Raw genomic sequence first — 55599 nt, forward strand, 5'->3', positions numbered from 1 at the left:
GGCCACCATTGAAAAAGACAACAATACGCAGGGCTACACGGCACAGCGGATACTGCAAAGTCGCCTGGATATGTCGCAGCCGGCTGTCGTGTGGGCGGACAAGCCCTGGGTTAACCTGAAACCCATTCAGTCAGCTGTTTCAGCGCCGGACGACGTCAGAATGCCGCCCTGTCCGGTGTTTTTTAACAGCCCCGAAGGTTTGACGCTGCCGCAGATAGCCAGCCGCATTAATGCCCTCTGTGGATTCCGGGTTTACATCTCGCCGGAGGTGTCCGCTGCGCTGCTGCAGTCCGCCGGTGGCAGCGTCGTCACGTCGCAGATGAGCGGCCGCCTCCCAGCACCTGACGACAACGGTCGGGTGCCGCTGGCACAGATGGGGATGCCGGCGCAGCCCGCTGTCATGTCGGCATCTGAACCCGTCCTGTTCCAGGGAACGCGGTTTCAGGGCGATGCGCAGGAAGCCCTGAACATTGCCGCCAGTACGCTGGGCCTCTCCGTTCGCCGCACAACGGGGCGTGTGGATTTCTTTATTCAGGACACGCGCACCTTTCAGCTCGCCATCCTCAATACCAAAGTCGACAGCTCCGCGTCCATCACCTCCGGGGCGGGTGCTCAGTTGGGCAACCAGAGCGGAACAGGCGGCACCAAAGGCGACGTCAGTTCGAATCAGAAAACCAACTACGGCATGAACAGTGACCTGTATAACGATATCCGTAAAACGGTCGAGCAGATACTCACGCCAAAAAGCGGCCGCTACTGGCTGTCTGACGCCACCGGCACGCTCAGCGTGACCGACACGCCTGACGTACTGGACAGGGTCGGCCGGTATATCGATTACCAGAATAAAGTACTGAAACGTCAGGTACAGCTGACACTGCAGATAGTTCGCGTTACCCAGACCAAAAACGTCGACCGGGGTCTGGATTGGGGCCTGATTGCCAAAACGGTGTCAGGGCTGGGTGCGAGCGTCGGCAGCACCTTTACCGGCGGCCCGGCCAATGCGGGGAGTTTTGGCCTGTCCATTCTGAACAGTGCAACCGGCGGGGCTGAGAAGTTTTCCGGCTCACAACTCATGCTCAGGGCGCTTGAGCAGCAGGGTACGGTCACGATGGCGCTGAACCAGACTGACCCGACAGCCAACCTGACGCCAATAGCCTACCAGCTGTCCAACAATACCGGGATGCTCAACAGCTCCAGCTCCACGGCGGTGGCCAACGTAGGGGTGACATCCAGCCAGACCGTTACCAGTATTACCACCGGCCTGTTCATTACCATGCTGCCTTTTGTGCAGGAAAATGGCGATATCCAGCTGCAGTTTGCCTTCAGTTACACCACGCCGCCGGACATTAAAAGCTTTATAAGCAAAGACGGAAATACCCGTAACGACGTGGCTAACACCGCGACCGAAGGCCTTGCCCGCAAGGTCAACCTGCGCGCGGGGCAGACGCTGGTGCTCACCGGCTCAGAACAGCAGAACGCCTCCTCCAACAAGCAGGGGACGTTTACGCCTGAGAACTTCCTTCTGGGCGGCGGTCAGAGCGGCGCAAAGAGTCGCTCAACGCTCGTCATCATGGTTACACCGGTTTTACTGGGGCAATAACGATGAAAATATCTAAAAAAGCGTCACGTCTGCTCAGCTCCGGCGTAACGGTCAGGGACAGAAAAAACCGCCGCGAGTGGGTGGCCGGCATGGAGTGGGAGGAGGCACAGTCCGGTATTCAGTGGCTCCGCCACGGCACCCGGGCAGCGGACACGCACTACCGGATTCAGGGGGCCCGTCCGCATGCTCTGGTGGGGAATGTTTCCCCGGGCCGGACCCGCAGCGGCCTGTATTCACTGGCTCTGGCCTTTCAGCTCAAAGAAAGCGGCAATGCCTGGGGCATATACCGGCTGAGCCGTGAGCATGACAGTTGGGTGTTTCTTGCCATAAGCAACGGGCACCTCTCGGTCATGGGCGACTTCACCGGCACCCGGGCTGATGCAGAGTCCGCCGCCAGAAATTTCCTGCATTTTAACGATTCCGAATCGGGTGAATTCCGCTGTGTTGCAGCAGCTGATGAGGATACTGATGTTCTGTCTGTTACCTCAGACCTCACAGGCGCTCAGCTCAAACGCTGCCGTCTCCGCCGTCGCCTGAGCCCCTCGGAAGTCGCACTCCCTTCACTGGTGCTGATGGTGTTGCTGTATGCCGGCTGGTATGCCAGAGACACCCTCAGCGAACGGGCGAGACTGGCCGCCGATGAAGCCGCGTTCCGCGCAAGGATGGCCATGACGCCGGCAAAACCTGTACTGCCTGCCTCAGCGCCGCATCCCTGGGCGCATCAGCTGCCGGTGCCTGTGATGCTCAGCTTCTGCTGGCTGACGCGTGAACCGCTGTACGCCTCTGTTGCCGGCTGGCGTGTTTCAGATGCGGAATGCATTCCGAAGGGCATCCGCCTGCGCTACACCGCCACGCCGGGTGCCACGGTGAGTGATTTTGCCAGACGCGTCAAAGAGCTGTTTGGCCTTGATGCAGTCTTCAACCTTCAGGAGGGAGGCAAAAACGGGGATGTGTTTATCCCTGCCCGGGTTAACACGGGGATGTTTGAAGATGAAAAGCTGCCCGGTACTGATGCGCTTCTGATGCGCTTTATATCTCATCTGCAGCGGCGAAACATTGATGTGAAGTTTGATGAAGTTAAGCCGCCTGTTCTCGCCCCCGGGCAGGAAATGAAAACAGCACCGCAGGACTGGCGGGAATTCACCTTCATCATCAACTCCCGCCTGCAACCCGAGCTGCTGTTTCAGGGGCTGGATGCGACGGGGATTCGACTGACGAGCGTGGCCATCACCATGAACGAGCAGGCGAAGTTCAATTACACCATTAAGGGGAGCGTTTATGCGCAGAAATAGCCCTGCAGTTATCGGTCTGCTGCTGTCATGGACGCTGATGCATCACGCTCAGGCAGCAGACAGCGGCGCTCTTCCGCCCAACGTCACCCTGGGCGAGCTGGAATCTGCTCAGGCGCAAAACCTGCTGCTTGAGCAGAGGGTACAGACGGCGCGACTGCAGCAGCAGTTGCGGGAGAGTCAGACGCCCGTCGCGTCTGCGCCAGCGTTGTCAGCCGTCGTTCCGCCGCTCTCCTCTTACCCGCAGGCCGGGCAGATGCCGCCATCATCTGCACAGGTGAAAGAGAGCAGCTCAGCAGCTCCTAAGTCTGCCGGCATCAGGCTGGTCGAGATTTACGGTAAGCCCGGCCAGCTCCGTGCCCGCCTGCTGTTGCCGAGCGGCGGTATCGCCGAGGTGGTGAAAGGTGACCAGATCCCCGGCACGGCAAAGCGCGTGACGGCCGTGACCGAAACGCTCGTGCGTCTCAGCGACGACACCGAACTTTCATTCTGAGGTGACCATGAAACCGGCTAAAGACATTGCTGACTTTGTGTTTGCAGAACAACACCCGACCCAGGGCGTCACGCTGCTGATTGATAAAAACCGCCGTCAGGACCCGGCCATACAGCGCTGGGCCGTGGATATGGCGAAACAGCACCCCGGCGCAAGAACGGAATTCGTTACGCTCAGTGAACTCAGCCAGCGCCGTGAAAGTGCCGTTGCTCAGGGGCTGGTTGTCACGGAAAACGACCTCGACAAAAAAGACGTCAGTCGCTCCCAGGATAAGGTGCTGAGTTATTTCAGCCTCGCGTATGAGCTTAATTCCTCAGATATTCATTTTGAGATTAGCGCAGACCGCAAACTCACCATTATCAGGATGCGCATCCACGGTGAGCTTGAGGTGATTGATGAGCTCACCGATGAGGAAGGTATTACCCTCGTCTCAACGGTTTACATCTCCATGTGCGATGTCCGCGAACAGTCTTTCTACATGGGGCGTGAGCAGTCGGGCCGTGTTGACGCGAAGTTTGCCCGTCAGGCCGGATTATACGGGGCACGTTACGAGCATCGCGCCACGCCTGACGGGCTGTTTGTCGTTATGCGTATGATCCCCGATGACAGCAAAAATATGCCAACGCTGCCTCAGCTCGGCTTCCTGCCCGAGCAAATCGGGCTTGTGATGCAACTGCTCCGGCTGCCCTCGGGTATGGTGCTTCTGACGGGGCCAACCGGCTCAGGCAAGAGTGCCAGTATGCGTTCGTTCTGCGATCTGTGGATGAAACTGACGGGCGGCAAAAAGCTGCTGCTGACACTTGAGAACCCGACCGAAGGCCTGATGCCTGGTGCCATTCAGACGCAGGTCATGCCGGATGATAATTCTCCTGAAGCCATCAGCCGGGCGTGGAACAACGGCAATGCCTCCTCTTTGCGACTCGATCCGGATGCGCTGGGAACGGGTGAAATGCGTGATCTCTATTCCATTCTTGCGGCTATTTATGCCTGCGAAACAGGGCACCTTTTTTTCTCAACGCTGCATACCAAAACCCCAATTGGCGCCCTCCGGCGAATGGAGCTCTTCGGCATTGATCGCCGCCTTCTGGCCGACCCTTCCCTCATCGTCGGGCTGATAGGCCAGCGACTGGTGCCCCTGCTCTGCGAGAGCTGCAAAATTCCCTGGTCCGGTAAAATGCCTGAGCTCTATACGGAGACCCGTGAGCGACTGGAGAAATACTGCAACGTTGATGGGGTCTGCACACCACAGCAGCTTTTCTTTCGCAATCCTGAAGGTTGTGAATGCTGCAGAAAGGTCATTCCGTTCAACGGCCGGGTGGTCAGTAAAGGTGTTACAGGGCGTGCCGCAGTGGCAGAGGTCATGCGTACGGATGCCCGAATGATGAAAATCTGGCTTTCAGACGGGCCTGATGCCGCGCGTCTGGACTGGATCAAACGGGGGGGAATCTCACGCCTGATGCACCTCATGCGCTACCTTGCCGAAGGCAGGGTCGATCCGCTGGAAGCTGACCTGATTTGCCCCCTGGATGAAGACGAACACCTGCACAGTGAGGCGTCTCATGTCGCGTAATCTGCGTTTCAGGACAGAGCGGGACATGTCCGTCTTTGAACGATGCCGCTATCACGCCGTGAGACTGACCTTCACCGGCGCACACCGTCAGGTCTTTTACGAGAACATGCGTTTTCTGCTGGAAAACAAAAAGCCTCTGGGCATTTCGCTGAAAATGATTGGCGATGTGCACACCAGTTTTGGTGAGAAGTGGCATCCCTACCGGGAACTGACCGAAGACTGTCTTGAAGGGCTCAGTGATAACACCCCGGGGCGGACGCTCAGCGACGTGCTGGCCATATGGGTGCCTTACGAAGAAGCGGCGCTCATCAGTGCGGGACTGCGGACAGGGCGAATTCCTGTCTCCCTGGTACAGGCAGACAAACTCATCAAGGCCCGCCAGCGCATCCTTAATCAGGTGGTTTTTGCTTCTGTCTATCCGCTGGTACTGGTTGTACTGGGTGGCGGTCTGCTGGGCGTCAATAACCTCGCGCTTGTTCCGATGCTGAGTAACATTTCCGACCCGGCAGGCTGGACGGGGGCGCTGGGCTTTATGAAAGACCTTTCGGACTGGACGGCTCAGTGGGGGCCTGCAACAGCATTTTCCGCTGCCGCTTTGTTTGTGGCCAGTCTGTGGTCTCTTCCCCGTTGGCGCGGTGGCGTGCGCCGCCTCGCCGATAAATTTCTGCCCTGGTCTTTATACAAGGACCTGCAGGGTGCGGTGTTTCTGATGAATACCGGTGCGCTTCTGGGCGCCGGCGTACCTGAGCTGGATGCACTGGAGCTTCTGAACAGTTTTGCTCCCCCCTGGCTGCAGGAACGCATTGAGGCCGCCATGGACGCCATGAGCGAGGGGAATTCTCTCGGCATGGCGCTGCGCGAGTGCGGCTATGACTTCCCCAGTCGTGAGGCTGTTAACTACCTGTCACTGCTTGATGACGGCAAGGGTTCAGCCGAAATGATCAGCAACTATGCCGACCGCTGGCTTGAACAGACACTGAAACGTGTGGCCCGCAGGGCCAATACGACCAAATTTTTTTCAATGCTCATGATTCTGGGGTTCTTTGCACTCATCATTCTGATGGTCATGCAACTTCAGGATACAGGCTCATTTAACCTTCGCTGAGGACATGCCATGTCTGTTTCAAACAATGCCGTAAAAATTAACCCTGACCGGGGCTGGGGTTTTAGTGAACAGGGCTATATCGCCCTGGGTTATCTCCTTGTTATTACCATTGTGGTAATAGCCGGCTGGAAACTTTTGCACAAAAAAGACACCGCCGTTGAGGTCACCAGCCTGCAAACCATGCTGAGCAACGGTGTGGCCCTTAAAGGACGTAACGGATACGATTATTCCAGCGGTGCCTCCATGACTGGCACCCTTATTAAAAGAGATCTCGCACCGTCCGGTTATACCGTTCACGGCACCCCATCTTCTGGTACTGCCACCCTGACAAACAGTTACGGTGGTCAGGTCGTCATCGCCCCGGTTGCGGTCAATGGCTACAACAATGCGTTTTCAGTAACAACCCAGAGCCTCCCGCAGTCAGCCTGTATTGATGTTGCATCCGGTATGAACTCATCGGGCACGTCTAATACGCTGACCATCAACAGCACGGATTTCAGCGATGGTGCCAGCTCTGAGACAATCTCACAGGCCTGTACCGCAGACAGCGGGCGCACCGGCAACAACACGATTGTCGTGACCCATAACGGCTGATGTGATGTCTCGCCCGGTACTGGCTGTAATGATGTTTATGACGCTGTTTTGTGCCCGCGCGCAGGCATTCTGCTTTGACGCGGCGGGCGCTAAATACCATATCGATCCGCTTCTGATTAAGGCGATCGCGACGGGTGAGAGCGGCCTGCGTCCGGGCGTTACCCACATCAATCGTGACCCTAAAACCGGGCGGGCTGTCAGCACGGATTACGGACTGATGCAGGTGAACTCTTCGCATATTCCGTCGCTTGTGGCGCAGGGTTTAATCAAAAACCCGCAGGATCTGCTGACGAAACCCTGCCTCAACGTACAGACAGGCACCTGGATTCTGGCCTCGCATTTTCAGGTGTGTGGCATCAGCTGGAACTGTCTGGGGTCGTACAACGCCGGATTTCGAAAAGACCGGCACGAAACCCGCGAGTCCTACGCCAACCGCGTTTATGCCATTTATAAAAAACTGCTGTTAAAAGAGCGGGGAATAAAACTGTGACACTGCTGACCCTGAGTATGCCCTGGCAGTTTACTGCCGCGCTGTTTCCTGTGTTTCTTTCACTGCTGAGCCTTATCGCCAGACACGTCCGTAAAAGCATCGGCCTGTATTATCTCCCCCGTAACCGGGGGGAACAGGAGTTCACCGCCGCTGCCGTCAGCTGGCTGTTTGCTGCTGCCGCCACGGCGGTCATGCTCTCTCCGCTGTCACAGCGACTGCCCTCCTTTTTTTTCATCCTGTTTCTTTTCAGGCTGACGCTGACCGATGCCCTGACGGGGTTGCTGCCGCGACACATGACCGTCAGTTGTCTGCTGGCCGGTCTGGCGGCTTCACTCTGGATGCCCGTCAGTGACGGTTCCGGCACCGCGTTGTCTGCCCTGGCGGGTCACGCAGCTGCCTGCCTGGTCGTCCTCGTCATGGTCGGTGCCTTAAGGCAGTTCAGTATTATGCGCGACGGCAGAGAAAACCCGGCGCTGGGCGACGTGTGGCTGGCTGGCGCTGTCACGGCCTGGCTTGGCTTTTCAGACGGCTGCTGGGCGATCGGAACAGGCGTTGTCATGTTTACACTCTGGCAGGCGCCGAAACGCCATACGGGCGAAGGCGGCCCGCTGGGACCATGGCTGTCTGCGGGCGCCGTGACAGTGACCCTGATTCAGCTCTATCAACCCATTGTGATCTGGTGAATAACATGCCTGCTCAAAAATCTCACGATCGTGGCTGGGCCCTAGTCAGCACCGGGATTGCGCTCATGGTTGTGCTTTATATGTCCGTCTGGGGCGGTTCGCTGGTACGCGAATGGAATGACAGACAAAACTGGCTCAGGAGCGCCACGCAGGCATCCCGGTTCACGCAGGCCGTGAAAAGTTACACGGGTCGCTACTACGATACGCTGTTGTCGACCGCGCCCGTCACGGTGACGCCGGCCATGCTGAAAAATACGGGTTTTCTGGAGCCGGGATTTACCGAAAACAACGATTATGGTCAGCAGTATCTGGCCACCGTGGTGCGTAATCCGTCCCAGAATAACCAGCTGCAGGCGCTGGTTTACACGCAGAATGGCAGTCCTTTGCCTTTTGTGGCCATGGATCAGATAGCCGTCAGCATCAACGCGGGGATGGGCGGCTACATCGATACAGCAGGCACGGTTACCGGCGCCCGGGGTGGCTGGTCGGCTCCTCTTCAGACCTTTAACGCAAATACCACGCCCGGCCATATTGCGGCACTTCTGACCACGGACGACCTCGGCGCCTCCCGTGCAGAGAGTGACCGGTTATACCGCTTTGCGGTGAACGGCAAACCCGACCTCAACACCATGCATACCAGTATCGATATGGGCGGAAATGACCTGAACAATACGGGCAATGTGAACGCGGCAAACGGCAATTTCAGCAGCAACGTCACGGCGAACGGCACCGTAACGGGTCAGGATGTGAACGCACGCGGCAACATGTCTGCCGGCAACAACATCACGGCGAACGGCGATATTCGCAGTAACAGTGGCTGGCTCATCACCCGGGACGGTAAAGGCTGGCTGGATGAAGCGCACGGCGGCGGTTTTTACATGTCGGATAACGACTGGGTTCGCGCCGTTAACGATAAGAGCATTTACACCGGCGGTCAGCTACAGGGGGGAACTGTCAGGTCAAACGGCCGGCTCTCCACCGGGGATGTCATTCAACTTGACGGGGTCAACAGTCCCGGTGCTGATTGCGGGCCAAACGGTCTGGTCAGCCGCGACTGGAGTGGCGGCATACTCTCCTGCAAAGATGGTAAATGGGTGGGTATGAAATCAACCGGCCAGTACGCTGACCTGGGTTATATCACGGGGCAGTATAATGGCTATAACGCTCAGCCTTATACCATTACCGTTTATGCTACAGGCGGCTCCCCGACTGTCCACAGAGAAGTGGGGGATGGTGGTGACTGCACTAACACTTACGATCTTACTGGCTACTCCGGAGGTAAGTATGTTGCGCAGGCGCACGATAATAATCCGGGCTGGGCAAAAATGGGGTTTATCAGTTTTGAGGTGCCGGCTAATACCAGCTTCAGCATCGTTTCCAACCCCTTACCTGAATACGGATGTTCACCGGGCGCCTTCAGCGGCTTCATTTACCAGTGATGTCTGTATACAGAACGGGCGTGCAATAAAAGACCGCCCTCTGGCGGTCTGCGTTTCATACTGCTGACCGGGACACCCGGGGTTGCTCTTCTCTGATGTGTTCGTCAGGTGTTTCTGCCGTGTCGGCTATACCTGAATGGCCGGTATAGCCGCTGCGGTGCCAGGGCAGAGGCTTTACATGCGGAATGTCTCTGGCCATCGCGGTAAAGGTGACGAACATACACAGAGCTGCAAAACGGAATCCCGCTTTCATGTGTCTTCCTCCTCGCTGTTGAACAACCGGAGCTATCCTGCAAAAAATTCCGTAAAGCTGCGTCAGTCAGATTTAAATCTCCTGAGTAGCCTGTAACGGATTCATAAATCTTTGAAAGCGGCTGATGAGTTAATCATCGCCAGTGCTGCGTTAATTTTGCACCTTATGGCCGTTCTGCTGTGCAGCCATAAGGAATTCACCGATGTCACTTTCCCATGCCTCACCTGATGAACTGGTTGCGCCCGTATCGGGGGCCTGCGTCACAACAGATGAGTCCGTTGTTTCTTCGCCAGCATCTGAAAAAAGGCCGCCCGACATACGGCGACGGTTGCGTCAGGGTTGTGCTGCCATTGTGGTTATCGCTCTCCTCGGCACCCTGACGGCATCATCGTTACTGCTTGTGCGCGTGTCGAACCTGACTATCCGGGTTAACACCCTGGATGCCGCTTTCCGCAGCGGCGAGATTGGCCAGTTGTCTTCGAACGTTACCATCATGCAGGAAAAGCTGAAAACGCTGGAAAAACAGGTGTCAGCGCTTGCGCCGGTGCAGGACAAAGTCACCTCGATGTCGACTGAACAGCTGAAACTCAGCACCCGTGTGAATCAGCTCAGCGATGCGAGCCTCTCCGATCAGCAGTCTGTTGAACAACTGCAGCAACAGCTGGGTCAGTTACGTCAGGAGGTTCAGACGTCGGCCTCAGCCATCGATGCGTTGAAACAACAGGCCGTGGCCACGCAAAAAGCCCCTGAGCCCGAAAATGCAAAGCCGCAGCCGTCTCAGAGGGCAGTGTCCTCGCCAAAAAAGGCTAAACGGTCAGTCCGGCACGCGGTGATGCCGGCTGCACCGTTTGAGCTGACCGGTATCGAACGTCGCGGCGGCCAGACCTTCGCCGTCGTCATTCCCCGTGGCGTCACCGTGATTTCCTCAATGCGCCTCGTCTCACCCGGGGACGGCTTTATGGGCTGGACCCTGCGTGCGCTTGAGGGCAACGCGGCGCTGTTCAGCGTTAATGGCAGTGCCGTTCGTCTTCAGGCTCAGTAAAAGGACAAATCATGAAAAAAACACTGACCGCAGTTCTCATATTACTGCCGCTCTGGGCGCTGGCATCCACAGCGCAGACGCCGGCAGTGAACAGCCGTGTGGCACCGCTTCAGGAAAACACCTCTTCCCGTCTGAGCACTCAGCAGCAGGCCCAGCAGTGGGGGTTATCTGACAGCGACTGGAGCCGTTATCAGACGCTGATGAAGGGCGAGCGCGGGATCATGTCACCGGGTCTGGACCCGCTCACGGCGCTCGGCGTGGAAACCGATAACAGCGCGGAACGTCGCCGGCTGGCAGAGTTGTGGGTAAAACACGAATATCAGCGAACCGAGAAGGAACTCGCTTTTCAGCGTGACGTCAACGCGGCCTGGCTTCGCCTCTATCCGGAAACGCTGGCGGTAAACATGGGTGCCAACGCGGCCGGCATTGCGCACGACACGCAGGGTCGCCTGGCGCTGTTCCTGAAGGAGAACTGCTCACGCTGTGATGCGCGTCTTGCCGCCGTGCTGGCTGACAACCGCCCTGTAGACCTGTATCTGGTCGGCATCGACAGCGATGACGGCCTGCGTGCCTGGGCCGTTAAGCACAACATTCCGGTGGAAAAAGTCCGCAGCCGTCAGATAACGCTTAATCATGACAATGGCCTGTGGTTCAGGTACGGCATGGGTCAGATGCCGGTCATTCTGCAGCAGGGGGAGACCGGATGGCAGGTCGCGGCGTACTGAAGAAGGCGGCTGTTTTGGTCTGCCTTGTCAGCTGCGTCTGCAGTGCGGCTGAAAGGCGCCAGGTCATTCCGGATGCCTACCGGCAGATAGCGGCAGCAGAGCGCGTGCCGGCAGAGTCGCTTTATTCGCTGGCCATGGCGGAGAGCACCCGTAAAACCGCCTGGGGTACAAAACCCTGGCCGTGGACCATCAACGTCGCCGGCCGGGGTTATCACTATGAAACGCGTGAAGCGGCCTTCATCGCGCTGCTGGGGTTCATGCAGCGCTGGCCACTGAAGAACATCGATGTCGGCGTGGCGCAGGTCAACCTGGGCTGGAACGGGCATTTTTTCCCGACTTACCGCGATGCCTTTGACCCGTATCTCAACCTCCGCGCGGCCGCCCGCATACTTCGCGCCTGTTACGAAGCACGCCCCGGCAGCTGGTTAAACGCGGCTGGCTGTTATCACCATCCGGCCGGCGGTAAAGAGGCGCAGACCTACATCGCCATCGTTCGCCGCAAGCTTGGCCAGATTGCCCCGGTGTCATCCGGTGCACAGTCTGTCATGCCGGTCGAGCTCGCCAGTAACTCCCTTACCTGGATCGAACCGAAATGATGAAACGCAACTGCTTTATCCGTAACGCTCTGTTCAGCGCGTGTCTGCTCTCCGTCGTCACGGGGGCCAGCGCGGCGCTGGTTGTGGTCGGTGACCTGGGTGGTGAACCCACAGCGCCGTACTTTGATGCCATTAACGCTGACAAAGATGCTGTTGCCGGTTCACCCTCCGTGCCTGCAGCACCGCCTGAATCGCTGTCCATATCCGACATGCTGCCCGTCAGCACGCCGGAAATGAGCCCGGGCCCGGTCACTCCTCAGCCGCTTGAGCTTTCAGGCATGCCGCCGGTGTTTGTGGTGGGTGACGACAACTTGTCAAAGCAGTGGCTTTCACAGCATGCGGCAGCGCTCAGTCAGATGCATGCCACGGGCATGGTCGTGAGCGTGAAAGACGCGGCTGCGCTGAGCGCGCTTCGTGCGCTGGTGCCGTCCACAGAGATGGTGCCGGTGAGCGGCGGTGATCTTGCCCGCCGCCTGCACCTGGTCCATTACCCCGTGCTGATTACCGAAAAGGGGCTGTCCCAGTGATACCGGTGTCTGTTATTGCGGAGCTGGTAAGGGGACATCCGTTAAAGGTAGCGGTTGCTGTGGCGCTGGCCCTTGTTCTGGTGTGCCTGCTTTCTCCTTTCTGTCTCAGGAGCGCCAGTGCGAGGCGCCATCGCCTTTATCAGAAACGCGCCGCATCAGCACTCTCCCGCCTGCCGCAGCTGCGTGATGACTCAGCCCGCATGGTCTGGCTGCGCAAAATGAATCCTTATGTTTTTGAGGAAATGTTGCTGACGGCACTATCCCGCCAGGGGTTTCGTATCAAACGTAATGCCAGCTACAGCGGAGACGGCGGCATGGACGGTCAGGTCTGGATAGCCGGCCAGCGCTGGCTGATTCAGGCGAAGCGCTACGGTGCCACGATCAACGCACAACACGTTGTTGCATTCGGAGAGCTGGCCCTTAAGGAAGCGTGCGGTGGGCTCTTCATCCATACCGGGCGCACGGGTGAAGTCAGTCGTGAAGCCTTCAGATGCTGGCCAAATATCACGCTCATCAGCGGCAATCGTCTGCTTCAGCTGCTTGCCGGCGACCGGCGCTGGCTGGATTTCAGCGACAACGTCCGACAGCTGTCGTCACTGGCCCGTTCTTCGTCCACCTCAACACACCCGTAAGGAACCCGTCATGCGCATATTCCTGAAAACCGTGCCAGCCGCTGTCAGTAATCTACTTCAGTCTGTAGGGATAAATAACGCACTCTCATTAATCATGAGCCCTGTACTCTGGCTGCTGGCATCGTTGGCCTTTCTCTTCCTTTACCTGCTCAAAATCGTGATTCTGTGGCCCCTGATGTGTTTTACAGCAATGACGGCAGTCATCACTACTCTCATTCCGGTTCTCATGCTGACGAATCCGCTGTTTACACCTGATATTGTGACTCACGGGATAATGAGGGTATTTCATCAGTTACCTTATATGTGGCTGGAATTCATCCTGCTGAGCTTTATGACCGACATGCTGCTGTGTTTACGTCGGGAATATAACCGGGAGTTTGGGAGAGCATGTGGCTTTATATATAAAAGTGGCAGAGGCCAGGCATCAGGTAGTGGCTTAACCTTTAAACAGAGGGCGGACCCATGAGCGAATTTCTGTCGAAAATTGACGCAAATCCGCCACACTGGGCAGGCGCGCTTATTGAAGCCTGGGATGACACACTGCTTTCTCAGTACGCTGGTTTTCTCACACGGCATCACTGGACGGAATCCGGCACGATCAACGTCTTCTGCATTAAAGGCACATCGCATCCGGATTATCAGAGCCTCAGCTGGTCTGAGTTTCTGCACCAGGGCAAACATATGGCCAGTAACCTTGCCCTCATTGAGAGCAATCAGGCTTACTATGAGTGCTACACGTCTTACTATTCTGAGATAGCAGCAAAACAGCCCGCAATGTGTTTTAACAGCTACAACGGCATTGACTGGTATGTTGGCGCAGACGGTAATCACCGTGCCGCCCTGGCACGATTTCTGTTTGACTACCTGGGAAAGTCGTATCTGCACGGTGTGCAACTGAATCATTATGAGTTCAATCTGCCGCTTCTTGACGTGTTTCTCGCCCTCAGGGAAGAGCTGAGTCTGCACACGGCGCAGGGTTTTTTCATGGACCTGAGCGTTAATCGCGTTCACCGCTGCAGAGAGAGTAATCCTGGCTGGAAAACAGACATTTATTCCACCTCTCTTTATTTCAGCACCGGATCGTGGAGCCGGCGTTATGAGCAAAATCCGGCTGTCAGAGCTGTCAGCGAAGCCCGTGAAATTACTGCTCCTGCTGAGGGCATTGAGCTGCTGGTTGCGCTCAGGCTCTGGCGTGAACGACGCATGGCTAAGCGTAATGGTGTTTTAAACTGGCTGTCTGGCAGGAGAGATTTATGAGCGATCGCTATGTCATGGAGTCGCTGCTCCGCCCTGCAGTCGAGATGTACTCGGCAACCGCGGCTGGCAGCGCCACATTCATCTGTCTGACGGCCCCCTGGTCTGTTGCGCTGGCGCCCTCGGTAAGCTGGGTGACCGCTGCCGGTTTCGGCGTGCTGGCGCTGAAGCGCACTTCTCAGGGATTAAAAATACTGCGCTACCGCCACAATATACGCCGCCTTTCCCGCTACGCGCTGACCAGTGACCAGATACCGGTCAGCCGCCGGCACCTGTTCCTCGGTAAAGGTTTTCAGTGGTCGCCCCGGCACACGCAGCGGCTGATGGAAGCCCGTCGTCCTGAATGCGAAATCTACGTCCAGCCTTCGGTCATGTACCGCATGGCCCGCGAGCTGGAAAAAAAGATGGAGTACAGCCTGCCGTGGCTGTGCCGGCTGACGTCGGCCGACACTGCCTTAAATCCGTTCCGGCCGCTGCCGCCGGTCGGCGGAAGTTCCGTTTATCACGGGGTTGAGCCTGATGAGGTTAACGTTATGTCTGACCTGGGCGAGCGCGTGGGCCATATGCTGGTTATGGGCACAACCCGCGTCGGTAAAACCCGCCTGGCGGAGCTGATGATTACCCAGGATATCCGACGCCGCAATGCCGCCGGCGAATTTGAGGTGGTCATCGTCTTTGACCCCAAAGGTGATGCTGACCTGCTGCGCCGCATGTATGCCGAATCACACCGCGCCGGACGGCAGGATAACTTCTGGGTGTTCCACCTGGGCTGGCCGGACATCAGCGCCCGCTATAACGCCGTGGGTCGTTTCAGCCGTATCTCCGAGGTGGCGTCGCGCGTCGCGGGTCAGCTCTCCGGAGAGGGTAACTCTGCCGCCTTCCGTGAGTTTGCCTGGAGGTTCGTTAACATTATTACCCGTGCGCTGGTCGCCCTTGGCCAGCGTCCGGATTACAGCCTCATCCTGCGTTACGTCACCAACATCGGCGAATTGTATGAGACCTATGTCGATAACCTACTGAGCGAAAAGGCACCTGCGCTGATGGGCAGCCTGGAGGCACTGATGCAGGCAGGCATCAGTGAAAAAGAGCTGCCCCGACACCTGCAGGGGCGGGAGAACGGTAAGAAAATCTGGGCGTCTGAAAAGGTGCTCGGTAGTCCTGAGGGAAAAAAACTCTGGGACCCGGTGCTCGATGGCCTGCGCAGTGCGGTGCAGTATGACCGGACTTACTTTGACAAAATCGTGGCCTCGCTGTTGCCGCTGCTGGAAAAGCTCACCACCGGAAAGACGGCCGCGCTGCTTGCCCCCGATTACACCGATCTCAGCGACCCACGCCCGATACTCGACTGGCACAACATCATCAAGTCTCGCGGCGTGGTCTATGTTGGCCTCGACGCGCTGTCTGACCCGGTGGTGGCCGCCGCCGTGGGTAACAGTATGTTTGCCGACCTGGTCTCTGAAGGTGGCCATATCTATAAGTTCGGGCTGGGCGATGAGGGCGACAAAAAAGCCGGTAAGGCCGTCATTAACCTGCATTGTGACGAGTTTAACGAGCTGATGGGGGATGAGTTTATTCCGCTCATTAACAAGGGCGGCGGTGCCGGGTTTCAGGTCACGGCCTACACCCAGACGCTGTCCGACATTGAGGCCCGCATCGGAAATTCGGCTAAAGCCAGTCAGGTCATCGGTAACTTTAACTCCCTGGTCATGCTCCGTGTGAAAGAGAAAAACACGGCTATGCTGCTGACCGATCAGCTGCCTGAGGTGGGGGTGTATCAAAAAACCCTGACGTCAGGTGTGACCGACGTCTCCCGTCCGGGGGAAGGCACGGACTTCAACAGTAACGTCAGCGATCAGGTGACGCTGGTTAAGGTACCGATGATAAGCCCCTCCGATATTATCAATCTGCCGAAGGGCCAGGCTTTTGCCCTGCTGGAAGGCGGAAGGCTGTGGAAAATCCGTATGCCGCTGCCGGTCAGCGATGACAGTGACCGCTTTATGCCGGCGAGCCTGAAACAGCTGGCTGACACGATGGAGAAGAATTACCACAGCGGCGAGTCCTGGTGGACGGGTGGCGACGCCGGTATTCCGGGAGGCCTTCATGTCCCAGAATGACGGCGGAAATACCCGGCAGAGCGCTCCCGCGAAACACAGACACCCGGGGCCTTTTACGCTGCTGCTGTGGGACATGCCGCTAAGCCTCATCGGCATCCTGATTGGTTCACTGTTCGTCAGCCTGGGTGTTGAATATGCGTGTATGACGTTCCTCTGGCCGGACGAGGGTGCCACGCACAGCTATCAGGTGATGCTGGCCGAGAGTCACTGGCTGTCTTCGGGGTATACCCGAAGCCTGCTGATGGCCACGCCGGTGGAAACCATCACCCGATGGGTTCAGGCCGCCTGGCACTGGCTGTTTGTGGACAGCGGATTCAGTCACTGGCTGGCCTCTTTCAGGGAAACGAGCCGGAAAGGGAGCGGCCTCATTCCGGCGCTGAACGGCTTCGGCGCATCCCTCATCAGCAGGCTGGGAGAATACCTGCAGGCCACGCTCTGGGTGACGCTGATTTTCTTTATCCGCGTGATGATCCTGTTTCTCAGTATCCCGCTGTTCGGGCTGGTCATCATCACCGGTATCGTTGAGGGACTGGTCAGGCGTGACCTGCGTCGCTACGGGGCGGGATACGAATCAAGTTTTGTCTATCACCATGCAAAACGCTTCGTTAAGCCTGCACTGTACGGCCCCTGCATGCTGTATCTGGCATGGCCGACAGCGGTCTGGCCAAATCTGTTTTTGCTGCCCTCTGCGCTGCTGGTTGGTGGCGTACTGGCTGTTGTGACGGCGTCGTTCAAAAAGTATCTGTGATGTGTGTGCTTGCGGGGGATGTGCCCGGAGGGCCTGCGCTGCTGCAGGCCTTTTTTATGGCCAAAAAGAGGATTCAGAGGTTCATGCCCAGAACATGCACCGTGACATTTTGGGTAGCAGTGTTATAGAAATTATCCCTGATAAACGTCATACCCTGTCTTTCATAAAATCTACGCGCACGGGTATTTTCTTTAAGCACCTCAAGCCACAGAAAGTCACTCCCTCTTTCTTTCGCCATCTCAGTCACTTCATTAAATATGAGTTCACCGTAGTTTTTCCCGGTGGAGCCTTCTGAAAGATAGAGTTTTTTAAGAAGAGTGCCCTGTAAAGGCGTCCCAGGAATATTACACCGCCATATGACTTTAACAAATCCGATCGGAGCTGACGTCTCGACGACATACCAGCCTGCGGAAGGGTCAGCGAGGCTGCTTTCGATGACCTGTGGCGAATACTCCTGCTTAAGGAACTCGTCCAGTTCCTCGCTGTGGGTCCAGTACTGCTTAAAATGATGGGTGTATGTACTGACACCCAGCTCACTCAGGAGCGAAACATCACACTGTCTTGCTTCGCGCAGAATTAATGTCATTCAGTAATCCGTGTCTTTGACGTTAATGTATCGTTTCAGGGAAAAAGCCAGCGTCCGGCCTCAGCAGACTCAATCAGCATTTTTACGAAAAGAGGGGCAGGTTCGTGATAATCGGTGCGCATAGATTTTGGCAATATGGCATTGGGCAGGAAGCGTATTCCCTCATTCGGAAAGTACTTTCTGAACTCAAAATGAGTCAGGTCGATGTCAAATTTTTCTGCGTATTCCACCATAAAATCATAAGCATCTTTCGGCAGTACGACTTCTTTTCCGGTGCTCAGAGATGCGTTATCAGTCATTTCCCAGAAATGTTTCCTGATGAGATGCCGCACCCTGTCAGCGTTCGTCATCATCATGAGTAAAGCCAGCGCCCGGCCTCAGCAGACTCGATCAGCATTCTTACGGTCAGTGGCTTGTGAGGGTCAGGTATATCTCCTGTTCCTGGCAGTTCCGGATGAACGTAATTCCTGATATCAAAGCCCAGGCTTTCAACGTTCCAGCGCTCAAAATACTCATGCATCAGCGCGCCTGCCGTTTCTATCGTGAGCTTCAGGTCATCCCGCAGGCTGGTTTCAGGCGACACGGGAAGACGTTCCCCCCAGAATATAAACCGACGTCGGGCATAGTTTTCTCTCACAAAGGTAATGATTTCTTCGCTCAGGGTGTCCATTAAAAATAGGTCCATTGGATGCGGTGTTCCGGCCGGGCAACCCGGTTGTAGGTGCTGCGGATATCGTTAAAGATGTTGTAGACCGTGGTAAACGTCATTATCCAGCCCAGCCACGGGACATTCCGGCCAACGAACGCCCCCAGATGGTTGGTCCAGCTAACGTGCAGTTGACTGATGGTTTTGCCGTTGAGTGTCGGCAGTAACATGCCTTTTGGAAAACGGTAATTCAGCAGATATCGTGAAGCCAGAGAGGCGACCGACGTGCCTTTGGTTGCGCTACCGGGTTTTGCGCGGGTGGGAATAAGAGGTTGTCCTGCCAGAACCAGTGCCGCGTCGGTTGCCGCGAGTCCGAGATGCTCACTCACCACCTGAACGCCCACAAGCCAGAACAGCTGGACATGGGTAACGTTACTGTACCCGCCATAGAAATACGTACCATTAAGCTCTTCGGTCGTGTCCATGTGCCTTCAGCTCCGGATATGAATACATTGTTTAATTAATCATCGCCCAGCCGGTGCGGTTTTCGCCAGAAATAATCTGCTTTTATTTTCAGAAATCCATAAAGATTTTACTGCTGTCAGGCGGTCGCGGTTGCGGCACTCTCACCCTCATCTGATACCCGGGAGAGCCGTACATGCGCCGTTTACCCCCTTTCATTGCACTCCTCGTCTGCGTCATGCCGGCCGTGGCGTGTCATGCCTCCGAAAAGGACGAGCTCGCGCTGGTGATGCGCCAGCTGGATCAGGTCCAGGCGGGCCTTGACCGCGCCCGCGTGGTGGCGAACCAGAATCAGGATGCCCGCTTTTACTTCGATTATCAGCAGGCGACCCGCGACATCGCCACCATGAAACAGGGCATTTCTACTTATCTGGAGCCGTCCCGCGCACAACCCAATTCTGGCTCCGCCTCGGTGACCGGTCAGTACCGGGCACAGGAGCCGGCGTGGCGATGAACGGCGCACAGACCTCTGGCTGGGCGGCAGGCACCGGCGGCAGCGTCACACCCTCCCAGCTGAACATTCTCATCCTGAGCGCGCTCGCCATCGTCATCCTGCTCTTCTCTGCCTGGGCACTGGTAATGGCGTACCGGGGCCTCGCGTCTAAAACGGTGACGTTTCGGCAGTTTACCGAGACGTTTATCCGTCTGGCGGTTCTGTGGCTGCTGACTCTGTTTTTCTTCTTTAACTGAAAGGACACCACAATGAAACTCCGATTTATCAGGCTCTGCCGTGCCGCAAGGTTACGCGCCACGCTGCTGATTCTGCCTCTGGCACTGGATGTTGGCCAGGCATCTGCAGGACTGCCACCAGTTCAGCAACCGACAACGGGCGGCGGTGGCGGACTCTGGAACACCTGGATGGCGTACCTAAAAATGGGCGCTCTGGGTCTGGGTCTTCTTGTCACTGTCGCAGCCTTCCTCGCCGTTGCGCACGCCGTCATCACCTCGTTTCATGAAATTAAAAAGGGCAAAAATACCTGGACCGACCTCATCCTTTACTGCGTCGTCGGCATCCTCCTCATCCTCGTGGTGATTTACCTCGCGACCCAGGCTGCAGACATTCTCTGAGGTGCAACGATGGCCGTTATCGACTTTCTCCCTGACCGGCTCAATTACCCGCCAGTCGTGTACCGGGGATTTACCGCCGGCGAATTTCTGCTGGCGGCAGGCACGGGCAGTATTGTGGGCATTCCGCTGGCCGTACCGCTTTGCCTGGTGCCCCACGTCGGCTGGCTGGCGTTCCCGACCTGCATGCTGCTGATGCCGATTCTGACTGTGTTTTTCGGCGGGAGCTGGATTGCTGCCTACAAGCGCGGCAAGCCGGAGAACTATATCTGGCAAAGGCTGGAGCAAATCCGCTGCCAGTTGGGCCTGTCGCGCTCGATGATTCTGGCCAGCCGCGCCTGGGAGCTGCAGCGCACGTCAGCACGCGCTATGAGGAGGTCCACATGAGCCGGTTTCGTAACGGTATCACGGCGCGTGATAACCACATCTTTTCCCTGCGGATTGCCTGCGTGCTGCTGTTCTCCGGCATGCTTGTAACGTCAGTCGGCTGGATGCGTGCGCCCTCGGACATGACTATTCATATCCCCCCCGACCTGCGCTCGGGCAGCACGCAGAAATGGTGGGTGATTCCGCCCTATACGGTGTACGCCTTTGCGTTCTATATCTTCCAGCAGCTCAACGCATGGCCGACCAACGGTGAGGTGGACTATTCGGCGAAGATTGTCCAGCTCAGCCCTTACCTGACGCCGTCCTGCCAGGATTTTCTGAACAGGGACTATGAGTTTCGTAAAAACAGCGGCGAGCTCAAGGACCGCGTGCGCGTGGTGTATGAAATCCCGCGTCGCGGCTACAGCGACAGCAGCGTAGACATCCTGAGTGACGATCGCTGGGTGGTCCGGCTCGACCTGATAGCTGACGAGTATTACCACGCCGAGAAGGTCAAGCGGGCGCTTGTACGCTATCCCCTCAAGGTCGTGCGCTGGGAAGGTGACCCGGCGCGCAACCCGTTTGGCATGGCGCTTGACTGCTATGCCTCCACGCCGCAGCAGCTCGAAGCCATGCCGCAGCCGGAGCCGGAGAAAAAAACAGGAGTCTTCCAGTGATGAAACGACCTCTGCTACTGCTGTGCCTGCTCATGGTCTCAGACCTTACGCAGGCGGTTGAGCTCATGAAGTGGGAGCGTATTCCGCTGCAGATACCACTCACCGTCGGCCAGGAGCGCATCGTGTTTGTGAATAAAAACGTACGCGTGGGGTTCCCGCCGGCCCTCAACGGCAAAGTGCGCATCCAGAGCACCGGCGGCGCAGTGTACTTCGATGCCAGAGAGGCTTTTCCGGTGACGCGCATTGAGCTGCAGAGCAAGGAAAACGGCGAAGTTATCCTCCTCGATGTCAGCGCCGTGCCCGGCAAGGTGACCCGTGAACCCGTAAAGCTGGTTTATGACGGTGAAGTGGCCACAGCAACGGCCAGTGACAGACAGTCGGTGAGCGGCGGTGCCGACAGCGGCAGTAAAGGTACATCTCCGGCGCCTGAAAGTGACACTGCGCCTGCACGCAAAGCACCAAAACTCAGCGCCCCGCTGCCGGTGGTACTGACCCGCTATGCCGCACAGAGCCTTTACGGGCCGGTCCGCACCGTGGAGCCGGTGCCAGGCATCAGCCCCGTATCGCTGAAGCTGCCATCGTCCATTACCACGCTGATGCCCGGCGAGCCCGTGTCGGTCACGCCAATGGCGGCCTGGAGCCTGCTGGGTGACAGCGTGGTGGCGCTGCAGGTGCGTAACCGCTCAGCAGACAAAGTCGTCCTCGATCCGCGTGAGCTGCAGGGCCAGTTCGAGACGGCAACCTTTCAGCACCGCTGGCTGGGCCGTGCCGGCACGCCGGAAGACACAACGGTCGTGTACCTGGTGATACAGGGACGGCCCGAAGGCGCGTTTATCACTGAACCGGTCACGGTTATGCCCAAAACGGCGCGGAGGGCGAAGAAATGAGCCAGCCCGGCACAAACCTGATAGTGAAAATTGCGGTGCCGGTGGTACTGACCGCCGCCATCGTCGTTGGCGTTAAATCCTGCTCGGATTCAAAGGATAAAACGACGTCGGTGCAAAAAAACACCAATGCAGCGCTGAAAGATTTGTCGCCTGATGAGCTAAAGGCGCTGGGTGTGGAAGGCGACACGCCGCAGGACACCCTGCGCACGATAGTGGGCAACTTTCGCCGCGTTCAGGACCGCCTGGATACGCTCGCCAGTGACAACAAAAAGCTGAACGAGGAAAACGCGGATCTTAAAAAGACCAACAGTAACGTGGATGCACAAATAAACGAGGCCGTGGCCAATGCCCGGGCGGAGGAAGCCGAAAAGCGGGCAAAACTGAGCAGCCAGGTCTCCGATCTGAGTGCACAGATGGGCCAGATGATGGAGCAGCTGAAAAACAAAAATGCCGCAACGCCAGACAAAAGCAGCGCACCCGGCAGCGATATCCCGATCGGGCTGGGCTATGACAACGGCACCAGTGGCAGCGTCGCGATGTCAGCCCCTGCCTCAGACGGTCTGCAGTGGGTCGAACCTAAAGACGGTATCCCCGTTGATGCCAGCGGCAAACCCGTGAATGACAGCAATAAAAACAGCGCAACCGGCTTCTCGTTTGCCTCGTCGTTCGGTGAAGCGGGTGACGCCGGTAAGCAGGCCGGCGCGGCGGTGTCCACAGCCGTCAGCCAGGCTGTGCCGGATGCGGTGAAACCCGTCGATCCGGTGTTTACGCTGCCGGAGAACTCCACGCTGGTCGGCAGTCGCGCCATGACGGCACTGCTTGGCCGCGTACCCATTGACGGCAAAGTTACTGACCCGTACCCGTTCAAGGTTATGTTAGGCAAAGACAACCTGACGGCCAACGGCATCGAGCTGCCGGACGTTCAGGGTGCCATCGTGTCCGGTACGGCGACCGGTGACTGGACGCTGTCCTGCGTGCGCGGGTCTATTACCAGCATCACGTTTGTATTCGCGGACGGCACGGTGCGCACGCTGCCGTCGCCGGACAGTCAGAACGCCAGCGGTAACAATCAGAATTCACAGAACAGCAGCGGAAACGGCAATAACAGTATTGGCTGGCTGTCGGATGACAACGGCATTCCCTGCATCTCCGGCACACGTAAAAGCAACGCCTCTACCTATCTGCCGACTATCAGCCTGCTGGCCGGCGCTGCCGCTGCCGGCGATGCCCTTTCACAGAACCAGATGACGGGCCAGACCAACGCCATGGGCGGCGTGACGCAGACCCTGACCGGTGATGCGGGACAGGCCGTGCTGGGTAAATCGCTGTCCGGGAGCATGAAAGAAACCGTGGACTGGGTAAAACAGCGTTATGGCCAGACGTTTGACGCGATATACGTGCCGCCGGGTCAGACCGTTGCGCTGCACATTACCCGCCAGCTGGCGATCGACTATGAAGAAAAAGGCCGCAGGGTGAAGTATGACTTCAGCCTGGCAGGCTCAGGTACGGGGATGGATTGATGAAAAATGAATTAATAACCAGTGATTTAAATGATTATGCGCGGGCCTGTGAGGCCGGGCATCTGGCTGAAAGTGCTGGTCCCGTGGGCAATCCGGCGGCGGTGTTGCAAAGGCTGATGAGGCTTAAGTGTGAAACAGTCGTACGAGCGGCAGACGGTAAATTCCGGCGTCTCACCTCCCTTTATCATGAACACCCAGCCCCGGAGGTGACGGATGCGTCAGTGTAAACATCTGGCGGCGCTGGCACTGGCTGGCCTGACCGCGCTGATGCTCAGCGGCTGCAGCACCTCCAAAGAAGAAATGCTGCCACCTGGTGACAGCACCATGCTGGAGCTCTGGAACAACGGCGCATCCACCACGCACGCCACCGCTGAAAGCCGCACCACGCTGCGCCGGCCGGTCTCCGACAGCGAACGTACCATTGGACAACAGACCCGGGACAGCTACAGCCGTACCCAGGAAAATGAAATTCAGCAGACATTTCCGCGCCTGCCCAACCCCGACATGGTGATGTACGTGTTTCCGCACCTGGCCGACGGCAACACGCCGGTGCCGGGCTACAGCACCGTGTTCCCTTTCTACAGCCAGGTGCAGTACGCGCTGCCCGGCGAACGCACGGAGGCGCTGTAAATGGCCTTTCGTCTTTTTCGCCGCAGCCGCGAAGCGCAGACTGAACATCAGTACGGTCACGGCCCGTTTTCGGTTGAGGGCCATGAGCCGATCACCCGCGAGGGCCGGCTGACGCATGCCGATGAGTCGGGTCTTTATGCCACAGGCCCCTCCATCATTGACCACGTCCCCTGGGGAGAATACCTGCCGGAACACCAGTGCATCCTTCTCGACGACGGCGTTTCTGTAGGTGCCGTATATGAGATCAATCCCGTCGGCACCGAAGGTCGTCCCGAATGGCGTCTGGAGGAAATCCGCAACGTGGTGGAAAACGCCCTGCAGGACAGTATTCCCGAGCTGGACTCACATCAGTGGGTGGTGCAGTGCTTCTGTCAGGACGACACCGATCTGTCGGCTTACATGGATTCCATCCGGGGCTACGTCAGACCCCGCGCACAGGGGACGGCGTTTACCGAGGCCTGGCTGAACGAGCAGGAGCGGCATCTGAAAAATGTGGCCACTGAAAAAGGCCTGTTTGTTGATGAAGCCGTGACCGGTGCGCCCTGGCGCGGGCAGATCCGGCGCACGCGCATGGTTGTATACCGCTGGGTGGAAAAGCCTTACCGCGACCCGATGGCGCCGGAGGTTGTACTGAATCAGGTCTGTGACCGTCTGACCTCTGCATTAAAAGGTGCCGGCATCCTTTCCGTACGCCAGAACGGCGAGCAGATACACAGCTGGCTGCTGCGCTGGTTCAACCCGGCCCCGCAGTGGACGGACAAAGCCACGCTGTACCGCTGCGCCCGCTACCGCGATGATGCGCCCGGTGACCTGCCGCTGCTCAATGACTTCAGTGAAAGCCTGTGGTTCACCCGCCCCCGCAGCGATGCGGACAAGGGCATCTGGTGGTTTGATAACGTCGCTCACAAAGCGGTGCCGGTAGCCCGGCTCCGTAAAAGTCCTCAGACCGGGCACCTCACGGGTGAAGTTGAACGCGGCGAAAAGATTAACGCCATTATGGACCTGCTGCCGGAAGGCACCGTGCTGGCCATGACGCTCGTCGTACAACCACAGGACAGGCTGGAGAGGGATTTTTCCCGTCTCAGTAAGAGCTCAATGGGAGAAAACGTCGATTCCATGCGGGCCCGCGAGGATGCCGCCACGGCCCGCACGTATCTGGGTAACAAACACAAGATGTACCGGGCGGCCATTACCCTGCTCATAAGAGGTCAGGACGAGGACGCCCTCAGCAAACGCTACCGTGACCTCAGCAGTGAGCTGCTGAACTGCGGACTGGAGCCGGTCAATCCGGAGCACGATATCAGTCCCCTCAGTACCTACATGCGGGCGCTGCCGATGTGCTTTAACCCGCAGCACGACCGCCAGAACTGGTACACGCGCCTGATGTTTGTCCAGCACTTCGCCTGTATGGTGCCGGTTTACGGGCGCGATACCGGCACAGGCCATCACGGCCTGTCCTTTTTTAACCGGGGCGGCGGTCCGCTGTCAGTTGACCCACTGAATAAAGCGGACCGCACCCAGAACGCGCACCTTATTTTGTTTGGTCCGACCGGTGCCGGCAAGTCAGCCACGGTGGTGGACAAGATGACGCAAATGGCGGCCATCTACCGGCCGCGTATTGTCCTGGTCGAAGCAGGCAACAGTTTCGGCCTTTTCGGTGACTACTGTGCGTCGCTGGGCCTCAGCGTTCACCGTGTCAGCATTAAGCCCGGTAAAGCCGTATCGCTGGCACCCTTTGCTGACTCACACCTGTTGCTGGAAGTGGAGCCCGAAAAGCTGCTCATCCACGAGGAGGTTTTACCGGAAACAGACGCTGACGTTGTGGATGAAGATGAGGATGATGAAGACGGTGAACGTGATGTTCTGGGAGAAATGGAGATTGCCGCCCGCTTGATGATTACCGGTGGAGAAGCCACAGAAGAATCCAGACTGTCGCGGGCCGACCGGGGGATGATCCGCGAAGCTATCATGGATGCCGCCCGTAAGGCTTATGCTGAGTCCCGTCAGATGCTGCCCGAGGACCTGATGTTTGCGCTGCAGGACATCGCTCATGATGCCAGCCAGGGCGCTGACGGCCGGGAGAAACGCACGCCAGCCCGACGCGCACGCGCCGAGGAGATGTCAGAGGCGCTGCGCATGTTCACGGAAGGCTTTGAGGGCGAACTGTTCAACCGCCCGGGCACGCCCTGGCCTGAGGCCGACGTCACCATCGTTGACCTTGCCACGCTTGCCCGGGAGGGCTATGAGGCTCAGCGAGCCGTGGCGGTGATTTCCCTGCTGAACGCCGTCAATAACATCGCCGAGCGCGATCAGTATCTGGAAAGGCAGACTATCGTGGCCATTGATGAGGGGCACATCATCACCACCAACCCGCTGCTCGGACCCTATGCCACGAAAATCGCCAAAATGTGGCGTAAGTTAGGCACCTGGCTGTGGATTTTTACCCAGAACCTTGAGGACTTTCCGGACACGGCCAAAAAAATGCTCAACATGGCAGAGTGGTGGATTTGTCTGGTCATGCCCCCGGCAGAGGTTGAGCAGATTGCCCGCTTCAAGACGCTTAAAGATGAGCAAAAGTCCATGCTGCTTTCGGCCAAAAAACTTCCCCAGAAGTATACCGAGGGCGTCATTCTTTCCGTTAAAACGCAGGCCTTGTTTCGGGCTGTACCGCCGAGCCTCTACCTGGCGCTGGGCATGACGGAAAAAGAAGAGAAAGCAGAACGCCGGGCCATTATGAATGAATTTAAGTGTACGGAACTTGAGGCCGCTTACCATGTTGCACGTCGTCTTGACGAGAGCCGTGGTCTTATTTACTGACAGGGGAATTTATGAAAAAACTGACCATGGCACCGCCACGGGTTGTCGGGGACAAGGCTTTAATCGCCACTGTCATTTTTACCGTCCCGCCGCAGGGGCAGGCATCGGTTGGTGAGACGGATAACCGCGCCATCGTGCAGCTCCGGGAGGAGATAGGTCAGCGCCTTGAACATCCCTTGCTGGTATCGGTCTATCCGCATCGCGTTGGGCGCCGCAGCTGCACGGCCGTGCATCTCTCCGGAGCCAATAACAAGGCGCTGGATATTCTCATTACCGTCACGGGCAATACGCTATGGCCAACCGAGGGGGATTACAGGACCGGCATCCGCTGGAATATTTGCGTGCCAGATGCGACAGATATGCTGTGGGTGCTGAAGGAGATAGACCGCGCAACAGAGGCTGAGATGTGTCATTAATCAGACACTCCGTTATCGCCCGGCACCGGTGTGTGGTGTCGGGCGGGAACGGAGGCTGCGGGTGCGGGCGGCATAGAGCCCGCTGGTATTAAGTTTTATAAAAGTTTTTATATTTTAGTGTCTTATTCTGATTTCCTGTGTGTTTCCTTAGTGCAAAAAGGCGACATAATAAAAGTTGAAACACATAAATATATAATCTCATTAAATGTATGGGCGGAACCTTACTAAATCAAATCATCATCAGTGGGCAACATTTTCGCATAATTGCGTGTAATAAATTTCGCCGCCTTCTCTATCTCTGGGAAAAGTATACTTTCATAAATACCTAAACGTTCAAGCTGTCCGCGTATCACATCTTTGTCTTCAGCAGCTACGTACACACTGCGTGTTGGCAAAACTTCTTCAGCAGTTTTTAAGGTCGTGGTTTTCGAACCATAAAGCATAAAGGCACCAGACTGAGCGATTATCCTCTTATTACTTAATTTTGGCTTTACGTAAATAGGTCTAAGTAAGTCATGAGGCTTCATTAGCGGCCGAAAATGAGGCTTCTCCATTCCTATATGATAATAAAGCTCATCAAGCACGTCCTTGTTAAACCCATTGTTTTTTTTAGCATTTTTACTATTCTCAATAAAGCTAAGGGGATCACTGCTTTTCCGAGCCAAATCAAATAGAATATCCTTACTCTCTCCGCTCAAATTAGCTACATTTGCCATGCAACTTACGCGATCACTGTCATAGTACCGCTGTCTGGAATCCGGAACAAAATAGGCTGTTACTACCCCGCCTTTAGGTCCCTCAGAAAAATATTTGTTATTTTCCGTAAACATATATTCTTCGGTGGCAAACCAAAGTGCTACAAGCGGATTCTGCGTAACATCCATTAATCTTGTTGGAAGGCCAAAGTGCTGCATCCTCACTAAACGATCAAACATTGTTTTATCAGACTCAAACTCAGATGGATGAATGGATACTATGTCTCTAATAGCACGATTCTCATTTTCATAGATTCTCCCTTCACCCCGGAACAGTTTTGGTTTACTAACCCAACCATAAAATGCTTGCCCTCTAAATGCAGTCGGAAAATCGCCTTTGAGCTTCCATTTATTTACGTACTCAACAAACTGCATCACATCCTTGATTCTGTCGGTCGGTTTTCGTTTTCTAAAAATCATTTTAATTTTTTTCCCTGTTTAGTCCGTACAGTGCAGTTAACCGCTGTTTTTCTGCCAAAAAATCTTCATTTATATTTGATAAGTCAGGTAATGAACCAGCCAAATCTTGAACGCGGTGAATTATTTTCCATGCTTCATAGTGAATGAACGGATTCATACCGATAACATTTCCCGCATCAGGGAGAAGTGAATTTGCAGCATTGGCAATCATAAAAAATTTATCACTGGCTATAGCCTCATCCCAATCAGATATGAATAGAAGCAAAGCAGAAAAAGCAAGCAGTTGATTGTTATTCATTATTGAGAGCGGAGTGGTAAACTTGACCCTTAGGAAATCATAATGCTTAGTTAAGATTGTCGATAGTTTCATCGCTGCCACATATTTATCATTTAGCTCTCGCCTGTCAAATACCCTTATTCCACTATCCCTTAAAACAAGACGATATGCCCGATGTGTTAAAGTTTTGCTGTATAGTCTATTGAGCGGTAGGTTTTCCCTAGCGTTTAAATCAATACCAAGAAAGGAAGAATATTTGTATCTTAATGATTTATATACTTCATCATTTATATCAAACCATGTTTCTTTTTGCTTTCCGTCCTCAATTTCATATTTATCAGCTTCCCCCCGGCCATAAAATGATGCGCTAAGAAGTTTAATTACATGAGGACTAAAACTGATAACAACATTTCCCGACTCTCGCAGATCAGCAAACCACCTTCTCATATTTCTAATATCTTGCTGATTGAAAAAATTGTGCTCGATGCCTCGGCAAACCAATTCCCTAATTAACATCGTAACTTTTGAACCATCTTTTCCAAATTTGATAAAGGCGTCACCACCTGAATCCATGACTTTGTCTTGACCAGTATAATAGTCGCAAAAAACTCTATGTGCATCAGTGCTGTCCGCTTTTTTAAATGCGAAATGTGCCTGCTTAATTTTTTTATTGGTTTTTTTTGAATAACCTTCTGACACATAATGTGCACCCGTAACATTACACATGGGGCATTCTGCATCTTCATGAACGAAATTTCGAAAGCCTTCTAAATTATCTGATACATTTTTTAGATATAATCTTTCCAGCTGTTCTTTATCCAGCTCGCTTTTAAATCTCTGAGAATAAATAGTAATTGCCATTTTTTACCTTGTTTTTTAATAGAGAGCAGAAATTTTCAACGGGATGTCAAGCTCATAGAGTTTGGAGCATAATGAGTTCCGCTATTTAAGGGGTATTCCATACTACTGATGTTAACGTCTAATTTGGGTGTGGTGGAAACCTGCGCCTTCAGAACTTTCACCATTAATAAATCATTTGTGTTCCGCAGGCGGAATAATGTACGTTTCCTTTTAAAGCAGCTTTTCGAGCAATCTTTACACTAGTACAAAGGTTCCTTTTAGGCAATACTTTCTAGGGTGACCCGAGCAATTAAGATGGCCCTTGATCTTCGCATTTGCATCAATCAAACAAGATCAACCCGAAGATATGAAGGTAAATAGAATGCATAGGTTATCCTAGGACTCATTCCTTCCACATCGTCAAGTATTAACATTTTATTTTTTACATGGTGAAGATGTATTATCGGTGCTAAATTTATACTAATCTTAATCTTAGGGGTATAAAAATGACTCTTCCAAAATTCAATGAAAAATTATCCGTTGGGGCAAATTTCCCTATTAATCAAGCACATGAGCTTATCGGCAAAACAGTTCAGTCAGTGGAAATTGGGTATCAGGATACCCCCTCAGCAGTGCATCAAACAGAAATGATGATTATTACTTTTACAGATAACACCCAGCTTGCAATCTCTACCGGTTCTAACGTTGGTAATGTTATATCTAAAATCAAGCGAGGGGAAGGAGTTAAAATCAAACCCACTGATTTTCATACTGATTTGGAATTAACCTGGAAACGATAATTTCTTAAGGCAAGATTTATGCAAACTATCAAGGACTCCTTCCTTGCTGATGAGTTTGAAGGCTGGGATGAAGATTTTATCTACGAATTTGATGATGGCAGTAAGTGGAAGCTTGCTTCTTACACTTATAGCTATAGTTACAGTTTTCGGCCTAGAGCCAAACTAAAAACTGACGGTTTCAGATACTTTCTTGAAGTTGAGGGGATGGGTCAGCCTGTAGAAGTTGAGGAAGTTAAATAAACTTGGCGGCATTCATATGAAGTTCAATAAGTTGCAGAAGACAATAGCTGTTTTTTTCTTCCTCTCAATTGCAGCAACTGGGGTGGTTCCTCCTTGGATAAGAATAGTAGGACAGAACGGTTTAGAGTCCGCAATTGGTTTCAGTTCTGTTTTTTTTCCACCTGATTTCCCGGCTGTCAGAGTTGATTTCGTCCGGCTTATTATAATTTGGATTGTCATTTCGGCCGTCACTTTAGCTGCAATGCTTCTAGCTAATGAAAAAGTTAATAAGCGGTGAGAGAATAAAACGATAATGTGAAATTTTGATATGTGTTTTCTCCGGACTTGACGCTGCCAACAACTAATAACCCGACTATTCACCTAGATATCTTTCATTGTAGCTTTGTCATGCTTCATACAAGTGCCTTGTTTCGGTGCGACGATCATCAGGCTTTACATCTACCGCCATATTAAGGCAGTGCTCACGCCTACTGGCATCAATTATTTTTCCGCATCCTATCTTGAGCCGTCCATCACTTTCAGGCAGCGTCGTGCGGCACGGTACCAGAGGCCACCTTGTTAAAGTGATTCTACAATGCTGCCTTCGAGTTTCAATGAGCCATTCTCGGTCATCATACCTGGCTAGTTTGTGCCAGTTATTATTCAGACCCCGTTATGACTTCTTCATTTAACCCTTAATCTGCATCAGGAAAATGGCTCTGAAACCACTACAGGAGCATTCTGATGCGACATCCCTTCGAACTCGACCCCGAAATCATTCACCACATCATATACAGCCAGGCCGGCTCAGTGGCCAAAGCCCTTATCGAACTCATCATGAACAGTGTCGATGCCGGCGCGGGCGCTGTCATTCTGGAGATTACCCCGGAGGGCTTCACCTGCCGTGACGACGGTCATGGTTTTGCTTCACATGACGATGTGAAACGCTTTTTTGGCCGGTTCGGTACGCCACACCGTGGAGGCGATGCCACCTACGGCCGCTTTCGCCTCGGCCGTGGCCAGATTATGGCACATGCCCGGACCGTCTGGCGCTCACAGCGCTGGCAGATGGAAGTCGACACGCGGGTAATGGGTTATGAATATGAACTGACAGAGTCGGGAGAGATTCAGGAGGGGTGTGCCATCAGTGGTGACTGGTATGAGCCGATGTCCACTCAGGAGCGTATGTCCTGCATGCAGGAAATTCGTGATCTGGTGCGTTACACGCCCGTCTCGGTCAGCCTCAACGGCAACGTTATCACGCGCAAACCTGAGCTGGAAAAATGGGATGCTGAAGATGACGCAGCCTGGTATCGGCTGCGGGAGGACGGTGCCGTATCCATTTATAACCAGGGCGTGCTTGTGCGGCACGACCCGGGCCACAACTGGGGCGTTGGTGGCCTTATCGTGAGTAAAAAAGCCATTGCGCTCAACGTTTCGCGGACTGAGATTCTGCGCAAGAGCTGCACGGTCTGGAAGCAGATAGCAGCAAAATTCAGCGGGCTGGCGCAGGCCTTTTCTGACAATACCGGCAGCCACCGTAAAACCGAGGCCCGCCGTGAGAAAACCGCCCGGGCGCTGCTTGCCGGTGAGGGAGACCTGCAGAAGCTGGCTAACGGCGAAGAGGTGATTACGCTGCTCCCGGGCAAACAGCACGTCACCCTGGAGCACTTCCTGCGCAAATGCCGCTACTACCCCTCTGCCGTCGATAAAAACTGTTTTACTGTGGCTGAGTATGCTCGGGACGTCCCGCGCGGGGAGCTCATTGCGCGTGCCGGCATCGCGCCGGTCATTCACCCGGTGACGCTGACGCGCTTTAACTGCGACGGCACGGATGATTTTATGGACTACATGCGTCGCGTACGCGACAACCTCATCGCGTACCGCGCACAGCTGCCGTCTTCCGGCCGCTGGGGAATGCCGTTCAGCTCAGAGCTGCAGCTCATTGATTTTGATACGCTCAGCGCGAACTTTGTCGACCGCACGCAGATGGTGAGTGAAACGACGCTGGATAAGGAAACCCGCAGGGCCTGGACGGCGCTGCGCTACTGCCTGGCCCAGTATGCCCGGGTGTGTTCGGGCGGCGAGCGCGGGAGCACCTCCCGGGCTTACGGCGGCGTGCGGTTCCAGATTCTGCTGGGCGAGTCGACGTCGGCCGACGCCTGGACGGACGGTGAGACGTACATCGCGTATAACACTGATATCGTGCGTCAGCTTAAAACCGAAGCGCTCAGAACGGCCAGTCGCCTTTTCAGCCTGACGGAGCACGAGGTGGCACATGAAGGTGACAGCATGGACTGCGGCCACGATGAGGGATTTTATCAGCGGTTTCACGATATCAGCACAGCGTGTGCAACTGATCGTCAGCATTTTATCCACGTCTGGCTGATGAAATACACGACCAGCCTTGAAGGTGCCGGTAAACGCGCGAAAGGCCAGGCGTGGAGTGAGCGTTACCTGGCTGAACGCGCCAGCACCGGTCGGGAAAGGAACGGCCTGCACGGGATTATCAGTGCTGACAGCCTGGCTGATGACGTAGGGGCGGCTATCGAGCCGGAGGACGGTAACCTTCTGACCTTCCTTAATCAGCAGCTCGGAGTAGCGGGTACGCAGTCACCTGAATCCGGCGACTGGGCTGACGTCGTGGCTGCGGGGATCGAGGAGGCCGGCGTCGCCCGCGAACGCAGGGCTGAGGAGAGAAGAATTCACGAGGAGGAGTTGGAAGCTTACAAAGCATCGCCCGAATACCTGCAGCTTATAAAAGACCAGACCGAGTATTTTGCTGCCTCTGAGCAGGAAGAGCGGGAGTTCATGGCGTCCAGCCGTCTTCGTTTACTTGAGTCCCTTCCCGGCGCAACCCCTGAAAACCTCACGCAGGAAATTTTAGAATACCTTGTCTACTGCACAAATACAGATGAAGAGGAGCTGGATGCCTGGCAGCGAAAAACATGGGAACAGCCCGGCGGATACCGGCCTCTGCACACAGCAGACGACAGCGCTTCAGCTGTTCAGAAGACTGAGCCCCGACCAAAAGACAGCATCCCTGAGGACTGGCTACCGTAAGTTTATGAGGGTGAGACGCGTGCGATGATTGAGCGCAAAGCGGCCGCTGCGGGATTTTTCCGGGAGCTGGATTATCTTGAATGGCGGCATTCAAATGAGACTGACAGTCAGAAATAACAGATAAAAAAGGGGCCAGGGGGCCCCAAAATGAATTTGCTAATAAACTTATCGGAAACACGAACCATTTTTTACCAGTTCGCTTATTTTCTTATCGGCATGCATTTTCCATACTTTATGATTTTTCTGCGTAATTATTTACTATCGTACGCCGCTCTGGCAATCATCCCACAGAATTATGATTTCCGGTTTAAGAGTTAACTGCTGAACCTTACGCGCTAAAACCGCACCCTGAGGGCATCATTCACTCAGGGAGTGCCTTCATGAAAATCCCCCTCTGCAGCCTTGCCGTTCTGTTACTGACTACCGGAGCCCACGCCGGCACCGTGATTTACACCGACCATGCACATCCTGTCACCGGCGAACTGAGCCCGGACATCACTGTCACCGAACTGGACGCACCCGATCGCCTTCAGGCTGAACTCTTCGGCCCGCTATCCAGTAATCCGTCGCAGGCTGAGCAGCAGGCTCAGGCGGTCATCGCTTCACCGGCGTTCCGCCAGAATCAGCAGGCCTTAGCGGCGAGCTATGCCGGCGTCGCACACGCCTGGTCACTCGGGCTTGAAAAGTACCCTGCCGTGGTGTTTGACGATAAATGGGTGGTATACGGCACAACCGACGTCGCCGCAGCGCGGGCGAAACTCGATGCCTGGCGGGAGAAGCAGCCGTGAACATGCGCCTGTCCCGTCCGCGCCGGCTGCTGCTGGCCACGCTGTTTACCTGCACCGGCACGCTTGCCAGTGTGAACACCGCGAGCCTGGTCTCCAGCGCCATGAGTCCGGACTGTATCAGCTGGCGCATCAGCGGCATCTGCTACTGGCTGCTCTGCACCCCCTTTGGCTGCACGGTGAAAACCTCGGTCAAAGTCACCCACTACATCCCGGAAGCCGTGGTCTCTGCCTACCTTAACCCGGGCGACAATCCGTGGACCGAAATGTCTGCCGTGAGTTCCACGGCCAGCGGCGCTGAAAGGCTGGTGTCGGGCGGTCTCGCCGGCGTGCCAGCTGGCGGTGGCCGTCAGGAGATGAAGGCTCCGGGCATGCGCAAGCAGAACCTGCATTTCTACTATGGCGATGCGTATGGCCACCCGGCGACGTCGCTCATCGGCGGCATGGTGCCGGGCTACTCCTGCCGCACAGCCGTCACGCCGTTCGTGCCGTATTTCGTCAGCGCCATGGACTCCCTCGCGTGGCGAACGGGCGTGCCGGAGTCCTTCTATCCGGAAGCGCTCATCCCCGGAAAGCGTGAAATCGGAAATACGTTTGCCGGCGAGATGTGGGGCAACGTTTATCCCCGCAGCGGCTTCGTGACGCAGACCGACAGCTACAAGTCGGCGGCCGTTGTGGTTCAGCGCGTGGCCGACATCATCACCCGTGAGGGACAGCTGCACGTCTATAACCCACTGACTGGCCAGCGGTCTCCGGGGTACTGGCCACCGGACCCCGTTACCGAAAACACCGGCACAAAAAACCACAAGTGGCAGCGGCTTTCGCCCCAGCTGTCGCAGAGCTGCGCGGTCTTTCCGGATACGGGTGGTCAGACGGCGGAAAACGGCGATTACGCCTGGGCGCTCTGGCAGCCCTACAGCTGCTGTAAGCGACGTGGCCAGACCTTCCTGTACAGCACCGACTTTTCATAAGGACACACAGCATGATGAATTTCAGCGTTAAAAAACGGTGCGTGGCCACGGGCGCATTATTGCTTTCCCTGGCGATGCCGGCACTGGCCATCGATACCACGCTTTCCTCACAAGGTGCCGGCGTCAGCGGCGCCATCAACGACGGTCTGTTCTACTCCATCGGCGGCGGCTCGGTGATTTCCCCGCCCTCAACGCGCAGCAACATGTCGCGCCTCGGCCTGGACGGCGGCTGGAGCAGTGATTTGATGTGCGGCAACTTTGACCTGAAAACCACGGTCGGTAACCAGCTCAACGGCATCACCAGCGGATTTAAGGACCTCATGGGCAACGTCATTCAGGGCGCGACCGGCGCGGTGATGAGCATGCCGGCGATGGCCATTCAGCGTGCCAATCCGGGTCTGTATGAAATGCTGACCAACGGCGTGCTGCAGGCAGGCCTGAACTTCGACAAGGCCCAGCTCAACTGCCAGAACATGTCGAAAAAGCTGGCCGACTACACCCTGGGCAGCAAGTGGCAGCAGGCGGCCGTGTCTGAAGAGTATAAAGACATCGTGGCATCGAGCGGCGGTGATGCGGTATCGAGCGACCAGAAGCTGCAGAAGGCTACCGGTGAGGAAGGCGTGACCTGGGTCGGTGGCCAGAAGCGCGGCGGCAAGGGACAGCCGGCGATTCAGCCCACGCGCGACCTGGCAAAAGCCGGCTATAACATGATGAACAGCCTGCCGGTGACCAGCAACAGCAGCGTCGGGTCAGCCAGCTGTAACGGTACGGTCTGCCAGCGCTACAAATCCTCCGATGAAGCCGCTGCGGCCGTAGTGAAAGTTCTCGGCGACCGCTCTATCCGCACCTGCCGTGAAACCAGCGAATGCTCCAGCGGCGGCGCAGACAACCAGCCGGGCAGCACCGTTGCCGGCACCGGCTTCTCGCCGGTTCTGGAGGACGCCACCAAAACCAATCTGGAGCAGCTCAGCAAACTCGTTAACGGTCAGCTGCAGCCCACGGCTGATAATCTGGCCGCGCTCAAAACCGGCAGCCTTGTCGTCACGCGCGGCGTGATTCAGGCGCTGCGCGATGACCCGGACAGGGCCGCACTGGTGCAGCGACTGGCGGGTGAACTGGCCATGGCTGACACGGTTGAGGCGGCACTCACCATGCGACGCATGCTGACGACCGGTGAGTCTGAGCCGAACGCGGCCGAACAGCCTGAGGCCATCGCCGAGGGTGACCGCCGCGTGGATGCGCTCGACCGCGAGCTGAACGCGCTGCGCAACGAAATGGAGCTGCGCAAATCCATCAGCAGCAACAGCCTGCTGACCACGCTTGAGCGTCAAGGGGAACGTAATCAGGACAATCAGCTGCAGCAGAAAGCCGGCAATCAGGACCAGGGCTTCAGTCAGATGGGCCAGCCTCAGCCGGGAGGCAACTGACATGAAGCTCAGATTCCTCATTGGCTACACCGGCCGCATTCTACTGATATTCCTCTACACGTTTCTGGCAGTGGGCGCGATTTTGGGACTGGCATCGGTGTTCATGGCGTATGACCCCGATGGCCACCTTCTTCAGAAGTGGCTTTACGACAGCCGCTGGGCCATGTTTGCCTGGCGACTGTGCATGTACGTTTTCATCGGATGCATCTGGATTATGAAGCTACGTCGTCGCCTGCTTAAGCGCTGGCCGGACGCTGCCGGAGGCCTGCCGCGCCTGGAGCGCCTTGCCATCATTTATCTTCTGGCCACGGAGTACGTGGCCTGGTCAAATGCGGTTCAGGGAGGCTGAGATGACGGCAAACAGTTACCTGGAATACTTCCTCATCCTGTTTGGCTGGGTCCTCAATAACTCGATGTGGGGCATCCTCAGCAGCACTGGCCTCTTCGCGCTGCCGCTGGTTTTTAAGGTGCTCGGCGTGTGGCTGAAGGTCCGGGAGGAAGGGGCTGATGAGGGCAACAAAGGCGTTCTGGCGCTGCCGCGCATCGAGCACGCCATCTATGTCTCGTTTGTGGTCATGCTGGTCTGCTGCATTCCGCTGTTGCCGGTGGATATCAGTACGATAAAGTTTGACGACGCGCGGGCAAAACAGTGCGGCTTCAGCGTACCGACGCCGCAGAACTCCGGCTATAAAGGGCTGGTAAATGACTTCGACGGCCGCACGGCTGAGGTGCCGGTGTGGTGGTATCTGCTGCATGCGATGTCGAAAGGCACCACGCAGGCGATGATAGCGTCCATACCCTGCGGCACGCAGCTGCGGCAGCTGCGCTTTGACGTTCAGAACACCAAACTGCGCGACCCGGTGGTGCTGCAGGAGGTCCAGGACTTCGCAAACCAGTGCTACTCACGGGCCTACTTTAAGTTAAAGAACAGCAACAGCCAGCTGAGCGACGCCACCATCAACTCAGTCGGCTGGATTGGCAGCGACTATTTCCTCAACACCTCAGGTTATTACGACTATTACACGGCCATGACGCCACGAAGCCAGTGGCCATACAACAGCAGTCGTGACAGCGGTTATCCGGATACCGGCCAGGGAGGGTATCCGACGTGCAAAACCTGGTGGTCTGACGGGAGCAACGGACTGCGCAAGCGTGTTCTGGCCAGCTTCAGCGAGTCTACCCGAAAAGAGCTTCAGCGCCAGTTCCCTGGCACACAGTGGGAAGAGCCGGCACTGCGCTGGCTGGTCAGCCCCAGCAACGCAGAAATTTCAGGCAGCGGCGTCACCTACATGTCCGGCAGTGCGGACACAACGAGTGGTATCGGAGGTAGCCTGTCGCGGTTTGCATCTACTGTCGGGCTGGGCATGAAGCAGGTTGAGGCGTTGCCGGGCTTTGATGCGCTCAAGCAGGCGCTGCCGATGATACAGGCGCTGCTTCAGATGATGATCATCATTGTCATCCCCGTGCTGATGATGTTCAGTGCTTATGAGCCAAAGACAGTAGTAACGATTTCGTTTGCGCTGTTTGCCCTACAGTTCATCACGTTCTGGTGGGCACTGGCGGGCTGGCTGGATGACAGACTGATCACCATTCTCTACTCAAACCTTGCGGCAGGCGGCCTGGCATCAGGGCAGCCTATTGCAGACTTCCTCAGCTCACCGCGTGACGGCTGGATCATGAATATGGTGCTGGGAATGATGTACGTGGTATTTCCGGCGTTCTGGGTAGGGATGCTTGGGTGGATTGGCGTTAATATTGGAAGCACTATTGGCGCTTTGTTGGAAAAAAGCGCCTTACCAGCGCAATCAGCTGGTGAGCAGGGAGGTGGGTTAGCTAAGAAAGCAGCTATGGATGTGGTGACAAAAGGAAAAGGATAAGGGTTTCTCAAGAAAGATGCGTTACCTGGAGGGTAACGCATCTTTAATTGTTAGAATTATCAAACGGATCGATATAATTATTCCTTTTCCAAACCCTATCTTCTCTGTCTTTTTGCTCTTTCCTAAGAGAATCAATACTGTCGCATACATCTGAGTTACTTTTTGGGAAAAATGAGATGATTTTTGAAGCAACTGATCCTGCAGTAATCAATGAATCCCTTAAGTCATCCCCGAAATTACGATTTTTCTCGTACTTATCGAGCTCTTCATTCCAGTCGCTGGCCATGCTCTTCCCCTTCATAATTCTGCTTTAACACTCCTTAAACACTACTAAAAAAAAGTTTACCTGGCAAATTTTTGTACAATCGGCTTCTTAAACCAGATTCGGCAACTAAGCATGTAAATCAATGTGTTACTGGTGTGAGATCTGGATATGGAGTAAAAGTCACGTAAAAGAATGCTTGTAATTTGAGCCACACTATCAAAAGCGGCTTAAAATATATACTTCTAATCAGGCTCAGGGAAAACCACCAATAGAAATAGCACTAGTAAAAGAAATACATTTTTCTTATTAGCATCACAGTGATAACCATATGATATAACTGCAAGGCTTCTGTTCGTCATACAGATTTACAACATCAATGCGATAAATCGGAGGAATCAAAATGCTAATGAGTGATAAAGAAGTTGAGAAGGATAATGAAGCAACAGAATCACAAGGCTCAGCATTCTTGCAAAACAAGCTTCTCTCATCGCGCTCAATAATTATCTCAGGGGAAGTTAACCAAACACTGGCTGAAAAAGTTGTCACTCAGTTAGTTCTTTTGCAAAGCATCAGTCATGACCCTATCCGACTGTATATTAATAGCCAGGGTGGTCATGTCGAATCGGGTGATACTATTCATGATTTCATAAAATTTATAAAGCCTGATGTGCATATAATCGGTACAGGGTGGGTGGCAAGCGCAGGAATCACAATTTTCTTAGCTGCCAAAAAAGAACATCGTTATTCATTGCCAAACACACGCTTTATGATCCATCAGCCAATGGGGGGAGTAAGAGGCCCTGCTTCTGATATCGAAATTGAAGCTAAAGAGATAATCAGAATGCATGATCGCATAAACAAACTTATCTCAGAGGCTACTGGCCAGCCACTTGATAAAGTTAAAAAAGATACGGACCGTAATTACTGGATGTCACCAAATGAAGCACTCGACTATGGAATAGTCAATAAAGTCATAACCAGTTATGAAGAGCTACCAATCAAATAAATCATTCTAAACATAATGCCAGATTGATTTTTGCTTTAATCTGGCATTAGCTGAGCCTTAAAAGGCGGGTTATAAAGATTCTTCGGGCAGCACACAAATTCTGACCACTGATAAAACTTGAAAATGGATCTCATAACGATCTAACATTCCTGCTGCTGTACCGTTGCTTTAGCAACACGCCAATGTCCCGGCAATCTGAGAGGGACGCCTTCGGGTGATTGCGCTGCCAAAACCGTCATGACCTGAGAGACGGAGCCTTCGGGCGGTAACTTCGTTTAACCTTTGAGAACGAAGATCGCGATGCGATAAAGGTCCTTTCTTTTACAAAGCCATTTCTGGCATTTTCTGATTACGGTTTCGGCCGTATCGTTTTCACTTTTCTTTACGCACTGACGCTGAAGGGCTGCTGCGAACTTTGCAACGCGGGTATGACCATTTGGAACATTTGGGCATCTTCCACGTTTGCATTGAAAGCAGAGGAGCGCGGCGTCACTTGTGTACGAGTGAAACGAGTACCAAGTGACGCGCGCGAAAACACGTCCTGAACGCGCATTTTCCGTGGCTTTTCTCCTTTCACTACAACGTGAAACGAAGTGAGAAGACGAACACAATTTTATCAACCCAGTGAAAAACGTAAAACGAAATCGTTTTATCACATTGTTAATTAAGGAATAGTTATGTAATGAGATACCGAATCGGCGGCATCATCGGAGGATGATGTCGGGGGCGACCTGGAAACAGGTACAGCGAAAACTGCGGTCAGTGTAGAACACTGATTTGACACCTCTCAAAACCTCAACACTCTGCACTTCCCTGGTGCTCAGGTACTCATTACGACGCAGGATGCGCGAACCCAAACCGTGTCGCCAGGGTAATGCGGGTGTCGTTTTCTGCCGTTTTCACGGAACGGCAGAAAACGACATCTGCCTGTAATGCTGTTTTACGTGATAAAACTGTTAAGGAGATATAGATGTCCAGGCGTGAAAAACTGTTAAAGCAGCAACTTGTCGCTGAAATCCGTAAAAGCGGAGGGAGCTTTAAAAAGCAGGATGACTATTCCAGAATTATGCACCGGTTTGCTGAGCGTCTCGCCGCGCTCAATATTCAGATAAACTCGGTATCACAACTCAAAGTCCGGCACATTGAGTTGTATATGAACAGCCGGGCATCTGATGATGTTTCCCGGCGAACCCGTCAGAATGAAATGTCGGCAATACGGGTAATGCTCCGTAATGCCGGTAAACACAAACTGGCTGACCCTTCACATGAACGACTGAATAATAAAAGTCTGGGTATTTCAGACACGAGTCGCATGGGCACAAAAAAATCTGTTTCTGACGAGCGCTACATTGAGATTCTTCAGAACATTGAGAAAAAAAATGAAGGCGTTGCCGTGGCGGTATGTCTGTCACGTTATATCGGACTGAGAAATGAAGAAGCTATTCAGTCAGCAAAATCGTTAAATACCTGGCAGAAGGCATTACAACGCGGCGATAAAACCTTGAAGGTTATTTTCGGAACCAAAGGGGGGCGTGCAAGGCTGACTACAATCGTCGACAGGGATAAAGTCCTGGATGCCGTTAACCGTGCCATTAAACACGCAGAAAAAAATAACGGTAAGATTATTGATAAACCCGATTTAAAATCCGCGATGGACTATTACAGAAATACGCTCCGGACAGAAATGACCGGGGGGCATGAGACACCACACAGCTTACGTTACAGTTACGCGGAAGATGCTTTCAGATATCACCTTGCCAGGGGTTTTTCGAAAGACGAATCACTTGCACTGACCTCGATGGACCTCGGGCATGGTGACGGACGAGGAACCTATATCAGAAATGTTTACTGCCAGTCCCTGATGGACTGATGATTAATCATGAGGTGTACTGTGAATAATTTACTCGTTATAAATTTCAGCATTTTATCTGCTGAGTATATTCACGGAATCAGCTTATCTGAAATACCACCTTCAGAAATCAGGATTACGTTTAGTTGTCTTTCACCGGTTAATGAAACGGATACGTTTGCGACAGTTAACCATTATTTTGATGACGGTATCGACTTCAGTTGCGCGACTGCCACTTCAGAAACAGGCTATATATTTATGGGTTCATTAAAGATGTGTAACCGCGACAGCATTGAAAACATTACGGCGGGTAAGTTTACCATTCCTCTTTCAGCGGTTTTAGCCACGTTGCTTAAAAACGGAACCTACCTGCAGCAGTGTGATCCCGATGCCATTATGGCAGACGCCTGGTTTGGGGATCGGTGCGAGACGGTGAAAGCGTCCTGGTAATCTTCATAAAATTCACTCCAGCGTTGTTGATTTGGACAGTGCGCTGGAGTACATTTTCCCTGCTAACCGTTGTCATCTCGACAACTGCCAATGTTCCGGTGATTTGAGAGGAACGCCTTCGGGTAATCACACGCCAATGTCATCATTACCTGAGAGATGACGCTTTCGGGCGGTAACAAATCTGTTTAACCTTTGAAAACAGAGACCCCTACGGTTAAGGTCCTTTTCTACTTCGCACCACACTCCCATACACCTGTTTTACTCATCTGGCATTTTGTGCCTGATTCTCACTCCTGAGGGATACTTTCCCTCCGGGACGGTTCCCTTTTTATTAAGGAATCGTACCCATGCATTACACCAGAATGATCAACCCTCTCACCTTACTGAACTGTGATTCGCCGGCTTCTGCAAAAATCATGGTGGATTACGTAAAAACTCAGCTTCACGTTCGTCTGGATTACAGACTCATGGTCGATGCAGATCCCCAGGTTCCTGCTGACAGCCTTCCGGACTACCTGACTTTTCTGAGACACGTCGCTTATACCGTTGGTTTTGCGGCTGAGCATGGCTACATCAGAGATGCCTTTATCGAAGAGGCAGTGAACGAACTTACTCTCCTCGGGACAAGTGTTAACAGTCGTCACTGGAATGCGGCTTTTCATGAGGGCGCTACCCGGTCTCGCGAGGATAAAGAGCTGGACAACGCTACAGAACAATTGCGCGCAATGTTTTATCAGAGCGCTGATGCTTCTGACATCGTCTGACCGCCTTATTAACCGAACCGTTTCTTACCCTAACGGGACTTCTGTCCCCGTCAGGGGCAGGGTTCCTCAATTCTTTAAGGAATCCTTTATGAACGCATTAACTCTTACCGAAGATTTTCAAATTAGTGCCGGCGAACGTAACGCTTACAAAGTCGCACTGGCCAGAGCTGAAGGTGACCTGCTGATTATTGCAGCGCATCGTCGCCTTGGTCTGAACACCAGTACCGATGAAGACGGTTTTCCATACTATGTCTGGGAAATGGCTGACGTTGCCCGGGACCTGGCTGAACTGTCTGTACGCGAACTCGTGCCGGCATCCTGGCAGTCTTTCTTTGAAAGCCTGTGCCAGATGGCCAGAGACATTGATGAAGCCGCCTGGACGTTTTTTTTCGGCAGTGCCGTGAAGGACGAAGAGGCTTTGATTGAAGAAGATAGCTGGTATGACTGAGGGGGGATATCTCAAAGCAACCAGCAACCTGTCAGCATCACAGCTGTCTGTTTTACCCTTGCGGGGATTTTCTCCCTGCGGAGACAAATCCTCCTTCCATCTGAAGAGGATTTGTCGATGAACATTCAGGCTTCTGAAATATCACTGCTGGTTAAGCACAACAGCGAAGAGTGGCACCGTATGTGGAACAGGCTTGCGGAGCACCCTTTTAACCGTTCTCTCAACGCCCCCGGGCAGACTCACCACGGCGGCGAAGACTGGGAGTACGTTGAAACACTGGAGCCACCATCCAGCGGAGCTGAAGGATGTTATCTTCATCACTTCAGACACCGCTGTCACCCTGTGGCAGGGAATGTGAGTGTTAACGTTTCTGCCAGCCGGCGCTTTACCCCGCAGGATTCGGGTAACGCTTACTACCACGATTTTGGTTAGTGATGAACCACCGGCCTGCGTCAGTTTCTGACAAAGGCTTTAACCCGCGCGGGGACAACCTCCCCGCAACAGCGGCGATGGTTTTCTCCGCGCTTAATCAGGAGAAAACCATGAGCAGTATAATGCTTTCACTTATCACCCGCCTTTCAGGCGCACTCAACCGGCTTGCCGGCAACCTGCAGCAACAACAGGCAGAGTGGTTTACCAACCGCAGCGGCCGCTGCAGCTTTAAGGCAGACGTCGTGCCGACAGAGAACGGGTTTACGCCCGTCATCTCCCGTCGCACCGGCTTCACTCAGCGTGACTGGCATATAGACCAGTTGCCTGGAACCGGTACGTACGCAACAGCCCGTAAGGCCCTCAGGGCCGGTCGGCTGATGGCGCAGCAGATGGCGGAACTTCGCTACCGCTTTGACTGATGTTAACTGAATGACACTTCCCGGAGGGACCTTCCCTCCCGGGGAGGTCACCTCCTTTTTAAGGAGCGCTTATGATCCGTTTTACATCAACTGAACTTCGCCCGCTGCTGACACAGAATCAGGGCAAAGGGCGTCCGCTGATACTTGAAAAGAATCTGGGGATTTATGTCCGTGTACCCGATGACAATGGCTGTGAGGAATGGCTGAAAGCCTGGGCTGCCGGCTGCAATCCCTCCTGGGATGCTGACTGGTCAGCACTAAGTGATGCCTTAATACCCGAGCCGGAGTTTTCTTTCAGCACCTTACTGGACCAGAGTATTTACGATGCCGTGCTTAACGAACATCACGATTTATACATGCAACCCGGCATTAATCAGCTGGCTAAATCGCTGACCATTTATAAAGAGACACAGCCGCCTCTGAAGGAATATTTACCGGTTGCGGATTACCGCGATCAGATTCAGTGGCTTTATGACCAGTCCCGCCAGCATCTTCGCGCCTGCGTGAACAATGCTGAACGACTCAGCTGGCGTTCGGAGACGCTTCATGTACTCGACAGGGTTATCCGCGTTGATTCTAAACGGGCTAAACCTGAAGACCGTAAGCGGTTTGAAAGTGCCGTACGGCGCGTCAAATCCGACATCGAATCTCTGAAGTCTGACGGCTCTTTCCGTCGTTACTGATTTATCCACTCACTGTGGAGTATTGTCCGCCACCGGGCAGATGCGCCGTTTTTTTAAGAGGCGCATCTCATGAAGAAAAAAACTGCCGGCCGCAAGGCCACAACGGAACAACAGACTGACCTTTATCAGCAGGTCACCGACAAAATCATCATCGCACTGGAAAGCGGCGTGCTGCCCTGGCGCCGGCCATGGCGCCGGGGGCAGAAGGACAATTGCCTGAGGCTGCCGGTTAATGCCCTCACGGGCAGAAACTACAGCGGCGTCAACGTGCCGCTGCTGTGGTTGGCCGCTCAAGAGGCGGGCTACGACACCGGTTGCTGGCTCACGTATCAGCAGGCAAAGGCTGCCGGCGGCCTGGTGAGAAAAGACGAGCGCAGCTCGCTGGCCATCATCTTTAAACCGTCTGAACGACATCCCCGCCAGGGGAGTCATGGTCAGGGCCCCGAATACGGGGAAACGCAGGTCCGAGTGCGGTCGCTGCAGCTGTTCAACGTTGCCCAGTGCGAAGGCCTGCCTGAAACGGTGTCTGCTCCGCCCAGTGCCCCGGATGCGTTGAGTGTCCAGCATCAGGTCCGTGAAATATTCAGTGCTACCGGAGTAATGGGAACTCATCATGGGCTCAACCGTTCCGACTACCTCAGCTGCATTGACACCATCGTGGTGCCTGACAAAGCATTTTTTCAGTCACCGCCGAACTACATGGCCACCGTACTGCATGAGCTTGTTCATGCTACCGGTCACGCCAGTCGTCTCAGCCGTGAGGGAATAACGTCTCATCTCAGCAGGTTTGATAACCCGGTGTATGCCCTGGAAGAACTCATTGCCGATACCGGCACTGCGTTTCTCTGCGCACAGCTGGGCATAGCCGGCAGGGTTCAGCATGACAGCTATGTTGATGAATGGCTGAAACTGCTCCGTAACGACAAAAAAGCGTTTTTCCGCGCCTGCCGGCTTGCCCGGGAAGCGTCGGAGTATCTGCTGAAGCTGCCGGGTGACACCCGGAACAAAGCAGCGTAATTAACCCCGGCGACGTCAGTCGCCATCATCCCCCTGAGGGCACTCTCCTCAGGGAGATGCCCTCTTTTTTAAACGTAAAAGAGGAGTACAACTATGTTTTCATGGTGCAAAAACCGTTTGGAAATCACCGGTAAGTCTGACTGCATCAATGTCATGCAGTCGTGGATTGCCGGAACCGAAGTGCCGCTTTACCGCCACGCCATACGGCAGGCCATAAAGCTGTTTCTCGCCGGCTGTGCCGGCATGCTCAAACCCGTCAAGGCAACGGAATACCGTGCTTATCCGGAGCTGGTTTCATCAGGCACCGGCGGCAGCACGTCACCAAACCAGGCGTTTCAGCATTTTCTGGAGCTGCTTGAGAAGGATGCCTGGCTTGACGGCACAACGCTCTCGCGAATGGACAAAATCTGGGTTCAGTCCGGCATCGGCGACATTAAGTGGGAGAGTATCCCTCATGCAGCCCGCCAGACCATCATCCGGCTGATGGCCGTTCACTACGCCGACTGGTTTGGCGTCGCCTCTGCGGGCGGTCAGTTTGACCCGCAGGAGCGCTGGGAGTGGCTCAGTATAAAACCGGACACGACCTGTCCGTGCGACATGCTGATGGTGATGCCGTCACGTCTGGCCACCGAACTAAACGGGGACAGCGGTCTGTTCAGTGGCCTCAGCACCACGTCAGAACTCTATACCCAGCTTTACGGGACGGAGTTTCCGGCGGGGCACCGGATGGAATGGAGTCGTGACGATATTGGTTCACTGAAGCTGACGTTCTCTTCTCCCTGGTATCCGCCGTCGGCGGAAGTCATGGGGCAGATGTCGGAGAAGTTTGACTGTGAAATTCGTCACTACTGGCTGTCTCCGGATGCTGGTACGTCGGGTTACCACTGTTTTGACCGCGGTGACCACGTCGACAGCGGTCCTTACCCGGAGGAGGACGTGCAGTATCCGGTGAGTGAAGGGGCCCGTCTGTATCAGTTCAGTGCTGAAGCAGGCGCACCGGCCACGCCGTCCGTTGCACACTACGCCGGCGTTCGCGCGTGACGTTACCAACCGACAGACCGGCATCTCAGGTCTGTCAGACAATGGCCACGGCATCTGCTGTGGCCGCTTTTTCACCCGGAGGGGGAACATCGTTTCCCTTACGGGGCGTGTTCCCCCTTTTTTACTGAGGAAACACGCATGAGTGTCCGCATCGACAATGAGAAAGAATTCATCTCCCTGTTCAACTCCATCGCCCGGGGCACCCGGCGTCTTCAGGTGTTTACCGACTTCATCAGCTGCAGCGTTATTGCACTTCAGAATGGCCTGCAGTTCTGTGATAAACGTGAAAAGAAATACATGGCCATCGTGGCCAGATACAAAAAAGAGGACGTTTCATCAATGGCCAGACTGCTGGCATACGTTGTGAACGGCCTGGAAGAAAAGCCCTGTGACTTTCTCGGGCGCATTTACATGCTGCTGGAGCTAGGTGACAAAGGTAAAGACCAGTATTTTACGCCCTGGAGCGTGGCGCTGATGATGGCGCAGATGCAGCCCGGCAGACCCGAAGAGCTGTTCAGGGACAAGCCGTTTATCACGTTTGCTGAGCCCGCCTGCGGTGCCGGTGCTATGACGCTCGCATTTGCCTGTGTGCTCCGGCAGGCCGGTTATTCTCCGCACCGCCATATGTGGGTATCGGTGACTGACATTGATCCACTGGCGGCTGGCATGGCCTATATCCAGCTTTCATTCTGCGGCATACCCGGTGAAGTTGTTATCGGGAATGCCTTATGTGACGAACGGCGACGGGTTCTGCTTACCCCGGTACATTACTGGGAGGGATGGTCAGGACGACTGCAGAAGCATGTTAAAAAACCCGAAGAGCGAAGTGAAGAGGCTGCTTGAGCAGAAACAAACTGCAGTCAGGTAATTAACTGAGAGGCTTTTATTTACAGACAAAAGGGGGCATTTGCCCCCTTTTTACTACTTAATAAAACGCTCCAGAAGCCACTTAAACAGCGAGCTTAAGGCGATTTTGCTGATCCAAATCAGCGGGATAAGATAGGGTTTTGGGTTTCCATTCCTATCAAAAATCAGGCTTTGCAGAGTCATATTGATTCCTCATGACTGCTTTACAGTGAGCCGAATCAGCCGCTTTTATTAAATACGAGCGAACGGCAAAATCGCGGTAGAAGCACTACTCAATGTACTGGCTGAAACGCAGAAGGTAGCCATCCGGATCATGCACAAGAAACTCTCGCTGGCACGCTATTTTTTTTCCGATGTTGTAGTGGTTATCACGAAGATCCCGGTACAGCGTTACGCCATGCGCATTTATGCGGTCGAATATCCGTTTAATGTCGTCCACTTCAATCTGAAAATTAACACCACGCCCCAGCGGCCAGGAGAGTTCTGCTGTGTTCCATCCGCCCGGATGAAACTGCTCAAGCATCAGTTGTGCCTCACCGAGGCTGATATAGGCAAAATCGGGCTCTGAGCGCCTTATCATGACATTAAAGCCAAGCACGTCACTATAGAAGTGCAGAGAGACGGAAAAATCCGTTACGGTGATCTCTGGAACCATGCGGTTCCAGTAGGTGTAGTTTGTATCAGTCATGTTTTTTCATCCCTTTTAACAGACGTAGCATACACCATATGCGTTGTGCGGGGGCGTGACTGAGGTGTCATGTTTAATGTGGCAGAACTACCCATGTCATCATGATTTTGACGTCCGCCTATTGTTCATAGCGGACCTTTCACCGGTTTTTTTATGTCTGGTCATGATAAATGATTTGCATCATAAACTGACGCTGCTTTTAATTTCAGAGGCATGTTTAGGGCAAACCGCGCCAGCAAGCAGCGCGGTTCGGCAATCAGAATTTAGACCAGCCTTCATTCTCATTCTTTATGAGGGCGTTTCCTTCAGTATCCAGTTTCTTCCTCGCGGGTGTAATAGGAACCTGAACAGATGACTTCGCGGCCTGATTACCAAGACTGAATACGGATACTGCCTGAATAAGCCTTTCGGCCTGATCTTTGAGACTAGCACCCGCTGCGGCAGACTCTTCGACCAGAGAGGCATTTTGCTGAGTCACTGTATCCATTTCGCTAACGGCCGTCCCGACCTGCTCTATGCCACGGCTCTGCTCTTCAGACGCGGTGGCTATTTCGTCCATGATCGTCGTTAAGCTTGTTATCGAGTCGACAATTTCTGCCATTGTTTTACCGGCATGTTCAACCTGAACAGAGCCGTTTTGTATGCGATTTGTTGATTTTTCAATAAGTCCTTTAATCTCTTTTGCCGCCATAGCACTTCTTTGTGCCAGACTTCTTACCTCTCCGGCAACAACCGCAAATCCACGCCCCTGTTCCCCGGCACGTGCAGCTTCAACAGCGGCATTGAGAGCGAGAATGTTTGTCTGGAAAGCAATTCCGTCTATAACGTTTACGATATCGGCAATCTCGTGCGAGCTACTGGTAATTTCACTCATTGTGTTGATCACATCATTGACCACGTCTCCGCCTTTTGAGGCACTGGATGACGCGTCTCGAGCCAGTTGGGATACTTGCCTCGCATTGTCTGCATTAAGACGGACAGTTGCCGTCAGTTGCTCCATACTGGCTGCAGTCTCTTCCAGTGATGCAGCCTGCTGTTCAGTGCGGGATGAAAGATCATCGCTGCCCGCAGAAATTTCGGTTGCACCACTATGAATGGCTTCAGCCCCCAGTCTTACTGCATTGACAGTTCGTATTAAAGCGCGCTGCATTTCCAGTATACTGGACGACAGCTGCGACATCTCATTCCGGCCTTCCGGCTTTATTTCATGCGACAGATCACCCGTTGCTATTTTATGCAGCTGATGCAGGCTGACATTGAGTGGCCTGATTAGCATCTGTCGTAGCGCTTTCCAGCTGAAAATAATTAACGCGATGATAAACAGCGTCGCTGTGCTGAGTGTCCACAGCATGAATTTGTGATTTTTGGCGTTTTCGTGGACCCCTTGTTCTGTGGCTTCAGCCAACAAAGTGCGCCACAATTCATAGCTTTTTTGCGTACTGACCTGGGCATCCTGGATTTTTAGTTGAGACAACGCTTCATACTTTTCTTGATTTACCAGTAGAAGGCCCTTTTTCAGTAATTCTGCAAAGGTCGTATAATTCTCATTCAGCGTCCTGATACTATTCACATCGACACCAGCTGTAGCAGGCAACGAGTTAAACCTGTCGAATGCTCGCTGTGACTGCGCCATCAGGTTGTCACTGTCTTTAAACAATGCCTTTACGAAAGCTTCATCCTGGTCTGACATTTTCACGTTTTGTCTGGCACGTACCAGAATACGGTTAAAATTAATGCGTATCTGAAGAAGACCTATCCATGCTTCAGTAAAATTCGTGCGTCGCTCATTGGCGTACTGAAAGTTATGAAAGTTATCTCTGTCAATATTGAGGCCGCGAAGTGACCAGGCCCCTGAGAAAATCTGCACGGCACCAAGCAGGCACAGTATAAAAAGCATGGCATTGACAATCTTTATACGATTCAACATAGATATTCCCTGTAAATTAGTTTTCGGGTATTACCGCACACGCAAAACTCAAAAAATGCTGTGCAACAAAACAGATGTCTCATTACGGCTCGGACATTTGAAACCACATTCATGCTGAGTATTCTTCTTAATTGATTTTTAAATCAAGCTCCACATATATTTATCGGCTAAACTCTCTGTAAAAATAAGTGAATTTTATTTAAGTTTTACCGGTAATCAAAATGGCATGTTACTGACCCGGTAAATTACAGGAATGCTTCAGAGGGATTAATGGTTAACTTGCTGAAAATAAATATAACCATGCAGAGGCTTTCAAGTGAGTTTTGCCTTCCGATGAATCTGTTTTTAATTTCCTTAAAATCAGAGATTTAACATGCTCATGCAGGCAGTGTAAATGCTGAGGTTTGGGCTGGAAAGAGTATGGGCAACGTACTGTAAACAGAGAATCTTTTACGGCTATGGTTCTAAATTGTCTCCTAATGCGCGAACCTTAAAGATGATTTGATAGTCAGAAAATACGCGCATTTTCTTACTCGCCTGTACGCTTTGTGCTGTGAGTTCAATGGGTCGATGCAACGCTAACCATTACTAATGCAACTCTACTAACGCACCAAGTTTCTATTTTTTCGAAGGATTTTCCATGCCCGTTAATAAAAATATTTTCTTGGTTTAATTTTTTGGCTTAAGACATTTAGGTAAAAATGACCTCGTTTATAGAAAGTTAACAAATACCCTTACCTTCGTCTTTCTTAAATCAATCTGAAACTTTCTTTCAAAACAACGTAGAAGAGGCCAACATTATCATCTTAAAATTTGCAAATTGGACTATTCAGATAGAATTAACTTGCTGTGAGTCCAGTTAACTGGCAGATCCATATCTGTTGTGATGATTAATGAACGCTATTACTAAAGGACGTAACTACCATGTCGATAACATTAACGCGTGATTAACACGTTTTAACTCAAGGAATTAACATGGCCGTTATCAACACAAATACACTGTCTCTGGTTACGCAGAATAATCTGACAAAGTCACAGTCTTCACTGGGTACTGCGATTGAGCGCCTGTCTTCTGGCCTGCGCATCAACAGCGCCAAAGACGATGCAGCCGGCGAAGCCATCGCCAACCGCTTCACTTCTAACATCAACGGTATGACCGTTGCCGCCCGTAACGCCAACGACGGTATCTCTCTGTCGCAGACCGCTGAAGGCGCGCTGACCGAAGTCAACAACAACCTGCAGCGCGTACGTGACCTGACCGTTCAGGCGCAGAACAGCTCTAACTCAGCGTCTGATATCGACTCGATCCAGGCCGAAGTGAACCAGCGCATGCAGGAAATCGACCGCGTCACCAAGCAGACTGACTTCAACGGCATCAAAGTCCTGAACACCGGATCCGGCAGCACCACCTACAATTTCCAGGTAGGCGCCAAAGATGGCCAGACAATCGGCATCACTCTGAGCTCAAGTGACGGTTTCGACCTGGCTGCAGCGGGCAATGCCTCAACAGGCACCACACAAAACACCAGTTCTACAACCGGTCAGACGGTTAACGGCAATGCGCGCAGCACTTCAGCCATCGGCTTCGACGTGCTGAAAGGCGCAGTCACAGGCGGTTCAGGCGGTACAGCATCCGGCACCACGCCTCTGGCCGACATTGATAAAGCTATCAAAGCGGTCGACAACCAGCGCAGCCTGCTGGGTGCGTCTCAGAACCGTTTTGAGTCCACCATCAGCAACCTGAACAACACTGTAACTAACCTGACCGCTGCCCGCAGCCGTATTCAGGATGCGGACTACGCGACCGAGGTGTCGAACATGTCCCGAGCACAGATTCTTCAGCAGGCAGGCTCTTCTGTACTGGCGCAGGCTAATCAGGTTCCACAGACCATGCTGTCATTGCTCCGCTAATAAGCGTCGGGGGCTGTATAATGCAGCCCCCACCTTAATGCTTCTTGAACAGTTTTTATTTACGCAAAACATCAGCTTTAATTGGCGTTACTTCCTGCCGAGCATCTCATTCTAAAATCTCAACGCCTGTACATTTCCATTTTCATGTAGAAACCGCGAAGTTCGTAGAGTTTCTTCATTTTCATCATATGCTCTGGTCATTTAACAACGGAACTCATGTCCCTGAATTTGAGACATAAAAAGCATCCTCAATAGGTAGCGCTTATTTAAGGCGCTACTCACTGATTCTGTAAAGATGGGCGGGCTTGAAATAAAGACTGCCTGCTTAACACAGCAATGATGCTTAAGTAAATTGCAGTCTTTCTCGAGCGACTTTTTTTACTTCATTAGGGTTTTGTTCTAAGGGAGGTCTGTTTTGTTACACAGCGCATGAAATTATTTATTATGGCTATTTTTCTTCCCGTGGTCATGAGATCAGAATCAAGCAGGTGATCAGTTCTTGTAATAAGCTCAATCACTTCAGGTTTTATCAGAAGCACCTGAACTTCTTCATACGACTGGATGAAATTTAGCCAGTTATTTGCGATAGTATCAGTGCTTGCATAATCACCCTTGCACAAACTGGCCATGATGAAATCCATATCTTCCTTAACAGCCTTTAAGGCTTACTTAACAGCCTTTAAGGCTTACTTAACAGCCTTTAAGGCTTACTTAACAACTGAGTGTTCATTATGTGACATATTTTGTCTCTTCTGCTCAAACACGAAACCTTCCACCATGCCGCTAAGGACGTGTACCTGCTCAGAGAAAGAGTGCGAGGCTGAAAAGGACTCTTCGACCATCATCACTTTATTCTCTATCACGCCGTCCATCTGGCTCACGGCTACGCCGACTTGTCATATCCCCTGCATCTGTTCTGAAGAAGCCAGCGAGAAAGTTCTCATCGCCTCAGCCAGTTCGCCTACCATGCCAACAACCTTCGGGATATTCTGTACTGTAGTTGAGGCCACGTTGATACCGCTTTGAATCTGCTCCAAAGTCTGTTCAGCCAGAATCTTGATGTCCTTTGCGGCATTCACGCTGTGATGGGCCAGTGCGCGAACTTCGGCGGCTACCACTGCAAAACCGTGCCCCTCTTTACCTGCCCCCATGCCGCTTCCACAGCAGCGTTTAGTGCCAGAATGTTGGTCTGAAATGTAATACTTTCAATCACGGATGTGATGTCATGGACCTTCTCTGCGTTCTCAAAGATTTCCTGAATAGTTGCTGACACAGAGCTTCCATCGCGGGCAAGCTGTACCACCTCGTGAGCGGAATCTGCAGTCTGCTGCGCTTCGACCGTGTTGTTTATCACCGTGGCGGTCTGTTCTTCGGCCCGTGATGACAGATCGGTGTTGCCACAGATTTCAACCAGCATAATTCTCAAGGCAGTCCCTGCATCATTGGCCAGCTTGGTTTTTTCAGGTTAATGTCGACGAGTTCATTGATACTATTACGGGCTTCAAACAGGTAATTTAATCACCCCCAGAAGTTATTAAAAAAAGGAACATTAAAAAATAAAAGCAAACTGAAAGTCGTGTAGATATTATCATTATACCCCCTATATTTATAGTCACTTTCCTTTATCGGTAAATGTCATTAAGACATGAGGTGAATTTTTTATAAAAAGCCTGGCACTCACACTTTTAAATTTTAATGGTGAGTTTGATTTTTTCTCTTCATGCATTTACGGATTTTATGATATTTGATTTATTGCAATCGAATAGCTCTGTCTTTTTTTACTGATTTTGAATTAATGTTCTTAATAATTTTAATCATGGACCTGCGAATTTCATAATTTGACTTAAGTTAGTCAAAAAAACTTTGTATCAGAAATCAAATCTTTAAAAAATAAGATACATCAGCACATGAGCCTAATTTAGACTGATGTTAAGATATTGGGATAGGTAAAAATTATTACTTATTTTAAATTTTTAGATAATAATTCCAATTATTGTTATTTTTTAAAAATAATGATCTGTTTTGGATTCCGGGTGTTAATATGTAAGCGTTTTAACAAAATGTGCTATCATCATTTTCATTCAAAAAAACTGAAAGTCATGACCCTAACTACGAGGAGATGTTTGATGATTGTTCCTTTTGATTTGAGGAGAGCGACTAATCAATCTTCCGACTCGACATCAAATGATGATGAAGATGCATCCGCTTTTATGGCGCTGATATCATCTCTTCAGGATAAACTAAAAACTGATCATTCAGTAAAGAAAGAGGGAAGACTTTTCCTTTTCAGTTCTCCTAAAACAGATGATTTTTCTCCTGACTTAATTGAATCTGCGTCAAACCCATGCGCCTACATCAATAGTCCTTATGGTGAAATAAATTTATGTGAAAATCCTTGTGGTGAGGTTTCGAATCATATCGAGGCTGATGTAATTAAATTTAGCTTTTGTAGTGAGGGAGGTAAAAATCAGGATTGCGACAACCCCAATGAGAACGTGATTCCTGAATATGTAAATCTCATGCCAGAAGACCAGGTCTCGTCGATGTCATGGATGATTTGTATTTCCACAAATTCAGTAAGTATAAAAGTCAGAAGATGATTCAGAAGCTATTTAATTATCATTTAAAAAATCCACTTACTTACTTTTAATTAAAAGCGCCATCTCCGGTGCTAAACTAATGAGGTTTGCATGCCCAGTATAAGTTCGCTCGGTGCCGGAACCAATCTTGATTTAAATGGCCTTTACGAAAAGCTTGAAAAAGCTGAGCAGCAACGCCTGAGCCCTATAGTAAAAAATCAGGTGTCGTATAAAGCTAAACTGACTTCATGGGCAATACTTCAGACCTCATTGCAGAAGTTACAGACAGCAACGAAAGCGCTGGAAAATTCGTCGTCACTTGCTTCCGGAAAAGTAACCACCTCAAACACTGCTTTTACTCCAACACTATCCAACAATACCAGTTCCGGTAGCTATGAAATTGACGTCTCTCAGCTTGCAAAGTCACAGATGTTAATTTCGAAAGCGGCTGACAGCAAAACAGCACAGTTGGGCGACAGTTCTCAGCAAAGCAGAACAATTACCATTACCCAGAAGGGTACCGACAAAAAGCT

At 53.2% G+C, this 55599-nt stretch carries 61 protein-coding genes and 2 pseudogenes (2 of these 63 running past the window's edge); 51 read left to right on the forward strand and 12 right to left on the reverse strand.

The window, feature by feature from the left end:
* The 9 genes in view from NYE92_RS10730 to pilV are tightly spaced (at most 9 nt apart) and all read left to right on the forward strand, a layout consistent with a single transcriptional unit that may run on beyond the window.
* Positions 1–1600, forward strand: partial view of a PilN family type IVB pilus formation outer membrane protein gene (locus tag NYE92_RS10730; RefSeq protein ID WP_259018947.1) — the 3' portion only. Its footprint begins 74 nt before the window's first position; 1600 of the gene's 1674 nt are visible here — the last part of the coding sequence; the start codon falls outside the window, past its left edge; the stop codon is at positions 1598–1600.
* Positions 1601–1602: 2 nt separating this feature from the next.
* Positions 1603–2892 (forward strand): type 4b pilus protein PilO2, encoded by a 1290-nt coding sequence (gene pilO2, locus NYE92_RS10735; protein ID WP_259018948.1) that lies wholly within the window; start codon positions 1603–1605, stop codon positions 2890–2892.
* Entirely contained in the window at positions 2879–3382 is a 504-nt protein-coding gene (gene pilP / locus NYE92_RS10740) for a type IV pilus biogenesis protein PilP (protein ID WP_015701186.1), read from the forward strand. The genes pilO2 and pilP overlap by 14 nt, the downstream gene beginning before the upstream one ends.
* A gap of 7 nt (positions 3383–3389) precedes the next feature.
* A complete protein-coding gene (locus NYE92_RS10745) occupies positions 3390–4952 on the forward strand; it encodes a GspE/PulE family protein (protein ID WP_259018949.1) in 1563 nt (520 codons plus the stop codon).
* Complete coding sequence (locus NYE92_RS10750; protein WP_259018951.1) at positions 4942–6057, forward strand: type II secretion system F family protein; 1116 nt, start codon at positions 4942–4944, stop codon at positions 6055–6057. The genes NYE92_RS10745 and NYE92_RS10750 overlap by 11 nt, the downstream gene beginning before the upstream one ends.
* A 9-nt stretch (positions 6058–6066) precedes the next feature.
* The gene (locus tag NYE92_RS10755) at positions 6067–6651 is read left to right on the forward strand and encodes a type 4 pilus major pilin (protein WP_105080715.1); all 585 of its coding nucleotides are present in this window, start codon (positions 6067–6069) and stop codon (positions 6649–6651) included.
* 4 nt (positions 6652–6655) lie between these two features.
* Positions 6656–7141: a lytic transglycosylase domain-containing protein gene (locus NYE92_RS10760; RefSeq protein ID WP_259018952.1), complete on the forward strand. Its 486-nt coding sequence runs from the start codon at positions 6656–6658 to the stop codon at positions 7139–7141.
* Positions 7138–7824 carry a potassium transporter TrkH gene (locus tag NYE92_RS10765; protein WP_259018953.1) on the forward strand — a complete coding sequence of 229 codons (687 nt, stop codon included), beginning with the start codon at positions 7138–7140 and terminating at the stop codon, positions 7822–7824. The genes NYE92_RS10760 and NYE92_RS10765 overlap by 4 nt, the downstream gene beginning before the upstream one ends.
* 5 nt (positions 7825–7829) lie before the next feature.
* Positions 7830–9263 carry a shufflon system plasmid conjugative transfer pilus tip adhesin PilV gene (gene pilV, locus NYE92_RS10770; protein WP_259018954.1) on the forward strand — a complete coding sequence of 478 codons (1434 nt, stop codon included), beginning with the start codon at positions 7830–7832 and terminating at the stop codon, positions 9261–9263.
* Between the two features lie 55 nt (positions 9264–9318).
* Here the strand turns inward: pilV and NYE92_RS10775 are convergent, their stop codons facing one another.
* Positions 9319–9516 carry a hypothetical protein gene (locus tag NYE92_RS10775; RefSeq protein WP_024472528.1) on the reverse strand — a complete coding sequence of 66 codons (198 nt, stop codon included), beginning with the start codon at positions 9514–9516 and terminating at the stop codon, positions 9319–9321.
* 202 nt (positions 9517–9718) lie between these two features.
* On the opposite strand from NYE92_RS10775, the gene NYE92_RS10780 reads away from it, so the two are divergent.
* From NYE92_RS10780 to NYE92_RS10820, 9 genes are read left to right on the forward strand one after another with little or no spacing between them, the layout of a single operon-like run.
* Positions 9719–10558: a plasmid transfer protein gene (locus NYE92_RS10780; protein ID WP_259018956.1), complete on the forward strand. Its 840-nt coding sequence runs from the start codon at positions 9719–9721 to the stop codon at positions 10556–10558.
* 11 nt (positions 10559–10569) lie between these two features.
* Positions 10570–11283, forward strand: a complete 714-nt coding sequence (locus NYE92_RS10785; protein WP_194761750.1) for a TIGR03759 family integrating conjugative element protein — start codon at positions 10570–10572, stop codon at positions 11281–11283.
* The gene (locus NYE92_RS10790) at positions 11262–11879 is read left to right on the forward strand and encodes a transglycosylase SLT domain-containing protein (protein ID WP_259018957.1); all 618 of its coding nucleotides are present in this window, start codon (positions 11262–11264) and stop codon (positions 11877–11879) included. Before NYE92_RS10785 ends, NYE92_RS10790 begins: the two co-directional genes overlap by 22 nt.
* Positions 11876–12406 carry an integrating conjugative element protein gene (locus NYE92_RS10795; RefSeq protein WP_259018959.1) on the forward strand — a complete coding sequence of 177 codons (531 nt, stop codon included), beginning with the start codon at positions 11876–11878 and terminating at the stop codon, positions 12404–12406. Before NYE92_RS10790 ends, NYE92_RS10795 begins: the two co-directional genes overlap by 4 nt.
* The gene (locus NYE92_RS10800; RefSeq protein ID WP_259019498.1) at positions 12406–13038 is read left to right on the forward strand and encodes a restriction endonuclease; all 633 of its coding nucleotides are present in this window, start codon (positions 12406–12408) and stop codon (positions 13036–13038) included. Before NYE92_RS10795 ends, NYE92_RS10800 begins: the two co-directional genes overlap by 1 nt.
* A 10-nt stretch (positions 13039–13048) precedes the next feature.
* Positions 13049–13504, forward strand: coding sequence for a hypothetical protein (locus NYE92_RS10805; protein WP_241533305.1), 456 nt, complete (start codon positions 13049–13051; stop codon positions 13502–13504).
* On the forward strand, positions 13501–14295 hold the full coding sequence (locus tag NYE92_RS10810; RefSeq protein ID WP_194761754.1) for a hypothetical protein: 795 nt from the start codon (positions 13501–13503) through the stop codon (positions 14293–14295). The genes NYE92_RS10805 and NYE92_RS10810 overlap by 4 nt, the downstream gene beginning before the upstream one ends.
* Entirely contained in the window at positions 14292–16406 is a 2115-nt protein-coding gene (traD, locus tag NYE92_RS10815) for a type IV conjugative transfer system coupling protein TraD (protein ID WP_259018960.1), read from the forward strand. Before NYE92_RS10810 ends, traD begins: the two co-directional genes overlap by 4 nt.
* Positions 16393–17154, forward strand: a complete 762-nt coding sequence (locus NYE92_RS10820; protein ID WP_241533307.1) for a TIGR03747 family integrating conjugative element membrane protein — start codon at positions 16393–16395, stop codon at positions 17152–17154. Before traD ends, NYE92_RS10820 begins: the two co-directional genes overlap by 14 nt.
* Before the next feature lie 73 nt (positions 17155–17227).
* Here NYE92_RS10820 and NYE92_RS10825 read toward each other — a convergent pair whose 3' ends face one another.
* The 4 genes from NYE92_RS10825 to NYE92_RS10840 are packed head-to-tail and all read right to left on the reverse strand — an operon-like array spanning position 17228 to position 18871.
* Positions 17228–17740 carry a GNAT family N-acetyltransferase gene (locus tag NYE92_RS10825; protein ID WP_194761757.1) on the reverse strand — a complete coding sequence of 171 codons (513 nt, stop codon included), beginning with the start codon at positions 17738–17740 and terminating at the stop codon, positions 17228–17230.
* A 35-nt stretch (positions 17741–17775) separates the two neighbouring features.
* A complete protein-coding gene (locus NYE92_RS10830; protein WP_409035024.1) occupies positions 17776–18093 on the reverse strand; it encodes a DUF1493 family protein in 318 nt (105 codons plus the stop codon).
* The gene (locus NYE92_RS10835) at positions 18093–18410 is read right to left on the reverse strand and encodes a DUF1493 family protein (RefSeq protein ID WP_194761829.1); all 318 of its coding nucleotides are present in this window, start codon (positions 18408–18410) and stop codon (positions 18093–18095) included. The genes NYE92_RS10830 and NYE92_RS10835 overlap by 1 nt, the downstream gene beginning before the upstream one ends.
* Positions 18410–18871: an STM2901 family protein gene (locus NYE92_RS10840; protein ID WP_019105577.1), complete on the reverse strand. Its 462-nt coding sequence runs from the start codon at positions 18869–18871 to the stop codon at positions 18410–18412. Before NYE92_RS10840 ends, NYE92_RS10835 begins: the two co-directional genes overlap by 1 nt.
* A gap of 173 nt (positions 18872–19044) precedes the next feature.
* On the opposite strand from NYE92_RS10840, the gene NYE92_RS10845 reads away from it, so the two are divergent.
* The 11 genes from NYE92_RS10845 to NYE92_RS10895 are packed head-to-tail and all read left to right on the forward strand — an operon-like array spanning position 19045 to position 27286.
* Positions 19045–19362, forward strand: coding sequence for an RAQPRD family integrative conjugative element protein (locus tag NYE92_RS10845; RefSeq protein ID WP_194761758.1), 318 nt, complete (start codon positions 19045–19047; stop codon positions 19360–19362).
* A complete protein-coding gene (locus NYE92_RS10850) occupies positions 19359–19598 on the forward strand; it encodes a TIGR03758 family integrating conjugative element protein (RefSeq protein WP_194761830.1) in 240 nt (79 codons plus the stop codon). Before NYE92_RS10845 ends, NYE92_RS10850 begins: the two co-directional genes overlap by 4 nt.
* A gap of 12 nt (positions 19599–19610) precedes the next feature.
* A complete protein-coding gene (locus NYE92_RS10855) occupies positions 19611–19976 on the forward strand; it encodes a TIGR03745 family integrating conjugative element membrane protein (RefSeq protein WP_194761759.1) in 366 nt (121 codons plus the stop codon).
* A gap of 9 nt (positions 19977–19985) precedes the next feature.
* A complete protein-coding gene (locus NYE92_RS10860; protein WP_014606830.1) occupies positions 19986–20360 on the forward strand; it encodes a TIGR03750 family conjugal transfer protein in 375 nt (124 codons plus the stop codon).
* Positions 20357–21016 (forward strand): PFL_4703 family integrating conjugative element protein, encoded by a 660-nt coding sequence (locus tag NYE92_RS10865; protein ID WP_259018961.1) that lies wholly within the window; start codon positions 20357–20359, stop codon positions 21014–21016. Before NYE92_RS10860 ends, NYE92_RS10865 begins: the two co-directional genes overlap by 4 nt.
* A complete protein-coding gene (locus NYE92_RS10870) occupies positions 21016–21903 on the forward strand; it encodes a TIGR03749 family integrating conjugative element protein (RefSeq protein ID WP_259018962.1) in 888 nt (295 codons plus the stop codon). The genes NYE92_RS10865 and NYE92_RS10870 overlap by 1 nt, the downstream gene beginning before the upstream one ends.
* Positions 21900–23423 (forward strand): TIGR03752 family integrating conjugative element protein, encoded by a 1524-nt coding sequence (locus tag NYE92_RS10875; RefSeq protein ID WP_259018963.1) that lies wholly within the window; start codon positions 21900–21902, stop codon positions 23421–23423. Before NYE92_RS10870 ends, NYE92_RS10875 begins: the two co-directional genes overlap by 4 nt.
* A complete protein-coding gene (locus NYE92_RS10880; RefSeq protein ID WP_259018964.1) occupies positions 23423–23650 on the forward strand; it encodes a hypothetical protein in 228 nt (75 codons plus the stop codon). The genes NYE92_RS10875 and NYE92_RS10880 overlap by 1 nt, the downstream gene beginning before the upstream one ends.
* Entirely contained in the window at positions 23637–24053 is a 417-nt protein-coding gene (locus NYE92_RS10885; RefSeq protein WP_194761764.1) for a TIGR03751 family conjugal transfer lipoprotein, read from the forward strand. Before NYE92_RS10880 ends, NYE92_RS10885 begins: the two co-directional genes overlap by 14 nt.
* On the forward strand, positions 24054–26870 hold the full coding sequence (locus NYE92_RS10890) for a conjugative transfer ATPase (protein WP_194761765.1): 2817 nt from the start codon (positions 24054–24056) through the stop codon (positions 26868–26870).
* Between the two features lie 11 nt (positions 26871–26881).
* Entirely contained in the window at positions 26882–27286 is a 405-nt protein-coding gene (locus tag NYE92_RS10895) for a hypothetical protein (protein ID WP_194761766.1), read from the forward strand.
* A gap of 224 nt (positions 27287–27510) precedes the next feature.
* Here the strand turns inward: NYE92_RS10895 and NYE92_RS10900 are convergent, their stop codons facing one another.
* Together NYE92_RS10900 and NYE92_RS10905 are read right to left on the reverse strand one after the other, a co-directional pair.
* Positions 27511–28461, reverse strand: a complete 951-nt coding sequence (locus NYE92_RS10900; protein ID WP_194761767.1) for an FRG domain-containing protein — start codon at positions 28459–28461, stop codon at positions 27511–27513.
* 1 nt (position 28462) lies between these two features.
* The gene (locus NYE92_RS10905; RefSeq protein WP_259018965.1) at positions 28463–29599 is read right to left on the reverse strand and encodes a hypothetical protein; all 1137 of its coding nucleotides are present in this window, start codon (positions 29597–29599) and stop codon (positions 28463–28465) included.
* Between the two features lie 485 nt (positions 29600–30084).
* On the opposite strand from NYE92_RS10905, the gene NYE92_RS10910 reads away from it, so the two are divergent.
* From NYE92_RS10910 to NYE92_RS10945, 8 genes and pseudogenes are all read left to right on the forward strand, one after another.
* On the forward strand, positions 30085–30378 hold the full coding sequence (locus tag NYE92_RS10910) for a hypothetical protein (protein ID WP_194761769.1): 294 nt from the start codon (positions 30085–30087) through the stop codon (positions 30376–30378).
* Between the two features lie 18 nt (positions 30379–30396).
* Positions 30397–30618 carry a hypothetical protein gene (locus NYE92_RS10915; protein WP_194761770.1) on the forward strand — a complete coding sequence of 74 codons (222 nt, stop codon included), beginning with the start codon at positions 30397–30399 and terminating at the stop codon, positions 30616–30618.
* Positions 30619–31341: 723 nt separating this feature from the next.
* Positions 31342–33777, forward strand: a pseudogene (locus tag NYE92_RS10920) (ATP-binding protein).
* A gap of 263 nt (positions 33778–34040) precedes the next feature.
* Positions 34041–34448, forward strand: coding sequence for a TIGR03757 family integrating conjugative element protein (locus tag NYE92_RS10925; RefSeq protein ID WP_259018967.1), 408 nt, complete (start codon positions 34041–34043; stop codon positions 34446–34448).
* A gap of 2 nt (positions 34449–34450) precedes the next feature.
* The gene (locus tag NYE92_RS10930) at positions 34451–35416 is read left to right on the forward strand and encodes a TIGR03756 family integrating conjugative element protein (RefSeq protein WP_228525986.1); all 966 of its coding nucleotides are present in this window, start codon (positions 34451–34453) and stop codon (positions 35414–35416) included.
* A 74-nt stretch (positions 35417–35490) separates the two neighbouring features.
* Positions 35491–36843 carry an integrating conjugative element protein gene (locus tag NYE92_RS10935; RefSeq protein WP_409035025.1) on the forward strand — a complete coding sequence of 451 codons (1353 nt, stop codon included), beginning with the start codon at positions 35491–35493 and terminating at the stop codon, positions 36841–36843.
* Between the two features lies 1 nt (position 36844).
* Entirely contained in the window at positions 36845–37192 is a 348-nt protein-coding gene (locus NYE92_RS10940; protein ID WP_194761775.1) for a hypothetical protein, read from the forward strand.
* A gap of 1 nt (position 37193) precedes the next feature.
* On the forward strand, positions 37194–38720 hold the full coding sequence (locus tag NYE92_RS10945) for a conjugal transfer protein TraG N-terminal domain-containing protein (protein ID WP_259018968.1): 1527 nt from the start codon (positions 37194–37196) through the stop codon (positions 38718–38720).
* A gap of 43 nt (positions 38721–38763) precedes the next feature.
* Here NYE92_RS10945 and NYE92_RS10950 read toward each other — a convergent pair whose 3' ends face one another.
* Entirely contained in the window at positions 38764–39006 is a 243-nt protein-coding gene (locus NYE92_RS10950) for a hypothetical protein (RefSeq protein WP_194761777.1), read from the reverse strand.
* Positions 39007–39391: 385 nt separating this feature from the next.
* Between NYE92_RS10950 and NYE92_RS10955 the strand changes: the two genes are divergently transcribed.
* The 11 genes from NYE92_RS10955 (at position 39392) to NYE92_RS11005 (ending at position 47937) form a co-directional block, all read left to right on the forward strand.
* Positions 39392–39991 carry an ATP-dependent Clp protease proteolytic subunit gene (locus tag NYE92_RS10955; RefSeq protein WP_409035019.1) on the forward strand — a complete coding sequence of 200 codons (600 nt, stop codon included), beginning with the start codon at positions 39392–39394 and terminating at the stop codon, positions 39989–39991.
* A gap of 970 nt (positions 39992–40961) precedes the next feature.
* Positions 40962–41861 (forward strand): integrase domain-containing protein, encoded by a 900-nt coding sequence (locus NYE92_RS10960; protein ID WP_259018969.1) that lies wholly within the window; start codon positions 40962–40964, stop codon positions 41859–41861.
* Positions 41862–41882: 21 nt separating this feature from the next.
* Positions 41883–42290, forward strand: coding sequence for a hypothetical protein (locus tag NYE92_RS10965; protein ID WP_259018970.1), 408 nt, complete (start codon positions 41883–41885; stop codon positions 42288–42290).
* A 347-nt stretch (positions 42291–42637) separates the two neighbouring features.
* Positions 42638–43054 (forward strand): hypothetical protein, encoded by a 417-nt coding sequence (locus tag NYE92_RS10970; RefSeq protein WP_259018971.1) that lies wholly within the window; start codon positions 42638–42640, stop codon positions 43052–43054.
* Between the two features lie 88 nt (positions 43055–43142).
* Complete coding sequence (locus tag NYE92_RS10975) at positions 43143–43502, forward strand: hypothetical protein (RefSeq protein ID WP_024472597.1); 360 nt, start codon at positions 43143–43145, stop codon at positions 43500–43502.
* Positions 43503–43619: 117 nt separating this feature from the next.
* Positions 43620–43934 carry a hypothetical protein gene (locus NYE92_RS10980; protein ID WP_259018972.1) on the forward strand — a complete coding sequence of 105 codons (315 nt, stop codon included), beginning with the start codon at positions 43620–43622 and terminating at the stop codon, positions 43932–43934.
* Positions 43935–44044: 110 nt separating this feature from the next.
* The gene (locus NYE92_RS10985) at positions 44045–44353 is read left to right on the forward strand and encodes a hypothetical protein (RefSeq protein ID WP_058706067.1); all 309 of its coding nucleotides are present in this window, start codon (positions 44045–44047) and stop codon (positions 44351–44353) included.
* 71 nt (positions 44354–44424) lie between these two features.
* Entirely contained in the window at positions 44425–45036 is a 612-nt protein-coding gene (locus NYE92_RS10990; protein WP_259018974.1) for a hypothetical protein, read from the forward strand.
* A gap of 69 nt (positions 45037–45105) precedes the next feature.
* Positions 45106–46053: an ArdC family protein gene (locus NYE92_RS10995; RefSeq protein ID WP_259018975.1), complete on the forward strand. Its 948-nt coding sequence runs from the start codon at positions 45106–45108 to the stop codon at positions 46051–46053.
* Between the two features lie 93 nt (positions 46054–46146).
* Positions 46147–47094, forward strand: a complete 948-nt coding sequence (locus tag NYE92_RS11000) for a DUF1281 domain-containing protein (protein ID WP_259018976.1) — start codon at positions 46147–46149, stop codon at positions 47092–47094.
* Between the two features lie 138 nt (positions 47095–47232).
* Positions 47233–47937 carry an SAM-dependent DNA methyltransferase gene (locus tag NYE92_RS11005; protein WP_259018977.1) on the forward strand — a complete coding sequence of 235 codons (705 nt, stop codon included), beginning with the start codon at positions 47233–47235 and terminating at the stop codon, positions 47935–47937.
* A gap of 292 nt (positions 47938–48229) precedes the next feature.
* Here NYE92_RS11005 and NYE92_RS11010 read toward each other — a convergent pair whose 3' ends face one another.
* Both NYE92_RS11010 and NYE92_RS11015 read right to left on the reverse strand, forming a co-directional pair.
* Positions 48230–48649: a VOC family protein gene (locus tag NYE92_RS11010; protein WP_259018978.1), complete on the reverse strand. Its 420-nt coding sequence runs from the start codon at positions 48647–48649 to the stop codon at positions 48230–48232.
* A 256-nt stretch (positions 48650–48905) separates the two neighbouring features.
* Positions 48906–50576 carry a methyl-accepting chemotaxis protein gene (locus tag NYE92_RS11015; protein ID WP_259018979.1) on the reverse strand — a complete coding sequence of 557 codons (1671 nt, stop codon included), beginning with the start codon at positions 50574–50576 and terminating at the stop codon, positions 48906–48908.
* Between the two features lie 975 nt (positions 50577–51551).
* Here NYE92_RS11015 and NYE92_RS11020 point away from each other — a divergent pair.
* Complete coding sequence (locus NYE92_RS11020; protein WP_247102165.1) at positions 51552–52487, forward strand: flagellin; 936 nt, start codon at positions 51552–51554, stop codon at positions 52485–52487.
* A 386-nt stretch (positions 52488–52873) separates the two neighbouring features.
* Here NYE92_RS11020 and NYE92_RS11025 read toward each other — a convergent pair whose 3' ends face one another.
* Both NYE92_RS11025 and NYE92_RS11030 read right to left on the reverse strand, forming a co-directional pair.
* The gene (locus NYE92_RS11025; protein ID WP_259018980.1) at positions 52874–53128 is read right to left on the reverse strand and encodes a hypothetical protein; all 255 of its coding nucleotides are present in this window, start codon (positions 53126–53128) and stop codon (positions 52874–52876) included.
* 66 nt (positions 53129–53194) lie between these two features.
* Positions 53195–53886: pseudogene (locus tag NYE92_RS11030) on the reverse strand (methyl-accepting chemotaxis protein); the annotation flags it as partial.
* A gap of 727 nt (positions 53887–54613) precedes the next feature.
* On the opposite strand from NYE92_RS11030, the gene NYE92_RS11035 reads away from it, so the two are divergent.
* On the forward strand, positions 54614–55087 hold the full coding sequence (locus NYE92_RS11035; RefSeq protein ID WP_259018981.1) for a hypothetical protein: 474 nt from the start codon (positions 54614–54616) through the stop codon (positions 55085–55087).
* 90 nt (positions 55088–55177) lie between these two features.
* A protein-coding gene (gene fliD / locus NYE92_RS11040) for a flagellar filament capping protein FliD (RefSeq protein WP_259018982.1) crosses the window boundary here: on the forward strand, positions 55178–55599 show its start. It continues 979 nt past the right edge of the window; 422 of the gene's 1401 nt are visible here — the first part of the coding sequence; it begins with the start codon at positions 55178–55180; its stop codon lies beyond the right edge, outside the window.

The sequence above is a fragment of the Pantoea sp. B566 genome (assembly GCF_024793925.1).
GTDB lineage: Bacteria > Pseudomonadota > Gammaproteobacteria > Enterobacterales > Enterobacteriaceae > Pantoea > Pantoea ananatis.

What these genes read in the sequence shown, in the direction of transcription:
- pilO2 (WP_259018948.1), top strand. Translation starts at nt 1,603, where the DNA reads ATGAAAATATCTAAAAAAGCGTCACGTCTGCTCAGCTCCGGCGTAACG.
- pilP (WP_015701186.1), top strand. Translation starts at nt 2,879, where the DNA reads ATGCGCAGAAATAGCCCTGCAGTTATCGGTCTGCTGCTGTCATGGACG.
- NYE92_RS10745 (WP_259018949.1), top strand. Translation starts at nt 3,390, where the DNA reads ATGAAACCGGCTAAAGACATTGCTGACTTTGTGTTTGCAGAACAACAC.
- NYE92_RS10750 (WP_259018951.1), top strand. Translation starts at nt 4,942, where the DNA reads ATGTCGCGTAATCTGCGTTTCAGGACAGAGCGGGACATGTCCGTCTTT.
- NYE92_RS10755 (WP_105080715.1), top strand. Translation starts at nt 6,067, where the DNA reads ATGTCTGTTTCAAACAATGCCGTAAAAATTAACCCTGACCGGGGCTGG.
- NYE92_RS10760 (WP_259018952.1), top strand. Translation starts at nt 6,656, where the DNA reads ATGTCTCGCCCGGTACTGGCTGTAATGATGTTTATGACGCTGTTTTGT.
- pilV (WP_259018954.1), top strand. Translation starts at nt 7,830, where the DNA reads ATGCCTGCTCAAAAATCTCACGATCGTGGCTGGGCCCTAGTCAGCACC.
- NYE92_RS10775 (WP_024472528.1), bottom strand. Translation starts at nt 9,516, where the DNA reads ATGAAAGCGGGATTCCGTTTTGCAGCTCTGTGTATGTTCGTCACCTTT.
- NYE92_RS10780 (WP_259018956.1), top strand. Translation starts at nt 9,719, where the DNA reads ATGTCACTTTCCCATGCCTCACCTGATGAACTGGTTGCGCCCGTATCG.
- NYE92_RS10785 (WP_194761750.1), top strand. Translation starts at nt 10,570, where the DNA reads ATGAAAAAAACACTGACCGCAGTTCTCATATTACTGCCGCTCTGGGCG.
- NYE92_RS10790 (WP_259018957.1), top strand. Translation starts at nt 11,262, where the DNA reads ATGGCAGGTCGCGGCGTACTGAAGAAGGCGGCTGTTTTGGTCTGCCTT.
- NYE92_RS10795 (WP_259018959.1), top strand. Translation starts at nt 11,876, where the DNA reads ATGATGAAACGCAACTGCTTTATCCGTAACGCTCTGTTCAGCGCGTGT.
- NYE92_RS10805 (WP_241533305.1), top strand. Translation starts at nt 13,049, where the DNA reads ATGCGCATATTCCTGAAAACCGTGCCAGCCGCTGTCAGTAATCTACTT.
- NYE92_RS10810 (WP_194761754.1), top strand. Translation starts at nt 13,501, where the DNA reads ATGAGCGAATTTCTGTCGAAAATTGACGCAAATCCGCCACACTGGGCA.
- traD (WP_259018960.1), top strand. Translation starts at nt 14,292, where the DNA reads ATGAGCGATCGCTATGTCATGGAGTCGCTGCTCCGCCCTGCAGTCGAG.
- NYE92_RS10820 (WP_241533307.1), top strand. Translation starts at nt 16,393, where the DNA reads ATGTCCCAGAATGACGGCGGAAATACCCGGCAGAGCGCTCCCGCGAAA.
- NYE92_RS10825 (WP_194761757.1), bottom strand. Translation starts at nt 17,740, where the DNA reads ATGACATTAATTCTGCGCGAAGCAAGACAGTGTGATGTTTCGCTCCTG.
- NYE92_RS10830 (WP_409035024.1), bottom strand. Translation starts at nt 18,093, where the DNA reads ATGATGACGAACGCTGACAGGGTGCGGCATCTCATCAGGAAACATTTC.
- NYE92_RS10835 (WP_194761829.1), bottom strand. Translation starts at nt 18,410, where the DNA reads ATGGACACCCTGAGCGAAGAAATCATTACCTTTGTGAGAGAAAACTAT.
- NYE92_RS10840 (WP_019105577.1), bottom strand. Translation starts at nt 18,871, where the DNA reads ATGGACACGACCGAAGAGCTTAATGGTACGTATTTCTATGGCGGGTAC.
- NYE92_RS10845 (WP_194761758.1), top strand. Translation starts at nt 19,045, where the DNA reads ATGCGCCGTTTACCCCCTTTCATTGCACTCCTCGTCTGCGTCATGCCG.
- NYE92_RS10850 (WP_194761830.1), top strand. Translation starts at nt 19,359, where the DNA reads ATGAACGGCGCACAGACCTCTGGCTGGGCGGCAGGCACCGGCGGCAGC.
- NYE92_RS10855 (WP_194761759.1), top strand. Translation starts at nt 19,611, where the DNA reads ATGAAACTCCGATTTATCAGGCTCTGCCGTGCCGCAAGGTTACGCGCC.
- NYE92_RS10860 (WP_014606830.1), top strand. Translation starts at nt 19,986, where the DNA reads ATGGCCGTTATCGACTTTCTCCCTGACCGGCTCAATTACCCGCCAGTC.
- NYE92_RS10865 (WP_259018961.1), top strand. Translation starts at nt 20,357, where the DNA reads ATGAGCCGGTTTCGTAACGGTATCACGGCGCGTGATAACCACATCTTT.
- NYE92_RS10870 (WP_259018962.1), top strand. Translation starts at nt 21,016, where the DNA reads ATGAAACGACCTCTGCTACTGCTGTGCCTGCTCATGGTCTCAGACCTT.
- NYE92_RS10875 (WP_259018963.1), top strand. Translation starts at nt 21,900, where the DNA reads ATGAGCCAGCCCGGCACAAACCTGATAGTGAAAATTGCGGTGCCGGTG.
- NYE92_RS10880 (WP_259018964.1), top strand. Translation starts at nt 23,423, where the DNA reads ATGAAAAATGAATTAATAACCAGTGATTTAAATGATTATGCGCGGGCC.
- NYE92_RS10885 (WP_194761764.1), top strand. Translation starts at nt 23,637, where the DNA reads ATGCGTCAGTGTAAACATCTGGCGGCGCTGGCACTGGCTGGCCTGACC.
- NYE92_RS10890 (WP_194761765.1), top strand. Translation starts at nt 24,054, where the DNA reads ATGGCCTTTCGTCTTTTTCGCCGCAGCCGCGAAGCGCAGACTGAACAT.
- NYE92_RS10895 (WP_194761766.1), top strand. Translation starts at nt 26,882, where the DNA reads ATGAAAAAACTGACCATGGCACCGCCACGGGTTGTCGGGGACAAGGCT.
- NYE92_RS10900 (WP_194761767.1), bottom strand. Translation starts at nt 28,461, where the DNA reads ATGATTTTTAGAAAACGAAAACCGACCGACAGAATCAAGGATGTGATG.
- NYE92_RS10905 (WP_259018965.1), bottom strand. Translation starts at nt 29,599, where the DNA reads ATGGCAATTACTATTTATTCTCAGAGATTTAAAAGCGAGCTGGATAAA.
- NYE92_RS10910 (WP_194761769.1), top strand. Translation starts at nt 30,085, where the DNA reads ATGACTCTTCCAAAATTCAATGAAAAATTATCCGTTGGGGCAAATTTC.
- NYE92_RS10915 (WP_194761770.1), top strand. Translation starts at nt 30,397, where the DNA reads ATGCAAACTATCAAGGACTCCTTCCTTGCTGATGAGTTTGAAGGCTGG.
- NYE92_RS10925 (WP_259018967.1), top strand. Translation starts at nt 34,041, where the DNA reads ATGAAAATCCCCCTCTGCAGCCTTGCCGTTCTGTTACTGACTACCGGA.
- NYE92_RS10930 (WP_228525986.1), top strand. Translation starts at nt 34,451, where the DNA reads ATGCGCCTGTCCCGTCCGCGCCGGCTGCTGCTGGCCACGCTGTTTACC.
- NYE92_RS10935 (WP_409035025.1), top strand. Translation starts at nt 35,491, where the DNA reads ATGCCGGCACTGGCCATCGATACCACGCTTTCCTCACAAGGTGCCGGC.
- NYE92_RS10940 (WP_194761775.1), top strand. Translation starts at nt 36,845, where the DNA reads ATGAAGCTCAGATTCCTCATTGGCTACACCGGCCGCATTCTACTGATA.
- NYE92_RS10945 (WP_259018968.1), top strand. Translation starts at nt 37,194, where the DNA reads ATGACGGCAAACAGTTACCTGGAATACTTCCTCATCCTGTTTGGCTGG.
- NYE92_RS10950 (WP_194761777.1), bottom strand. Translation starts at nt 39,006, where the DNA reads ATGGCCAGCGACTGGAATGAAGAGCTCGATAAGTACGAGAAAAATCGT.
- NYE92_RS10955 (WP_409035019.1), top strand. Translation starts at nt 39,392, where the DNA reads ATGAGTGATAAAGAAGTTGAGAAGGATAATGAAGCAACAGAATCACAA.
- NYE92_RS10960 (WP_259018969.1), top strand. Translation starts at nt 40,962, where the DNA reads ATGTCCAGGCGTGAAAAACTGTTAAAGCAGCAACTTGTCGCTGAAATC.
- NYE92_RS10970 (WP_259018971.1), top strand. Translation starts at nt 42,638, where the DNA reads ATGCATTACACCAGAATGATCAACCCTCTCACCTTACTGAACTGTGAT.
- NYE92_RS10975 (WP_024472597.1), top strand. Translation starts at nt 43,143, where the DNA reads ATGAACGCATTAACTCTTACCGAAGATTTTCAAATTAGTGCCGGCGAA.
- NYE92_RS10980 (WP_259018972.1), top strand. Translation starts at nt 43,620, where the DNA reads ATGAACATTCAGGCTTCTGAAATATCACTGCTGGTTAAGCACAACAGC.
- NYE92_RS10985 (WP_058706067.1), top strand. Translation starts at nt 44,045, where the DNA reads ATGAGCAGTATAATGCTTTCACTTATCACCCGCCTTTCAGGCGCACTC.
- NYE92_RS10990 (WP_259018974.1), top strand. Translation starts at nt 44,425, where the DNA reads ATGATCCGTTTTACATCAACTGAACTTCGCCCGCTGCTGACACAGAAT.
- NYE92_RS10995 (WP_259018975.1), top strand. Translation starts at nt 45,106, where the DNA reads ATGAAGAAAAAAACTGCCGGCCGCAAGGCCACAACGGAACAACAGACT.
- NYE92_RS11000 (WP_259018976.1), top strand. Translation starts at nt 46,147, where the DNA reads ATGTTTTCATGGTGCAAAAACCGTTTGGAAATCACCGGTAAGTCTGAC.
- NYE92_RS11005 (WP_259018977.1), top strand. Translation starts at nt 47,233, where the DNA reads ATGAGTGTCCGCATCGACAATGAGAAAGAATTCATCTCCCTGTTCAAC.
- NYE92_RS11010 (WP_259018978.1), bottom strand. Translation starts at nt 48,649, where the DNA reads ATGACTGATACAAACTACACCTACTGGAACCGCATGGTTCCAGAGATC.
- NYE92_RS11015 (WP_259018979.1), bottom strand. Translation starts at nt 50,576, where the DNA reads ATGTTGAATCGTATAAAGATTGTCAATGCCATGCTTTTTATACTGTGC.
- NYE92_RS11020 (WP_247102165.1), top strand. Translation starts at nt 51,552, where the DNA reads ATGGCCGTTATCAACACAAATACACTGTCTCTGGTTACGCAGAATAAT.
- NYE92_RS11025 (WP_259018980.1), bottom strand. Translation starts at nt 53,128, where the DNA reads ATGGATTTCATCATGGCCAGTTTGTGCAAGGGTGATTATGCAAGCACT.
- NYE92_RS11035 (WP_259018981.1), top strand. Translation starts at nt 54,614, where the DNA reads ATGATTGTTCCTTTTGATTTGAGGAGAGCGACTAATCAATCTTCCGAC.